The organism is Brucella sp. NBRC 14130, assembly GCF_040371715.1.
Taxonomy (GTDB): domain Bacteria; phylum Pseudomonadota; class Alphaproteobacteria; order Rhizobiales; family Rhizobiaceae; genus Brucella; species Brucella intermedia.
Map to the genome: position 1 here is coordinate 226057 of NZ_BAABTE010000006.1, position 56300 is coordinate 282356.

A 56300-nucleotide genomic window follows, 5' to 3' on the forward strand; every position below is an offset into this window, starting at 1 on the left:
ATCTGACATGGGTAGCGACGTCGCCGAAATCTCCGTCTACAAGCCGCGTGCCGCCTGGTTCGACGGTCTGGCGACGTGCGGTCCGGCGACGATCAAGCTCAATATCATCGAAGCCGATCCGGCCAACCCTGTCGCGGAAGCCGCTGTCGGCCTCGCTCGCAGACAGATCGAGACCGCCGCTGAAAAACTGGCCGCCCTGCCACATCTGGGCGTGGGTTTCGCCATTCTGCATCAAGGCGAGGAAGGCCTGTGGCTGCTCCTGCACTGGTGGCTTGAGGGCGGCATCGCGACGGAAATCCTCTGGCAGTCGGAACTCGGCGACGAGGTGGAATTCATGCCCGCACAGCCGCTTTTGATGGCCTGCGTGTGGGAACTGGGAATTATAGACTTTGAACGGCGCGCATGGATGGAAACGGCGATGGCGGGCAAGCCCGTTGCCGACTATCTGACGCGCACTTTGCCACGGGGCACGGTATGACTACTCGCATCGACACCAAATTCGCTGAACTGAAGGCCGAGGGCCGTCCGGCGCTCGTTACCTATTTCATGGGCGGCGATCCCGATCTGGAAACCTCGCTCAAGGTGATGAAGGGCCTGCCGAAGGCCGGTGCGGACGTGATTGAACTGGGCATGCCCTTCTCCGATCCGATGGCAGACGGACCAGCCATTCAGGCCGCTGGCCTGCGCGCCCTCAATGCCGGGCAGACGCTGGCAAAGACGCTGCACATGGCGGCAGAATTCCGCAAGGAAGACGACACCACCCCGATCGTCATGATGGGCTATTACAATCCCATCTATATCTATGGCGTGGAGCGCTTTCTGGCCGACGCCAAGGCATCCGGCGTGGACGGATTGATCGTCGTCGATCTTCCCTCCGAAATGGATGCCGAGCTTTGCATTCCAGCCATGAACGCGGGCATCAATTTCATTCGCCTCACCACGCCGACCACCGACGACAAGCGTCTGCCGAAGGTGCTGCACAATTCATCGGGCTTCGTCTATTACGTCTCGATGAACGGCATCACCGGATCGGCCATTGCCGATACGGCAAAGGTCGGCGAAGCCGTGCGCCATATCAAGAAGAGCACCGAACTGCCGATCTGCGTCGGTTTCGGCGTCAAGACGCCCGAGCAGGCAGCAGCCATCGCCACCCATGCCGATGGCGTCGTCGTCGGCACGGCGATTGTCAACGCGATTGCCGGTGAACTGGACGAAAACGGCAAGGCGAAGGGCGATCCAGTCGCCGCCGCAACCCGGCTTGTCCACGCTCTTGCAGAGAGCGTGCGCGCCACACGCCTTGAAGCCGCCCAATAAATCGTCCATTTAAGCGCCTGACAAGCTCTTTGCCGAAGAACAAGAAACGGAACCAAACGTCATGAACTGGATCACCAACTACGTTCGTCCGAAGATCAATTCGATGCTCGGCCGCCGTGAAATGCCGGAAAACCTCTGGATCAAGGATCCGTCGACCGGTGAAATGGTGTTTCACAAGGACCTTGAGAGCAATCAGTTCGTGATCCCGTCCTCGGGCCATCACATGCGCATCAAGGCAAAGGACCGTCTGCGTTTCTTCTTCGACAATGGCGAATACACCACGCTTGAAGCGCCGAAAGTGCCGGTCGATCCGCTGAAATTCCGTGACGAGAAGAAATATATCGACCGTCTCAAGGATTACCGCACTCGCACCGGCATGGACGACGCCATCGTCAACGGCATCGGCACCATTGAAGGCCTGCCTATCGTCGCCACTGTTCAGGATTTCGGCTTCATGGGCGGTTCGCTCGGCATGGGCGCCGGCGAAGCGATCATCCAGGGCTTTGAAAAGGCTATCGAGCTGAAGCGCCCGATGGTTCTGTTCGCCGCTTCGGGCGGCGCGCGTATGCAGGAAGGCATCCTGTCGCTGATGCAGCTTCCACGCACCACGGTTGCGGTGGAAATGCTGAAAGAAGCAGGTTTGCCCTACATCGTCGTCCTGACCAACCCGACCACGGGCGGCGTGACGGCATCCTATGCCATGCTGGGCGATATCCACATCGCGGAACCCGGCGCACTGATCGGCTTCGCCGGACCGCGCGTCATCGAGCAGACGATCCGCGAAAAGCTGCCGGAAGGCTTCCAGAGCGCCGATTATCTCATGGAACACGGCATGGTCGACATGGTCGTCTCGCGCCTCGAACTGAAGAGCACGATTGCCCGCCTGCTCAAGATCATGACCAAGCAGCCCGCCAACAGCGATGCTCTGGACGGCAAGAAGACGGAAGCAAACGGCAAGGCAGCCTGATCGTGACAGAAAAAGCCGCCGCCGCAATCGAGCGGCTTATGCAGTTGCATCCAAAGGGCTTCGACCTTTCCCTCGACCGCATCCGCGATCTTCTGGAAAAGCTCGGCAATCCGCACCTGAAGCTGCCGCCGGTCATCCACATTGCCGGAACCAATGGCAAAGGATCGGCGACGGCTTTCTGCCGCGCACTTCTGGAAGCAGGCGGCTTCGACGTTCACGTCCACACCTCGCCGCACCTCGTCCATTGGCACGAGCGCTATCGTCTGGCGGCGCCCGGAGGCGGAAGGCTGGTCAGCGACGATGTTCTGGCCGACGCGATAGAGCGTGTTGCAGCCGCCAATGACGGGCAGCATATCACCGTTTTCGAAATCCTGACGGCGGTCGCCTTCGTGCTCTTTTCCGAGCATCCGGCCGATGTCGTCGTCATGGAAGTCGGTCTCGGCGGACGTTTCGACGCTACCAATGTCATTACCGATCCAGCCGTCTCGCTCATCATGCCGGTCTCCATCGACCATCAGGCCTATCTCGGTGATCGTGTGGAGCTTATCGCCGCCGAAAAGGCCGGCATCATCAAAAAGGATTGTCCGGTCGTCGTCGGCTTCCAGCCCTTCGATGCGGCGCGCGAAGTGCTTGTCTCGACAGCGGACCGGCTCGACTGTCCGGTTTCGGTCTATGGACAGGATTTCCTCGCCTTCGAGGAACACGGACGCATGGTGTTCCAGAACGAGGACGGTCTGATCGACCTGCCATTACCGCGCCTGCCGGGACGCCACCAGATCTCCAATGCCGCAGCTGCAATCGAGGCCGTGCAGATGGCTGGTTTCAGCCTGACCGACAAGGCCGTGGAAAAGGCGCTGATGGTGGTGGACTGGCCGGCCCGCATGCAGCGGCTGACCCACGGGGCGCTCGTCGACATGGCTCCGGCTGCATCCGAAATCTGGCTCGATGGCGGTCATAATCCGGGTGCAGGCGCAGTGATCGCGGAAGCTTTCGGCGATCTTGAGGAGCGTAATGCGCGCCCGCTGTTCCTCATCACCGGCATGATCAACACCAAGGACCCGGTCGGCTATTTCGAAGCCTTTTCCGGCATGGCGCGGCACGTTTTCACCGTGCCGATCCCGTCCAGCGATGCGGGCATTCCCAATGATGAGCTGGCGGTTTCAGCGCAGAAGGCCAATCTCTCGGCGGAGCCCGTTCATTCGGTTGCCAATGCGTTGAAACTTCTGCGCGACACCTGGCCCCCGGATGAAGTGCCGCCCCGTATCCTGATCGGCGGATCGCTTTACCTTGCGGGTGAAGTCCTGCGAGACAACGGCACACCACCTCAATAAGCAAAAACCCGGCGCAAAGGCCGGGTTTTTTCGTTTTATGATGCTGTTTTACGCAGCCGAAGCCTTGATCCAGTCGGCAAGGCGGCTCTTCGGAGCAGCGCCGACCATATTTGCGGCGAGTTCACCGTCCTTGAACATCAGAAGCGTCGGGATCGAACGCACGCCAAACTGCGCGGCCAGTTCCGGATTCTCATCGATATTGACCTTGGCGATCTTGACCTGACCGGCCATTTCGGTCGCGATTTCGTCCAGAGCCGGAGCGATCATCTTGCAGGGACCGCACCATTCCGCCCAGAAATCCACCACGACAGGCTCGCTGGACTGAAGAACGTCCGACTGAAAATTGCTGTTATCGACCTTAACGGTTGCCATAGGGCTATCCTCTTTTCTCTCCAAGAACGGCAGACGTCTTTCCAGACTCACGACACATTCCGCTCTTTATTCGCTATATCATGTGGCGTGTCTGCTGCCATCCGTCAAGTTCTGGTTCGTCACCTTTACTTGAGAGTCTTTCAGTGACTGCAACGCCTCGTTCAGAATCGCATCCGGCAACGGCATCAAAAACGGACCTTCGGTGAACAGAAGCGCCGTTTCGACAATCCGCCCCGGATAGAGGGGAGCCAGCAATTCCCGATAAAGTGCAAGCTGCGCCCGATAGGCAAAAGGAACCGCCTCGATGGTTTTCGGCGGCGGTCGATTGGTCTTGTAATCGACGATCAGCACCCGGTTCTCGCCGACGCTGATACGATCAATCTGGCCTGACACGGCATGATCGCGCCCGCCAAGCTCGATCGTGCCCATGATGGCGACTTCCCCGCGTGAGCCTTGCGCAAAGACCGGCGCGTAGGTCGGGTCGTCGAGAATAGTCCTGACGCTTTGCCAGGCCCACTGCCGCTCCGTTTCGGGCCAGTCGGCAGCGATGCGGTCAAGATAGTCATGCGCAAGCGTTTCGCGGTCGGCCTGCGGCACATCGGGCAGATATTGCAGCAGCATATGGATCGCCGTGCCGCGCCGCAGCGCAAAGGCTGGCGACCCGTTGCCCGGTCCCAGAACCGGCGAAAACGTATCGAGCGGCGGTTCCTCGTCCGCTTCGATCAGGACCGAAGCGCCCGACGGCGCCAGCGGACGCGGCAATCCGGTTTCCGGCTTTATCGGCCGCAAATAGTCGCGCGGCAGCGAAGGCAGCGCATGATCCTCGGTCTTGTCCTGATCGACAATCTCGACCATTCCGCGCGGCGTGTTGCGATAGCGCCGTGCGGCAAGTTTCAGCACGGGATGCACGAATGTCTCGGCCTTGGCGGCCAGCGCATCCTCGACAAGACGATGCCATGTCTCGCCGCTTTCGCGCGCGCCGCGATAGCCGCAGATGATGAGGCGATCCTCGGCCCGCGTCATGCCGACATAAAGCAGGCGGCGATATTCTTCCTCGGCCCGTGTCTTCAGCTTATCGATCTGCGCTGCCGTGAACCCGGTCTGGTATCCAGCATTGGGTTGCCAGAGATAGCCTTTCACCGGCGGATTGCCGTCCGAAAAATCAAAAGGAATGAGCTTTGGCGCGCGGCTGCCGGTCCAGACCGCGCTTCCCGGATCGACCAGGAACACCACCGCCCCTTCCAGCCCCTTGGCGGCGTGGACGGTCATGATGCGCACCTCATTGCGGCCCTGATCGAGTTCGCGCTTGATTTCCGGCGATGCCGCATCCAGCGTTTCAAGGAATGCCTGCAGGCCCGGCAGACCGGCGCGCTCGGCGGAAAGCGCATAATTCTGGAATTCATCGATGATGTCGCCAGCCTCCGGCCCCAACCGGGCCAGAAGTTTTCGCCGCGCACCATCCGCACTCAATATGCGCGCATAGAATTCGAACACCGGCATGGTGTCGGCCATGTTGCGCCAGCGGCTCAGGGTCTTGTGCACCTCGGCCAGCGCCGCATCGCCACGCGAGACCTGATAAAGCCGCTCGAACAGCGTGAGGCTTGAGCCACGCGGGTGGGCAAGCTCGAAAAGCTGATCGTCATCCCAGCCGAACAGCGGGCTTTTCAGAACCGATGCCAGCGAAAGGCCGTCCGAAGGCTGCAGCACGAAACGACCGAGCGCCATCAGGTCCTGAATGGCGATATGGCTGGTGAGCCGCAAGCGGTCGGCGCCCGCGACCGGGACGGACAGGTTTTTCAGTGCCCGCGACAAGGCGGGCATGAACTGGTCGCGCTTTCGCACCAGAACCATGATGTCGCGCGGCATGATCCGCCGGTTCTGGCCCGGAATAATTTCGCCGCTATCCAGCCAATGGCGAATGGTGGCCGCGATCTGATCCGCGAGCCGCACAGCAGGCGCCGCCAGATGATCGACAGGCTCGCGCCAGTCATCAGGCTCTTCCACCTCTTCCGGCGTCAGCATGTCCCAGATTTCCACCTCGCCCGGCGCATCGGCGCGAATAGCTTCATGCACCGTTGCGCCCGCAAGGCCGCGATGGGCCTCGGGTCTGGCAAAAACCTCGTCCACCGCCTGCAAAACATCGGGAACGGAGCGGAACGAGAAATTGAGGCTGACGCGCTCGAATTTCAGCTCCGCATCTTCCGCGCGCAGGCTGACGGAACGTCCCTGCGCCGCAAAATCCTCCGGCACTGCGCCCTGAAACGAATAGATCGACTGTTTTTCGTCACCGACGGCAAAGAGCGTGCGGCTGATATTGCGCTGGCCGAGGCCGGAGAAAAACTCCTCCGACAACATGCGGATCACCTGCCACTGGTCGGGGCTGGTATCCTGCGCCTCATCGACCAGAATATGGTCGATGCCGCGATCAAGCTTGTATTGCACCCATTGCCCTGCCCCGTTGCGGGCAAGCAGCGCCACGGTCCGGGTGATGAGATCCTCGAAATCGAGCAGGCCGCGCTTTCGTTTGAGATCGTGATAGCGTTGCAGCAGATTGTCGACCAGCGTCAGCGCGGCCAGATTGAGCCGCACCAGACGCAATTCCTTCAACCGGTCGAGCCCCCGTTCGACACGCGCCGCCGCCGTGTCGAAACCCTCCTCGAAATCCGGCAGAAGTTTTTTCACCGCCGCAGAGCAGACATAGGAGCCAGATTTAGGCTCGCCCGTGCTTTTGAGAAATGCTGCGCGCAACACCGCTTCGCGGTCGCGCTGGCCCGTCACCTTGTCGAAACGGCGCAGCTGCAGCGCAAAATCCTGCGCACGCGACGCACCCTTCTGGATCGACATGACGAGATCGAGCGCATCCTCGGAAAATTCCGGCATCGGCCAGAGATCGGCGAGGAGATCGTCTTCGCTGGTTTGTGGGTCAAAGCCGAATGCCCGGTGCAAAGTTTCGCTGCGATGTGGCGGCACGCCCAGCTCGGCGATATAGGTCTGCAAACCATTGCGCCGGCTTACGGCTTCATCGAGAAGCGATTGCAGGCCCATCTCGCCCGCTGCCTGCAAGACATCGGCGAAGGCAGCCGCCAGTTCCATATCGCCGCCGCCATGCGCGGTTTCGAGCAACTGACGCCGCGCTTCACCGACGAGTGCGGCCTGCATCAGATCATCCATCATCTCGAAATGACCGGCAATGTTCGCCTCAAGCGGGAACTGGTGCAGGATCGCTTCACAGAAAGCGTGGATGGTCTGGATTTTAAGCCCGCCCGGCGTTTCCAGCGCACGCGCAAACAGCCGTCGCGCCGCCGCGAGACGGGCATCGCCCGGCCTGCGGCCTTCCAGTGATTTCAGACGTTCGGCCAGTTCTTCATCGGGCAAGACGGCCCATTCGGAAAGCCGCATGAATACGCGGTTCTGCATCACCGCCGCCGCCGCCTTGGTATAGGTGAGGCAGAGAATCTTGGAAGGGTCGGTGCCTTCCAGCAGCAGGCGAATAACGCGTTCCGTCAGAACATGGGTCTTGCCGGAACCCGCATTGGCCGACACCCAGACGGAAGCCGCCGGATCGGCGGCCCTGCCCTGCGCAAACAATGTTTCCGGCGGAATATGGAGCTTCTTCTTCACGCCTCGCCCTCCCCGCCAGCATCGCCACCGGCGGACCATTCCAGCACCCGCGCCAGATGATCGTAATCGCCGGTCAGGTCGGTTTCACGGAATGGCAGTGCACGGGAAAGATAACCTTTTTCCGGCTTCTGATACTCAGCCAGCAATTGCGCCAGCCGCTGCCAGGATTCCTCGCCAAGTGCCGGTGCGGTTTTCTCCGAGGGGGGCCGTCCGATCTTGAGGATCGACTCCGGCTTCACCTCGCCGCCCGCCTTGAGGCGTACATAGGTGAGGTCCGAAGCACGGACCGAACCCAGTTCCCGGAACGCTCCGCGCACCAGAAGTGCGGCTTCCAGCGCCAGCTGCGGCGACAGCAGCACATGGGCCTGTCGGGGCGACGGTGTCGAGCCGGTCTTGTAATCGATGATTTCGGCGGTCCCGTCGCGCATCAGGTCGATACGGTCAGCCCGGCCGGAAAGCGTGATTCCGAGCCCTTCGACCTCACGTTTATCGGACGAAATCTCGGCAAAGCGGGTCTGGACATTATAGGCACGCTCACGCTCCCAGGCCAGAAATTGCGGGATGAGCGCCGTGAAGCGTGGCCACCACACGGCCTCGATTTCCGTCGGCAGGTCCATATCGGCAAAAAGAATCCGACCGAGTTCCATCAGGCGGTCGGCGGCATCGGGCGCCAGCGGATCGATTGCCTCTTGCGTGAAATGACCCAGAATATCGTGGAACAAAGTGCCGCGTTCAGCTGCAGCCGGGTCGCGGATCAGAGGCTCCAGCGGCCGCAGTTTCAATATCTTCCTGGCGAAGATCGCATAAGGGTCGCGGCGCAGCGTTTCGATTTCCGTCACCGAAAAATGCTTCGGCCTGGCAGCGACAGGAGGAGCGGGCTGCGGTCTTTTCACGAAAGGCACGTCTTCGGCCCGGTCGATTTCGCGTGACCACTGGATGAAACGCGCCCCGCGCCTGCGCATCTGCGCAGTGACATCGGCACCCAGCACCGTTTCAAGCCGCTGCAGCCAGCGCGAGGCAACCGTCGGCGCATTGTCGGAACGCTGCGAGCGCGTCAGCACGACATGATCCATGCCCAGCGCCATCTGGAAATCGTGGGCGGCAAGGCCGGTGCGCCGTTCAGGCGGATCGAGCGCGATCATCGACTTCATCGGTCGCGACATGAACGGATCGTTGCGGGTGCGGGCAGGCCAGCTTCCCTCATTGAGACCGCCGATCACCACCGTATCCATGGTTTGCAGGCGCGCTTCCAGCGCACCCCAGATGAAGAGACGCGGATGACCGCCCGGATGCGGCTTGACAGTCTCGCCCGCCATCAGCGCATCCAGCACGGCTGGCCATTCCGAAGCTTCGAAATCAAGCCCGGCTTCGCTTGAAACCAGACCGCGCAAAAAGGCGGCGAGCTGTTCCCCGCGCTCGCCGGAATAAAATGGCGCGACGCTGGCTTTTTCGTTCCGGGCAAGATTTTCCAGCGCCTCGACGGTGGCGCGCGCGATTTCGCCGATCTCGGTTCGGCGTCCGACGATAACGAAAGGGGCGAGCGGCGCCACCGCGTTCGACAGGCTTTCGCAAAGGTTTCGTGCCGCCGCGATCATGTCCGGCGTAACCGTGTCATGCCATGCCGGTTGCCACGTCTGGCTGGCGCTTTCCTCCAGCCGTCGGTCGAAAAATGCCGGAAGATCGAGCACGGATGCCCGGCCCGTTCCGCCACGAAAGGCGATGAGTTCAAGCGTTTCTGCGGCAAGGCGTCGTTCGATACGGGGAGCTTCCAGCCGCAGCAGCGGATGCTTGACCAGCGCCAGCAGGGCAACCGGATCGCCGGGATTGAAGACCGTCTCGACCAGCAGGCGCAGCAATGTCGTGGTTTCGACATCGCGCAGATGCCGACCGCCGGAATCGTCGGCATCGATCCCGAAGCGGGCCAGTTCGCCGACCACGCGCCGCGCCAGATTGCGGTCGGCGGTGACGAGCGCGGCCGTCTTGCCTTCTTCATTGATCGCATCGCGCAAGGCGAGAGCGACGGCCAGCGCCTCCTCCCGCTCATTGGCGGCTTCGATCAGGTCGATCGTCTGCGCGGCAGCGTGCAGGCTGTCCGCCTCCATATCGAGCTTGCCCCACGCATCGGTCGTTTCCGCCGGGCGCAGCGCCTCGCTCACCACCCGCTCGCGCAGGCGTTTGGAGGCGGGCATGACATCCAGATGTTCCACATCATCGCGCAAGGTCTGCATTGCATCCAGAAGCTTGCGCAAACCGAACTGCGGATGACCGTAAGTCGAGGGATTGTCGGTTGCCGATGCCAGCAGCTGCCAGGCTGCATCGTCGAGGTCACGGTCCAGCCCCGGCAGCACCACCGCGCCATTCGGCAAGTCCGCAATGGCGGAAATCAGTTCCGCAGTCGCGGGTATGGAACCGGTGGAACCGGCAACGATGACAGGACCGGCGGGCGGATGGGTGCGCAGCCGCTTAACTTCGCTCCAGATGAGATCGTTGCGATGCGCGGCAGGGTTTGAAAGCTTGCGCTCCGCCAGAATGTCCGGCCAGAGATTGGTGACGATATTGAGAAAGCCAAGCGTGACCTGCCACCAGTCGGCAAGGTCTTCCGGGGCAATCGTCGCAAGCTCGCTCCACTTCGCCCCATCGGTTTCGACCTGATCCATCAGGCCGGCCAGATCGCGGGCAAGCCAGACCGCATCGGAAGTGGTCGCCGGAACGGAAACATCGTCAACGCCAAACAAGGCACGCACATGCGAGGGCAGCGATTCCCGCCACGGACGGATCAATCGCGCCAGAAGCAGAAGCCGCTCCGCCGTGCCGATTGGCGGATTGATGTCGAACACGCCTGACGCACCGGCATTGAAGAAAGCGGCGTCCTCATCTACATCGCCCAACGGTTTTATCGTCGGCAAAATGGCGCTCTTTTTTTCCGACGCGTTTCCGGATGCAAAACCGCTTACCGCTTTTGCCGGAAGTACTTTAGCCGGATTCATATCGACCAAAATGGACCGCAAAGCACGCGCCGCACGGCGCGTCGGCACATAGATGGTCGCATTGGCCAGCGCCAGCGGATCGGAAGGATTGCCGGGAAAACCTTCGACCAGCCGCCCTTCCAGAAGTGCCCTGGCAAAAGCTGGCAAAAACGGTGTGCCGGGAGGAATTGAAAACAGGCGCTGTTTCCCATCTCTGGGTCTGCGTGCGCTCATGCGCTCCACCTCCTATGCGAATGCGGTAAGCGCCGCCTCCGCCTCGCCGATTGCGTCCGGCGTGCCGACGGTCAGCCAGTGCCCGGTCATTGGCATACCATAAAGGCGACCCGCCGCAATCGCTTCATCAAAATAACGATTGAGCGAGGACACGACCGGCTCCGCGCCATTGAATATGCGGGGATGGATGATCCCTGCTCCGGCATAGATCACCGGCTCGCCGGAGACATCACGCGCACGGCGCAGATGCCCGTTATCGTCGGCAACGAAATCGCCCTTGCCTTCATAACCGGTTTCCTGATCGAGACGCGCCGTCATCAGCAGAATATCCATCCGCTCCGCATCCCAGGCGTCAGCCAGCGCCGTGAGGTTGGGGGCTTTCTCGTCACCGACCCAGAATGTATCGGCGTTCAGAATGAAAAACGGCTGCGTTCCCAGTATCGGCAGCGCCTTCACAATGCCGCCAGCGGAATCGAGCAGCATGTCGCGTTCATCCGAGATCACGATCTCCAGATCGTTACGGTCACGAAGATGCTCTTCAAGCTGGTCGGCGAGATAATGCACATTGACGACTGCGGTGCGAATACCGGCCTGTGCCGCCGCATCGAGGCCCCAGTCGATCAAGGGTTTGCCCGCCACCTTGACCAGCGGCTTTGGAATGGTTTCGGTGATGGGGCGCATGCGCTTGCCAAGACCGGCGGCAAGAACCATAGCCGTTTTCGGGGCCATTTTCGGCGTTCTCATTGCGCGGCCTCTTCCTGCTGCATCAACCCCAATTCCTCAAACCATGCCGCCACAGGCGCCATGACCGGATGCTTCAGCACACGTCCGAGATAGTCATGAATGCGCGGCAGATGCTCCAGATAAGCCGGCTTTCCATCACGCTCGTCAAGCCGCACGAAAAGCCCCAGCAGCTTGGCATTGCGCTGCGCGCCCATCGCCGCATAGGCCTTGCGGAACGAAGCCTCATCGAAGGCATGTCCGAGCGCACGGCGCTCATCGCAATAGGCTGCGACCACGGCCTGTTCCAGCTCCGGCGAAATCGTCACCCGCGCATCGAGCGCCAGCGAAGCGACGTCATAGGCTGCGGGCCCGATCATCGCATCCTGAAAATCGATGACACCGATCCTGTTCTTGCCTTGCGCCTCCGGGAACCAGAACAGGTTCGGCGAATGGTAGTCGCGCAGGAGCAGGCTCTTCTCGACATCGGCAATATCGGCGATCACGCGATCCCATGCCGCCTCGAAAGCTTGCTTTTCTGCCTCTGTCAGCTGCCTGCCCATCATTCGCGGCGCATACCACTGGCCGATCAGGCTGACCTCGATCATCATCGCGTCGCGGTCAAAACCGGCGATGATGTGATCAGGATAGCCGGCAACCGGCGCATGGTCCGGCCACATGATACCGTGCAGATGTGCCAGAAAGCGCCCTGCGGCTTCATAACGTTCGGCAACAGGTTCGCCAGACGCTGCCCGCACACCCTCGGTTCCGAGATTTTCGAGGATCAAAAGCCCTGCATCTATATCCATGGCACGCATTTGCGGTGCGCGAAAACCGTGCTTTGCGAGCAAACCATCAATTGCCACGAAAGCCTGAATGTTCTCTGCAATATGGGCAAGCTGGCGGTAGGATTTGCCGTTACGTAAGGGTGGATCATACGGCATCGCTGGCGCGTTCATGAGAACTTCGACATCATCGGCGGCACTTGCGATAAGCTCATATCTGCGTGGACCAGCATCTCCCTGGAAATAACGACGCGTCGCATCGGAACGGCCATGGCCGTCCAGAAATGCCCGAATAGCCCGCGAACGTTCCAGACGGCTGATGGCAGCTACAGGTCCCGACACGGCAATGCGCCGCCCTGCCCCTTCATGGCTCAGTGTGACGGCAAAAGACGGTTCCGGCAAAAACCCCTCGCCCTGCTCCGGCCATTCGGCCAGAACCACACCATCCTCCATAAATTCCGGCAGTCCCAGCTCATCCAGTTCTTCGCCGTGCGAAATACGGTAAAGATCGGCATGGGCGACCGGAATCCGCAAGGCCTCGTAACTTTGCACAAGCGTGAAAGTCGGGCTTGGAACGTCCAGTCCTTCATCGTCAGCGATTGCCCGGATGATCGCACGCGCAAGCGAGGATTTTCCCGCCCCCAGATCGCCGGAAAGCGTGACAAGATCGCCCTTTTGAAGCGCAAGGGCGAAATCTTCACCAAAACGCTGCGTTGCGGTTTCGTCGGGCAAGAAATAGCTGATGCTGGATTGTGAGGCGCTCATGGGCACCCTTTATCTTATTCGGCGGCGATGCGGAAGCTGCGTGTTTCCGATGGAAAACGGCAAATCACCGTTGTTCCGCGACCGGAACCCGTGTCGATATCCACCGATCCGCCATGCAGTTCGACAAAGCTCTTGACGATGGCAAGTCCGAGTCCGGCGCCGCGGCGGCGACCGCCATTGGGATAGGACTGGAAACGCTTGAAAACCGTGTCGAGCACCTCGCCCGGCATGCCCGGACCGTCATCGTGGACCGCGAAAACGATTTCCGATCCTTCGCGCGCCACCTGCAGCCGGATGCTGGAGCCTTCCGGCGCATAGTTCGTAGCGTTGGACAGGAGGTTGAAAAGCACCTGACGGACGCGGTTGGCATCGGCCTTGAACACATCCACATCGTCGGCAATATCAATATCGAGACCGATATCGTGGTCGCGCATCCGCTCGCCTACCCGTGCGGCGGCAGCCGAAATCGCTTCCACGACGGAAACCTCGCCGACCTCCAGTTCCATGATGCCCGCATCGACGGTGGCAAGATCGAGAATATCGTTGACGATGGTCAGCAACACCGACGAAGAGGTGCTGATATGGTCGAGATATTCGATCTGGCGTTCGTTGAGCGATCCGAAAGCCGGGGTCTGCAACAGTTCGGTAAAGCCGATGATGTTGGTGAGCGGCGAACGCAATTCGTAGGAAACGTGCTGGACGAAATCGTTCTTGATCTGGTCGGCCAGTTCCAGCGCCTCGTTCTTTTCCTTGAGCGCCCGTTCGACGCGCACCGTGTCGGTGACGTCGATGAAGGTCAGCATGGTCTGGCCCTTGGGCAGCGGCACGACGGCAAAGGACAGAATGGTGCCATCGTCCAGTTCCACCTGCCCCATGCGCCCGTCGCGCTTGTCGAGGAAGCCGGTGACGGTGGAAACGAAATCATCCCACAGCCCGTCGCCACCGCGCTCGCTGCAGATTTTGGCGATAGACGAAATATGCGTGCCTTCGACGATAAGCGGCATGGGCAGCGCCCAGAGATCGGCAAAGGACGGGTTGGAAAGCCGGATGCGGCCATCGGAGCCGAACACCGCCACGGCTTCTGCCAGATGGTCGAGCGTTTCGCCCTGCACCTTGATGAGCGTGTTGTAACGGCCTTCGAGTTCGAACTTTTCCGTCATGTTCTCGAAGAACCAGGTCACGCCGCCCTGCGGATGCGGATTGGCGACGACGCGCATGGTCCGCGTATCCGGTAGGTGCCACATATGTTCCTGCGGCTCGACGGCGCGATAGGCGGAAAGCACGGAATCCTTCCATTTGCGCCATTCCGGCTGTTCGGGCAGTTTTCCTTCCGAACGCAGGCGGTCGAGGATCAGCGTGTTGCTCGGCTGCGATTCCAGCCATGCCGTATCGAGCGACCAGAGCTTGGCAAAAGCCTGATTGAAGAATTGCAGCTTCATCTCGGGGTCGAAAATCGCCACTGCCGTCGAAAGCTGGTCGAGCGTTTCCGCATGACTTTTCAGCGTGCGGCTCAATTCCTCCCGCACCGCCTGCACTTCGGTGAGATCGACGCCGAGGCCAATGGAACCCGTTTCCGCGCTGACATCGGTCACGTTGAAAAGGCGGCGATCCCCATGCACGACAGCGGTCAGCTGTTCCTGCAGGACAGGCTCGGCAAAACGGTCGCGCTCCAGGCGTTGGCGTGCCTGCGCCCCGAAAAGCTCGCGCCCTTCCGAAATGACCTGGCTTGCATCCGCCATGTCGACCGCCTGCGCGTAGGCCGCATTGACCCACTCCACACGGCCAGCAGCATCGCGCGCCCAGACCGGCTGGTCGATCCGGTCGAGAAGACGGCGGAAAAGCTCGATACGCTCGGAAAATTCGCGATTCTGCGCCTGCAATGCCGCGCGTTCCGCCTGCACGCCCTGGAGGCTGAGGAAACGGGCAACGGCAAAACCGCCGGAAGTGCGTCCCCGCACGTCGAGCAAGGTACCGTTGACGGTTTCAACCGTAAGATCGAAAGACCGCGCCTGTTCGCGCAGAAGTCCAATGGCACGCTCGAGCGCCACGACCGATTGCGGACGCAGCCAGCGGCCAAAGGCCAGAAAGGCGGAACGATCCTGCGGGGCGGCGCTTTCGTCCGGCAGCAGTCCGACAACCTCGGCGCGCGTGCTGTGGCCGTCCCAGACCACGATGCGCTGATCCTTGAGGTTGAGCAGGGCTTCATTGCGCTGGGCGACGAGATTGAGATCGGCGAATTTGGAACGCAGTTCCTTGTTTTCTGCGGCAACGCGCGACCGTTCGCGGATCAGCCATCCGGCAGAAAGGAGAGCGGCGCCCATGACGCCGAGGAACATGGAAAACTGGATGACCTCGAAAGCGCCCACGCTGCCGCCGCCGAAGGGCAGGGCGATGCGGGTCGATTCCGCGCCTTGCGCAAAGGCGGGCATGGCAGCAAAAAGCGTTGCAAGAGAAACGGAAGCCTTCATCACGGCCTTTTTCGGAGAAAGCCATCCAAGCGGCTTTGCAACAAGGGCAGCAGGACGCCATTGCCTGCCAGTAACGATTGCGGAAACATTCCGCAAAATCCCCGTTGCGCCGAACTCTGGCATGTTGTCCTTTTCTCCGCCACCCGGCCATGAAAACTGCCGCAAAGGCAGACTGGCCGTATTAAAACACTTCAATACACATCAAAGCCTGACCATACGCACGCCGCCACAGTGCACGATGACCAACCCGTTTTGAGGTATTCCGGGGATGAATCGTCCTCTCGCTTCCCGCCACAACCGGCAAAAAACGCGCAACGCAAACACCCGCTCAAACACCTTGATTCGCCTACACAATACCCTTCCGGCGAATCCACGTGAAGCATCTTGCACGCAAAAAGAAAGACCGGGCGGCTTGTCAACCGCCCGGTCTCAACATGTAGTGCAATGCTTAATGTATGGTTAATACCTGTAGTGTTCTGACTTGAACGGGCCCTGTGGAGTGACGCCGATATAGGCGGCCTGTTCCTCGGAAAGCACAGTCAGCTTGGCGCCGAGCTTGTCGAGATGCAGGCGAGCGACCTTCTCGTCGAGATGTTTCGGCAGCACATAGACTTCATTCTTGTAGGCATCGGTGCGGGTGAACAGCTCGATCTGGCCCAGAACCTGATTGGTGAACGATGCCGACATGACGAAGCTCGGATGGCCGGTTGCGTTGCCCAGATTGAGCAGGCGGCCTTCGGAAAGCAGGATGATGCGCTTGCCGTCCGGGAACTCGATGAGGTCGACCTGCGGCTTTACATTGGTCCATTTCAGGTTGCGAAGTGCAGCCACCTGAATTTCATTGTCGAAGTGACCGATATTGCCGACGATCGCCATATCCTTGAACTTGCGCATATGGTCGATGGTGATCACGTCCTTGTTGCCGGTCGTGGTCACGATGATGTCCGCGGTCGAAGCGGCGTCATCGAGCGTCACGACCTCGAAACCGTCCATCGCGGCCTGCAGCGCGCAGATCGGATCGACCTCGGTCACCTTGACGCGCGCGCCTGCACCGGCGAGCGACTGGGCGGAGCCTTTGCCGACATCGCCATAACCGCACACGACGGCAACCTTGCCTGCCATCATGACGTCGGTGCCGCGACGAATGCCATCGACGAGCGATTCCTTGCAGCCATACTTGTTGTCGAACTTCGACTTGGTGACGCTGTCATTGACGTTGATGGCCGGGAAGGGGAGGAGGCCCTTCTTCTGCAGCTGGTAAAGACGGTTGACACCGGTGGTGGTTTCCTCCGTCACGCCCTTGATGGCGTCGCGCTGGCGCGTGAAGAAGCCCGGCGTTTCAGCCATGCGCTTCCTGATCTGCGCGAAAAGCACTTCCTCTTCTTCCGAACCGGGGTTCGACAGAACGTCCTCGCCCGCTTCGGCGCGCGCGCCGATGAGGATATACATGGTGGCGTCGCCGCCATCATCGAGGATCATGTTGGATGGTTCGCCGTCCGGCCACTGGAAGATCTTGTCGGTATAGGTCCAGTATTCTTCAAGCGTCTCGCCCTTGATGGCGAAAACCGGCGTGCCGGTTGCGGCAATCGCGGCGGCGGCGTGATCCTGCGTGGAGAAAATATTGCAGGAAGCCCAGCGGACCTGTGCGCCAAGCGCCTGCAGCGTTTCGATCAGAACGGCGGTCTGGATCGTCATGTGCAGCGATCCGGAAATGCGCGCGCCCTTCAGCGGCTGCGACTTGCCGAATTCCTCGCGGGCAGCCATCAGGCCCGGCATTTCGGTTTCTGCGATGTCGAGTTCCTTGCGGCCCCAATCGGCCAGGCTAAGATCCTTGACGACAAAATCTTGGCTTGCGGTCATCGCGTGCTCCAATAAAAGGCAGTTCCAGCTCGATAAAGATGTAATCAGCCACCGGAATTGCATTCCAATGTGGGGCAGCTTTCCAGGCGGGAAAGCGCTCCGGCTGGCGATCTGACTAGCAGATTGCGGGCCGAAGCACAACGCAATATAAAGAAATCTTTATACGTGCATATCAGGCAGGTTTGCCGGATGCGGGATCGACGACCGTCAAAGGAAGATCGACCTGCAATATTTCCAGCATGCGGCGAAATCCGGAAACGGGATAGGCGTCGCTTTCCGTGACAAGGGCGACCGTGCGGCCTGAACCGCCCAAGGGTTGCGGGAGCGCGGCGATTACATCGTCTGCGGGGTCCAGAAACCGCCAGTCCGGACGCGCGGTCTCGAAGAACGATCGCAGCCATGGCAGATGGGTGCTGGAGAGGGTCAGCGTGTCGATGCGCGGGTGGCTTGCGGCAATCTCATCGCAGAACGCGGCGACCTTCTGCCCGGTCTCAACCGGCTGCCGAAGAAAAGCGCCGTTTTCCACCAGTTCCACCATCGCCGACGCATTGATCAGGGCAACGTCCTCCGGACGGTCGGCCTCGGCCCGGACAAAGCGCGCGAGCTCTTCGCTTTCGATCATGGAGCGTACGCCCATGACCGCAACCTTGCCGCTGCGGCTCACCGCTAATGCGGCGCGAACCGGCGGCGCAACACCGTGGACCGGCACGGCAAACTCGCTTTTCAGGGCGTCGAGAACCATGACCGAGGGCGCATTGGACGCAAGCACGATGGTTTGCGCGCCAAGGCCGGTCAGATAGCGGATCGTATGGCGCATGATCGAAAGCAGCCGATCGCGGCTTTTGGCGCCATAAGGAAAACTCGCCCGGTCGGCAAAATAGATGATGTCGCGCTGCGGCTGGCTGCGCCTTATCAGTTCAACCAGCGCGTAACTGCCGATCCCTGCATCGAAAACGGCCACCGGATCGTGGAGATTTCCCACGGCGGCAGCGGTTTCGTGCTTCAGCATTCTTCGCCGAACCTGTCGGCAATGAGCGTCTGGAGCGCGTCGAGCACGGCATCGGCCTGCTCGCCGGAAGCGCTCACATCAATGCAGCAGCCGGGCGATGCGGCAAGCATCATCAGGCCCATGATCGACGTGCCGCCCACGGTCATGCCGTCCTTGCTCACGCGGACATGGGCGTTGTAGCCATCGACCAGCTGCACGAACTTAGCCGAGGCGCGGGCATGAAGGCCGCGCTTGTTGACGATCTCGAAGGATCGGGAAACTGCGGTTTCGGGTTCGTATTGACCGGTAACGGGCACGCTGGAGTGCATGAATTACTTTCCTGTCAGGACCTGGCTCGCAACATTGATGTATTTGCGCCCCGCATCCTGCGCCTCGCGCAGCGCCGTCTTGATGTCGCCCCCGATGCGCACGCTCGACAGCTTGATCAGCATCGGCAGATTGACACCTGCGATGACTTCGACCTTGCCTTCCTTCATGACGGAAATGGCGAGATTGGACGGCGTACCGCCGAACATATCGGTCAGAATGATGACCCCGCTGCCGTTATCGGCGCGCTCCACCGCGTCAACGATATCCCGCCGACGCTGTTCCATATCGTCTTCGGCACCGATGCATACGGTCTCGAAATTGTCCTGCGGCCCGACTACATGCTCGACAGCATGCAAAAACTCTTCGGCCAATCTTCCGTGCGTGACAAGCACGAGTCCGATCATACTATAAAAGCTCCCGTCGCGTGCCCGCCGCATCACCCCGCCAGAGTGTCAGATGGCACTGAAACCACGCCGGAAAAACGCCGGCGAGTTGTGCATCTTGGCAGCGCAAATCTTGATAGCAAGTGAAAAATTCCCACGCTGCCATGAAAAAAGCAAAATGCCGCAGTGCGGCGAAATATTAATCGATTCGTAACGAAGCCCGCTTCACCCGTCGTCCGAAGGCCATTTTTCGTAGAACAAACTGGCCTCGATGGCCCGCGAAAGCGCGTTGGAATCACCGTTCGACGATAAAGCCGGCAAAAGAAGCCGGGGCAGCGAAACGCCTTCGAATTCCCATGTCTCGCCGCTTGGATAGCGTTCCGCCTCGTCACGATCCACAAGCCTGACGACGAGATAAAGCGGCGCCGCCTCCACGAAAGTCACCTTGAAAAGCCCCGCGCCGCGAATCTCCACGCCACCGGCGAGGGCTGCGGGAACACTGGCGACCAGCCTGCCGTCTTCCACATGAAGCAATGTGCGGTCGTCGGCGACCAGCGATGCCGCCTCCCCGCGCAGGAGCGCTCTTTCAACAAGCGTCAGCGCAAGCTCCGTCTTGCCCGCGCCCGAGCGTCCAAGGATCATGACGCCGCGACCTCGCACCTGAAGCGTCGTCGCGTGAAGTCCGCTTTTTTCCTCTTCCGGCGTCATGCGCTTGCCGGCAGATCGACGATGAAACGCGCGCCCTTGAACTGGTCGGGCTTTGCGGGATCGACGATGTTTTCAGCCGTCAGCGTGCCGCCATGCGCCTCGATGATCTGGCGGCTGATCGAAAGCCCCAGACCGGAATTCTGTCCGAAAGCCTCGGATGCCGGGCGATCCGTATAGAAGCGCTCGAAGATGCGCTCGATATTTTCGATCGGAATGCCGGGGCCGTTATCCTCGACCAGCACGCGCAGGCGGCTGCCTTCGCCGGAAAGCGTCACCACGATGCGGCCCGTATCGTCGGGGACGAAGGAACGGGCATTCTCGATCAGGTTGCTCACCACCTGGCCGAGACGCAGGTCGTGACCGGCAACATAAAAACCCTTCTTTCCAGCTGGCAGCTTGCCGGTATTGAAGACGATCTCCGTCCCGACCTTGTTGCGGCGCACTTCGCGCGCTGCCGTGACGAGATTGGTCAGGAGCGTCTTCATGTCCACGCGGTCGATATGTTCGCGCGCAAGTTCCGCATCCAGACGCGAGGCATCGGAAATATCGGTGATCAGGCGGTCGAGACGGCGAACGTCGTGCTGGATGATGTCGAGAAGCCGTTTGCGCGATTCCTCGGTCTTGGCCAGCGGCAGCGTTTCGACGGCGCTGCGCAGCGAGGTGAGGGGGTTCTTCAACTCGTGGCTGACATCGGCGGCAAAGCTTTCGATAGCCTCGATACGCGTATAAAGCGAATCGGTCATCTCGCGGATGGACGTGGAAAGATGGCCGACTTCATCCTGGCGTTCCGAGAAATCGGGAATCTCGACGCGGCTTTTCACGCCGTGACGCACGCGGTCGGCGGCGGCGGAAAGCTTGCGCAGCGGGCTTGCAATCGTTGATGCGAGGAAAAGCGACAGGATAACCATGACGAGCGACACGACGCCGAACACGCGGAAAACCGCCATGCGTTCGGCCTGCACGATCTTGTCGATATCGTCGCCCTCGGTGGAAAGCAGGAGGACGCCCAGGATTGCGCGCGAACGCTGGATCGGCACGGCTACGGAGACGACCAGCTCGCCCTTTTCGTTGCGCCGCTGCGCCGTTTGCGGTGAACCGGCCAGTGCCTTGACGATTTCCGGATAGGCGAGGCCGTTGCCGCCGGGCTGTTCCTGATAGACCGGCAGGCCGCCGCCGTAGAACAGGTGCGAAATCCATGTTCCGGCGCGTTCCCAGATGGATGGGGTCTCTTCCTCGATCGGCGGCAGGTCATAGCGCAGCACCGGCCCCGCCGAAGGGAAGCTCGGCGAATAGAGCGCGCGCGAATCGAGCAGCATGTTGGCATAGCGATCATAGATGCGCGCCCGGGTGCTCGTGGGCGAGATCAGCCGGCGCAGCAACGGGGAGACCTTTTCCGGATTGATGGGAAACTCCCAGTTATCCGGGGAATCCGGCGAGGGCGTCAGGCTTTGTCCGGCCTGCAGTTCCAGAAGCTTTTCCGGGTCGATCATCAGCGAATTGGTGTCGACCGTCGCCGAAGCCGAGATCGCGCCTGCGATGATCTTGCCCTGCGTGAGCAGGCTTTCGATCTTTGCGTCGATCAGTCCCTCGCGGAACTGATTCATATAAAGAATGCCGGAAACGAGAACCGCCAGCGCCGCCAGATTGAGAAACAGGATGCGGCGCGTCAGGCTCGAGAACAGATATTGGCCGAGAAACTTGCGCAGGGGCGCAAAGAAGCGACGCCAGAACACCGAGCGCTGCCGCCGGGCCCTGCGTTCGCGCAAATCCGATTTCTGGCCGACGAGGCCGTCGTTCCGGGTTTCTGCGACCATGTCGCCTGTCTGCTCTCATTAAGCTATCGCCAGGCCTCGCGGACTGGCGATATGTAATTATCTATCAGGCCTCGCGGAAGCGATAGCCGACGCCATAGAGCGTTTCGATCATTTCGAAATCGTCGTCAACCGCCTTGAACTTCTTGCGCAGGCGCTTGATATGGCTGTCGATGGTACGGTCATCCACATAGACCTGCTCATCATAGGCCGCATCCATGAGGGCGTCACGGCTTTTCACCACACCCGGACGCTGCGCCAGCGAATGAAGGATCAGGAATTCGGTGACCGTCAGCGTGACCGGTTCGCCCTTCCAGGTGCAGGTGTGGCGTTCCTGATCCATGACCAGCTGGCCGCGTTCAAGCGACTTCGCCTGCTGCCCGGTCGGCTTGGCCGTGCCGTCGCGTGAGGCAACCCGGCGAAGCACCGCCTTGACGCGCTCCACCAGAAGGCGCTGCGAGAACGGCTTGGTGATGAAATCATCCGCGCCCATCTTGAGGCCGAAAAGCTCGTCGATCTCGTCGTCCTTGGAGGTCAGAAAGATGACGGGCAGGTCGGATTTCTGGCGCAGGCGGCGCAGAAGCTCCATGCCGTCCATGCGCGGCATCTTGATATCGAAGATCGCAAGATTGGGCGGACGCGCCATCAGACCATCCAGCGCGGATGCGCCATCGGTGTAGGTTTCAACCCGATAGCCTTCCGATTCCAGCGCAATGGACACGGAGGTCAGGATGTTGCGGTCGTCGTCGACCAGCGCAATTGTCTGCGTTGCCGAGGCTTCCTTCATGCGAACCTTTCTCCTTCAACTAAGCCGACCGGTATCTCCAGCCGGTGACGTCTGACGTTTTTCGTCTTTCGGCCGCCAGAAACTGGCGGATTCCTGGATCGAACGTCCGGTTCGGCGTCGATATTAGTATAATGCGCCTGCTTGTGCAGTACAAATTAGGTACAAAATGTGGCGGCACCCCAAGAAGCAGTGGAACTGCGTCTCACCGAATCGCCGTTTGGTTAATGGCCGCAGGGCTGACATTCCCGGAATCGAACGGCTCATAACACACAGGTTAACCGATTTAAAAAAAATTCAAAAATTTTAAATCGATTAAATATTTGAATTGCCACGATTAATCTGTTTCTGACTGCCATCCTCTGTTTTGCGTTCAGTCTGATGACGCGAAAAGAGACCGATCAATTGTCAAACCACGGCGGAGACATCATGAGAGAGACCGGCATTCACAACACGGCCGCTTCCATTGCCACTTCAGGACTGAAGGAACTCTCCGCAGTCTTTTACAATCTTGGACCAGCGCGTCTTTATGAGGAAACCGTCCGCCGGGGCGAAGCCGAACTGTCGGCGCAGGGTGCGCTCGTCGCACGCACCGGCCAGCACACGGGCCGCTCGCCGAAGGACAAGTTCGTCGTGCGCGACGCCGACACCGAAGATCACGTCTGGTGGGACAACAACAAGCCGATGAGCCGCGAGGCCTTCGACCTGCTTCATGCCGATTTCATCGAACATGCGAAGGGCAAGGAGCTGTTCGTTCAGGATCTGATCGGCGGCGCCGATGCCGACAACAAGATCAATGCCCGCGTCATCACCGAATATGCCTGGCATTCGCTGTTCATCCGCAATCTTCTGATCCGCCCCGAGCAGGAAGCCCTTGCTTCCTACGTGCCGGAAATGACGATCATCGACCTGCCGTCCTTCAAGGCCGATCCGGAACGCTATGGCGTGCGCACCGAAACGGTGATCGCGGTCGACCTGGCCCGCAGGATCGTGCTGATCGGCGGCACCTCCTATGCCGGCGAAATGAAGAAATCGGTCTTCACCGCACTCAACTACATCCTGCCTGCCAAGGGCGTCATGCCGATGCACTGCTCGGCCAATGAAGGCCCGAATGGCGACACGGCCGTCTTCTTCGGCCTGTCCGGCACCGGCAAGACCACGCTTTCCGCCGACCCGACCCGCACGCTGATCGGCGATGACGAGCACGGCTGGGGCGAACACGGCATCTTCAACTTCGAAGGCGGCTGCTACGCCAAGACCATCCGCCTGTCCGCCGAAGCGGAGCCGGAAATCTATGCGACCACGCAGCGTTTCGGCACGGTTCTGGAAAATGTCGTTCTCGACGAACACCGCCAGCCGGATTTCGACGACGGCTCGCTGACCGAAAACACCCGTTGCGCCTATCCGCTCGACTTCATTCCGAACGCATCGAAGACGGGCAAGGGCGGCCAGCCGAAGAACATCATCATGCTTACCGCCGATGCCTTCGGCGTGATGCCTCCGATCGCCAAGCTGACGCCGGCACAGGCCATGTACCACTTCCTGTCCGGCTATACGGCCAAGGTCGCCGGTACCGAAAAGGGTGTGACCGAACCGGAAGCAACCTTCTCGACCTGCTTCGGCGCACCGTTCATGCCGCGCCATCCTTCGGAATACGGCAACCTGCTGCGCAAGCTGATCGCCGAGCACAAGGTTGATTGCTGGCTGGTCAATACCGGCTGGACCGGCGGCGCCTATGGCACCGGCAAGCGCATGCCGATCAAGGCAACCCGCGCCCTGCTTGCAGCCGCGCTCGACGGCTCGCTGAACAATGCCGAATTCCGCATCGATCCGAATTTCGGCTTTGCGGTTCCGGTCGAAGTGCCGGGCGTGGACAAATCCATCCTCGATCCGCGTTCGACCTGGGCCGACAAGGCTGCCTATGACGCGCAGGCCAGGAAGCTGGTCGACATGTTCGTCACGAATTTCGAGAAGTTCGAAAGCCATGTCGATCACGAGGTGAAGGACGCGGCTCCGGCGATCCGCATCGCCGCGGAATAGCTTTTTCTACGCATGTCTTTATCCAAAAACCGGTTCCCAGTTTTTGGGGACATGCTTTTACCATCCTGAGGAGGAGGGAGAGCCCGGCTGAAAGGCCGGGTTTTTCTTTTGTATAAGGGATACAAAGCGGTATATCTCCTCGTCATGGAAGAGAACCGGAACATCATCCGCATCACCAATCGCCTGACGATCCGTGAAGACGATCTGGAGGAAAGCTTTATCCGTGCCTCCGGACCCGGCGGCCAGAACGTCAACAAGGTTTCCACCGCCGTGCAACTGCGGTTTCACGCCGCCCGCTCCGGCCTGCCGGAGGATATCCTGTCGCGGCTGTTCAAGCTCGCCGGACAGAAGGGCACCAAGGACGGCGATATCCTGATTGAAGCCAATCGTTTCCGCACCCAGGAGCGTAACCGCGAGGACGCCCGCGAACGGCTGATCGCGCTTATTGCCAAGGCGGCCGAACCACCGCCGCCGCCGCGCAAGAAGACCAGACCGACAAAAGGCTCCATCGAACGCCGCCTCAAGGCCAAATCCGGACGATCCGACATCAAGAAGGGCCGAGGAAAGGTTTCCTTCGACTAAATTATCCAGACTGTGGGAACAGAGGACATGACGATCAATTATCGCGAGCTTGAAACCAGCCACGGCAGAATTGCCATCCGTGAAAGCGCGGGCGAGGGGATGCCGCTTCTGATGATTCACGGCAATTCCAGCGCGGGCGCAATCTTCGCGCCCCAGCTTGAAGGCGAGATTGGCCGGAGCTGGCGGATAATCGCGCCGGACCTGCCGGGCCATGGCCAGTCGGGCGATGCGCTCGATCCGGACCGCAGCTATTCCATGGAGGGCTATGCCGACGCGATGACGGAAGTGCTGGCGAAGCTCGGCATTTCCGAGGCGGTTGTCTTTGGCTGGTCGCTCGGCGGCCATATCGGCATCGAGATGATCTCGCGCTTTTCCGGCATGCGCAGCCTGATGATCACCGGCACGCCGCCCGTGGCGCGGGAGGAAGTGGGGCAGGGGTTCAAGAGCGGTCCCGACATGGCGCTGGCGGGGCAGGAAGTCTTTTCCGCCCGCGATGTCGAATCCTATGCGCGCAGCACCTGCGGCGAACCGTTCGAAGAGGGGTTGCTCGATATTGTTGCCCGCACGGATGGACGCGCGCGGCGCATCATGTTCGAGAAGTTTGCAGCCGGGACCGGCGGAAACCAGCGCGATATCGTTGCCGCGGCGACGCTTCCCATAGCTGTGGTCAACGGGCGCGACGAGCCTTTCGTCGAACTGGATTTCGTCTCGAAAGTCCGGTTCGGCAATCTGTGGGAAGGCAAGGCCCACATCATAGACGGGGCGGGGCATGCGCCCTTCCGCGAGACACCAGCCGTCTTCGATGCGTATCTTGAGCGCTTCATGCGCGACTGCACCGCCTGACCCGCTGCTTTCCACCAAAAGAAAAGGGCCGGAAACCGGCCCTTCTTCATATCTTCCTGAGCGCGACTTCCTCGATCAGGTGATCGCTGCCCTTGCGCAGGATCAGATCGGCGCGCGGGCGCGTCGGCAGGATGTTATCCTTGAGGTTCTTCAGGTTGATATTGTTCCACAGCCCTTCGCCAATCGAACGCGCCGCATCTTCGGAAAGCTGCGAATAGCGATGGAAGAAGGATTCCGGATTGACGAAGGCGGTCTCCCGCAGCCGCATGAAGCGGTCGATATACCATTTGTGGATCAGTTCCGATTCCGCATCGATATAGATGGAGAAATCGAAGAAATCCGACACGAAGGGCACCATCTTGCCGTCTTCCGGCAGATCGCGCACCTGCAGCACATTGATGCCTTCAAAGATCAGGATGTCCGGCTTGTCGACGAGCTGATATTCGCCCTGCAAGACGTCGTAGCTTAAGTGCGAATAGAGTGGGGCGCGCACCTGGCTCATGCCGGCCTTGATCGCCGACAGGAAGCGCAAGACCGCGCCGACATCGTAGCTTTCGGGAAAGCCCTTGCGCTCCATCATGTTCTGCTCGCGCAGGACCGCATTGGGATAAAGAAAACCGTCGGTCGTCACGAGGTCGACCTTCGGGCTCGACGGCCAGCGGGCAAGAAGCTCTTTCAGGATACGTGCGGTCGTGGATTTCCCGACCGCGACCGAACCGGCAATGCCGATGATGAACGGCGTCTTGAACGACTCCTCCATGTTGAGGAACTGCTTGCGCTGCTCGAACAGAAGCTGGCTCGCCTCCACATGCGCCGACAGCAAGCGCGACAGCGACAGATAGATGCGCCGCACCTCATCGAGATCGATGGGGTCGCCCAGCGAACGCAGCCGCTTGACCTCATCATAAGTCAGGGTAAGGGGCGTATCGGCGCGAAAGCCCGCCCATTCCTCTGCCGAAAAGAAGCGGTAAGGCGAGTAACGCGACGGCGTTAGCTGATCCACTTTTTCCCACATATTGTCGCTGCTCTCCCTCAACGCCAATTCTGCACTAGCAGCTTCCAGTCCAATTTGCATTTAGGCTTTCGGACGACCGGCTTTTTCTTCAAGGCCGGTCTGCGCCGTGCGGCGTTGCAACTCCTGAAGCACCTCATCAAGCGAAACGCCTGCAACCTTGAGAACCACCAGCAGGTGATAAAGCAGGTCGGCGCTTTCCGTCACCACCTCCGCGCGGTTGCCTTCGACGGCGGCGATGACCGTTTCCACGGCTTCCTCGCCAAGCTTTTTCGCCGCCCGCGACGGGCCCCTGGCCACCAGGCTTGCCGTATAGGACGAGCCGTCCGTCACGCTGGCACGTTCCGCGACGATCCGTTCAAGGTCGGAAAGAGTGAACTGGCTCATTGTGGTGTTTCCTGTATTGTTCAGCGAACCGGATCAAGCCGCATCGGAATGCCAGCTTCGGCCATATAGCGCTTGGCCTCGCCAATCGTATAGGTGCCGAAGTGGAAGATGGATGCTGCGAGAACTGCCGTCGCGTGTCCGTCGCGAATGCCCGCAACCATGTGATCGAGATTGCCGACACCGCCCGATGCAATGACCGGAACGCGCACGCTGTCAGCCACGGCCCGCGTCAGGGCCACGTCGTAACCGGCCTTGGTGCCATCGCGATCCATCGAGGTCAGCAGGATTTCGCCAGCACCGAGGCTCACCACCTTCTGCGCAAATTCCACCGCATCGATGCCTGTCGTCTGGCGTCCGCCATGGGTGAAGATTTCCCAACGGTCGGCCTCGCCGTCGCCGGACACCTTCTTGGCGTCGATGGCAACGACGATGCACTGGTCGCCGAACTTGTCCGCAGCTTCGGCAACGAATTCCGGGTTTTTCACCGCAGCCGTATTGATCGAAACCTTGTCGGCACCGGCCAGAAGCAGCTTGCGAATGTCGGCCACCTGACGCACGCCGCCCCCAACGGTGAGCGGCATGAAACACTGTTCTGCCGTGCGGGCCACCACATCGAAAATTGTCTCGCGATTGTCCGAAGACGCCGTGATGTCGAGGAAGCACAGTTCGTCCGCGCCCGCCGCATCATAAGCGCGGGCAGCTTCCACCGGATCACCGGCATCGATCAGATCGACAAAGTTGACGCCCTTGACGACGCGTCCGTCTTTCACATCGAGGCACGGTATCACTCTTGCTTTCAGCATGGTTGTCCTCGATCTGCCGCGTCTCTTTTCAGTTTTGCCTGTCCTCGCGGTCCGGCCTTTGCCGGACTGTTCGCTGCGGGCAGGCGGGAGCGGCCCTCTTTAACATCGAGGCAGGGAATTACGCGTGCTTTCAAGGTCATGCTGTGGCCCTCAGTACAGACAAGGCTTCCGCCGGATCGATGCGGCCATCGTAAAGCGCGCGACCGGAAATCGCGCCTTCCAGCTTGCGGGCATCAGGAGCGGCAAGACGTTTGATGTCATCCATCGAGGCGAGGCCGCCCGATGCGATCACCGGGATGGAAACGCTGTCCGCGAGCGCAAGCGTCGAATCCCAGTTGATGCCGGCCAGAACGCCGTCGCGGTCGATATCGGTATAGATGATGGCGGCAACGCCTGCGCCTTCAAACTTCTTCGCCAGTTCGATCACGCCCAGCTCGGAGGCTTCCGCCCAGCCCTCGACGGCCACATAGCCGCCCTTGGCATCAATGCCGACGGCGACCTGACCCGGAAACGCCTTGCAGGCCTCGATCACCAGCGCCGGATCGCGCACGGCAACCGTGCCGAGGATGACACGGCGCAACCCCTTGGAAAGCCAGTTCTCGATATGCTGGAGCGTGCGGATGCCACCGCCGAGCTGCACCGGGTTTTTGGTGGCTTTCAGGATCGCTTCCACGGCCTTGCCATTGACGCTTTCGCCGGCAAAGGCACCGTTGAGATCGACCACATGCAGCCATTCAAAGCCCTGATCCTCGAAGGCCCTGGCCTGTGCTGCCGGGTCTTCATTATAGACGGTGGCCTGATCCATGTCGCCGAGCTTCAGGCGCACGCATTGACCGTCTTTCAAATCGATGGCGGGAAAAAGGATCATGGTCTCAGGGCTTCCATTTCAGGAAATTGGCGATGAGCGAAAGGCCAAGCAGCTGGCTCTTTTCAGGATGGAACTGGGTTCCCACCATATTGTCGCGCCCGACCGCTGCGGTGACATCGCCGCCGTAATCGGTGACTGCCAGAATGTCGGACCTGTTCTTCGCATCGAACATATAGGAATGCACGAAATAGGCGTGCAATCCGTTCTCGCCGGTCTCGATTCCCTCGAAGATCGGATGGGAATGTTTCACGTGAATCCTGTTCCAGCCGATCTGCGGAATCTTCAGCGTCGGGTCGGATGGTGTCATTTCGCGCACATCGCCCGCGATCCAGCCGAGCCCCTCGGTGACTTCCTTTTCAAGCCCGCGCTCGGACATAAGCTGCATGCCCACGCAGATGCCGAGGAAAGGGTGCGCCTTTTTCAGCACGACGTCTTCCAGCGCATCCACCATGCCCGGCACGGCATGGAGGCCGCGACGGCAGTCGGCATAGGCGCCAACACCCGGCAGCACGATGCGGTCAGCCGTCGCCACACGGTCGGCATCCGCCGTCAATTCGATCTGCGCCGCGATACCGCTCTCAAGTGCTGCACGCTCAAAAGCCTTGGTGGCCGAGCGCAGATTGCCGGAGCCGTAATCGATGATTGCAACACGCATTTTCAGTTTTCTCCGCGATGGCCGACAAACCCGATGGTCGAGCCAAATGAGGAATAGGCGGGACGAGGAGGCTGCTGCGCCCAGTGAGGGGCAGGCTGAAGGGCAAGCTTGTCCGCAACCGGCGCTACCGGCTGGCCCGCATCCTCGAGGCGACAGAAATAGCGGATTTCCGCTTCTTCCAGATCGGATGCATCGATGACCGCCTTTTCGACGAAACCCCGCCGCAGCAGCCGGGCGATCTTCCAGTTGGCGCCTTCCAGCGCGACGAAGAGCGACATGAGCAAGGTCAGAACCGGCACCGCGCCTTCGATACCGAAATGGGTCGCGACCAGCCCGAGCAGGATCGTGACGCCCACCACGGCAAAGGCTTCGAACCACAGACGCTGCGCCAGCAGCCAGACAAAGGGGAGGACCAGCGCCCATACATGGAATCCATCGCGCACGAACACGGCTTGCTCAAGATTTTGAGTATCTTCCGGTTCAAGAACGACGAATTGCGCCATGGCTTACCCTTTCAGTGAACCCTTTGTGGAGGGAATTGCATCCTTCTGGCGCGGATCGGTTTCGAGCGCCATGCGCAGAACCCGGGCCACGGCCTTGAAGATCGATTCCGCGATATGGTGGTTGTTGGCACCATAATGATTGTTGATATGCAGCGTGATGCCTGCGTTCATCGCGAAAGCCTGGAAGAACTCGCGCACCAGTTCGGTGTCGAATGCGCCGATCTTGGAGGTCGTGAAATTGACGTTCCAGACCAGGAAGGCGCGTCCCGACACGTCGACGGCAGCGCCGGTCAGCGTATCGTCCATGGCGAGGTCCATCGAAGCATAGCGCACGATGCCGCGACGCTCGCCGAGCGCCTTGGCAATGGCTTGGCCGAGCGCGATGCCGGTATCTTCCACCGTATGGTGATCGTCGATATGCAGGTCGCCCTTGGCCATCACGCGCATATCGATCAGCGAATGTCGGGAAAGCTGCTCCAGCATATGATCGAAGAAGCCGACACCGGTGGTGATGTCGAACTTGCCGACGCCATCCAGATCGACGGAAACAGCAATGCTCGTTTCCTTCGTGGAGCGTTCGATGCTTGCCTTGCGGGTGCTTTCAGCAGTCATAAGCTTTCCTCATTACATAGCTTGGAGGCGTTCTAGAACAGCTTGCCCACTTTGCCAATTCCTTTTGCCGGTCAGGCAAGCTGCAATTCGGCATTTGCAATTCATCGATACGTTCTTAAATATTCTCACCGAAGCACGATTCATCCGCCGATGGCTGACGGAGCCTGTTTCCCAACAGAGCGCATCCCGAAAAGTGCGAAGCGGTTTTCGGAACAGGATGCGCGTTAAAAACAGTTAGAGCATTTCCGATGATTCAAGCGAACAGGAAATGCTCTAGATCAAGGGGCATCTGCAATTGCCTTCCGGGATTGCCTGTGCCGCCAAAGGAGCATCCATGATCGAACATCATCCCACGACAATTTACGGCACGACCATCGTTACCGTTCGCAAGGGCGGCAAGGTCGTCATCGCCGGTGACGGACAGGTTTCGCTCGGCAATACCGTCATGAAGGGCAATGCGCGCAAGGTTCGCCGTATCGGCAAGGGCAATGTGATTGCCGGTTTTGCAGGCGCAACCGCCGATGCCTTCACCCTTCTGGAACGGCTCGAAGCCAAACTCGAGCAATATCCCGACCAGCTCATGCGCGCTTCGGTGGAACTGGCCAAGGACTGGCGCACCGACCGCTACCTGCGCAAGCTGGAAGCCATGATGCTGGTCGCCGACAGCAAGGTGACGCTGGCGCTGACCGGCACCGGCGACGTGCTTGAACCCGAACATGGCGTGATGGCCATCGGTTCGGGCGGCAATTATGCGCTCGCCGCCGCACGCGCCCTCGTCGATACGGACAAGTCAGCCGAGGAAATCGCCCGCAAGGCGATGGAGATCGCAGCCGATATCTGCATCTACACCAACCACAACGTCATCGTGGAAAGCCTGGACGCAGAATGAGCTCGCTCGCGCAGGCCTCGAAACCGAGTGCGCAACGCTGGGGCCTCGGCGCCCTGATCGTTCTCGCCATACTCGCGGTCCAAGCCTTCTGGCTTCACCTCGACGGGCGGATCGCCATGTGCGAATGCGGGACCATAAAATTATGGTCCGGTTCGCTGATGTCCGAAAACTCGCAGCATATATCCGACTGGTATACGCTGTCGCACATCATCCATGGCTTCCTGTTCTACTGGCTGTTCACGATCATCGCCCCCAAAGCCCCGCTCGGCCTGAGGCTTGCAGCGGCGGTCGGCATCGAAGCCCTGTGGGAACTGGTCGAGAACTCGAGTTTCATCATCGAGCGCTATCGCGCCAATACGTCCTCGGTGGACTATTTCGGCGACAGCATCGTGAATTCGGTCTCCGACACGGTTGCCGCCCTGATCGGCTTCCTGCTCGCAGCCAGACTGCCAACGAAAATAACCGTCGCCATCGCGCTGTTCTTTGAAGTTCTGGCGCTGATCGTCATCCGCGACAACCTTACGCTCAACGTGATCATGCTGCTGCATCCGTTCGAGTTCATCAAGCAGTGGCAAAGTGGGTTATAATCATGAGTAACTTCTCCCCCCGTGAAATCGTCTCGGAACTCGACCGCTTCATCATCGGCCAGAACGACGCCAAGCGCGCCGTCGCCATTGCGTTGCGCAATCGCTGGCGCCGCCAGCAGCTCGAAGGCCAGATGCGCGAAGAGGTCATGCCGAAGAACATCCTGATGATCGGACCGACCGGCGTCGGCAAGACGGAGATTTCCCGTCGTCTCGCCCGGCTCGCCGGTGCGCCTTTCGTCAAGGTGGAAGCGACCAAGTTCACCGAAGTCGGCTATGTCGGCCGCGACGTGGAGCAGATCATCCGCGATCTGGTCGAGGTTGCCATCACGCTGGTGCGCGAAAAGCGCCGCGAGGACGTGAAGGCGAAGGCGCATCTCAATGCCGAGGAACGCGTGCTGGAAGCGCTGGTCGGCAAGACCGCCAGCCCCGCGACGCGCGACAGCTTCCGCAAGAAGCTGCGCAATAACGAGCTGGACGACAAGGAAATCGAAATCGAGGTCGCCGATACCGGCTCCGGTCCGAGCTTCGAGATACCGGGCATGCCGGGCGCCAATATCGGCGTCATGAACCTCTCCGACATGCTGGGCAAGGCCATGGGCGGGCGCACCAAGACGCGCAAGACCACGGTGAAGGATTCCTATGCGATCCTGATCAACGATGAATCCGACAAGCTTCTGGATCAGGAGCAGATCGTGCAGGAAGCGCTTCGGGTCACCGAAGACGAGGGCATCGTGTTCATCGACGAGATCGACAAGATCGCCTCGCGGGAAGGCGGCATGGGGGCGGGCGTTTCACGCGAAGGCGTGCAGCGCGATCTCCTGCCGCTGGTCGAAGGCACGACGGTTGCGACCAAATACGGACCGGTGAAGACCGATCATATATTGTTCATCGCATCCGGCGCGTTCCACGTTTCCAAGCCGTCCGACCTGCTGCCGGAATTGCAGGGCCGACTGCCCATCCGGGTGGAGTTGAACGCGCTGACCCGCGAGGACTTCCGCCGCATCCTGACGGAAACCGAAGCGAGCCTGATCAAGCAGTATATCGCCCTGATGGAGACGGAAGAGGTGAAGCTCACCTTTACCGACGACGCAATCGATGCTTTGGCCGACATCGCCGTCGACCTCAATGCAACGGTTGAAAATATCGGCGCCCGCCGGTTGCAGACGGTGATGGAACGGGTTCTGGACGAAATCTCGTTCACCGCTCCCGACAAGACCGGCGCGGTCTTCACCATCGACGCGGCCTATGTCAAAGACAAGATCGGCGGCCTTGCCAAGAATACCGATCTGTCGCGCTTCATTCTCTGACGAAGAGGCCCGTAAGTGACCGGAAAGCCACGGCTTCCGGCCACTTATCAAGGAATGCGCAAAAACCCCTCGACTTGCATCGGGGGGTTTTCTATTTTCCGGCAAATTTACCAGATCTTCACCATATCGGGGCTGTTTCCGCATAATGACCAGATCACTGAACCGCATTGCGGGCCTTTGCCTCGCCTTTATCGTAGCCAGCCAGAGCGCCCATGCGGCAACACTTGTCCCTCCCGGCAACCGCAATGCGGAACAGCCGCCGATCCCCGGAGCATCCGCCAAGCGCACGCGCGAACTGAGCACGACCTACGAGAAGAAATATCAGAAGATCTACAGTCTGCTCAAAAAGGATGCCTCGCTGCGCTCCAAGATCCGTTCCACGGCAGCGGCCTATGGCATTGATCCGATCCATATCGTCGGCGCGATCGTCGGCGAACATACCTATAATGTCGATGTCTATGACCGGCTGCAGACCTATTACGTCAAGGCCATGTCCTATGTGAACCAGGGCGTCAGCTTCGGCTATAATGGCGAGAGCATCGGCCAGTTCATCAAGCGCCCGGAATTTGCCGACTGCCTGAAGCACAAGGACAGCTATTCGCTGTGGTCCTGCCGTGAAAACGTCTGGAACAAGAATTTCCGCGGCAAGTCGGTCGGCGGCAACGCCTATCCCAACAACCGCTTCAGCGCGGTGTTCTTCCAGCCCTTCTATGCGGGCCAGACATTTGGCCTGGGCCAGATCAACCCGCTGACGGCCTTGCAGATGTCGGACATGGTGAACCGCGTTTCCGGCCTGCCCAAGCTCAACGCCGAGGACGGCAATGTGGTCTACAAGACGATCATGGACCCCGACCTGACGCTGCCATACATCGCGGCAACGCTGAAACAGTCGATCAACTCCTACCGGCAGATCGCCGATTTCGACATTTCGAAGAATCCGGGCCTCACCGCCACGCTCTACAATACGGGCGGCGCGGAAGCACGGGCGCGGGCGCTGGCCAGTGAAAACGCCAGGCGCAAGGCAGACGGCCAGGAACCTGTGCTGCCGCAGGAAAACTACTATGGCTGGCTGGTCAATTCCAAGTTGGACGAGTTGCGCAGTTTATTTTAAGTGAACCTAATAAAAGGACGGCGATACACTCTTTTAACAACTAGCCTTGTTTTCTGATGACCGGAAAAATGAAACCAGCTAGGTATATCCCTACAATTTATCGGGGATGGGAAGAGAGCTGCAGATGAGCCGTGTCGAACGCAATGTCAAATCAACCGCCTGGGACCGGCTCGTCCACTCTTCGTCGGAATATTTTCGCCGCAAGCGCGGCGCGCTTTTCCGCGAGGCCCTGCCGGATTTCACCTCGCTGAAGATTTGCGACGTGGGCGGCTCGCGCCATTTCTGGGAAAAGCAGGATGCCGTCAACGTTCCAAGGGACATCACGCTGGTCAACATCCGCGATGACGGCCAGGCACGGTCCTTCAGCGGTGATTTCGGACATATGAAGGTCGTCCTTTATGACGGCGAGCACCTGCCTTTCGAGGACAAGTCCTTCGATGTGGCCGTTTGCAATTCGGTCATCGAGCATGTGCCGCTGCATCTGCGGGCCAATCTGGTGAAGGAGGTGCAGCGCGTCTCCAACTATTTCTTCATCCAGACGCCGGCCTTCGTGTTTCCCATCGAGCCGCATTTCTTCTGCCCGGCCTTGCATTGGCTTCCCCGCTCGGTGGCCAGACATGCAGTGCGCATTTCGCCCTGGCGCTTCATGTCAAAACCGACGGAAGAACATATCCGGGACTATTTCAACGAAATCCAGATCCTGACGCTCAAGGAATTCCAGGGTTACGCGCCGAATGCGAAGCTTTCGACGGAATGGTTCATGGGCGTTCCCAAATCCTACACATTATACGGCCCGTCCAACCCGCAGTGACCGGTAAGGCTTTCAACCCGCCGGTCTGTTTCCCCGGCGGCGTTTGCGAGCGGCTTCAATTTCCTCGCTCAGATGTTTGATCGTCTCGCGGTCGATGATGCGGATATTGCGCGCCAGAAGATTGGCAAGCTCCGTCGCCTGCGGCGACAGGCCCGACGTGTCGATCACCACACGCGGATGCGACACGGCGGCGAGGTTCTGCAATTCTTCCGCCTCGTCCCAGATGATGTTGAAATAGGTGATGATGCGCTGAAGCAGGTCCCAGGTCGGCTGGCCGCGCCGTCCGTGTTCCAGCGCCGACAGATAGGCCGGTGAAACGCGAAGTGCCGCCGCCATTTCCTTCTGCGTCACCCCCCGCTCTTCCCGCAACTCGCGCAGGCGTATCCCAAATGGCGTCATCGCGGCCTGTTTCCTCCGGGCAATATCTGCTGTGCCGTGTTCTGGGTCTGGCGGCGAAGCCTTACATAAAGGGCGCCATGCCCGCCATGGTGACGCGCCGCATCCTCATAGGCGCTGACCAGAAGCCTGAACAGCGGCGTGGAGAACCAGTGCGGCACCGCCTGCCGCAAAATCCCTTCGCTGCCGAACGACCGACCCTTGCCGGTGATGACCATGACGTGGCGCAGCCCGCGCGCATGGGCGCTGACCAGAAATCCGTAAAGCAGGCCGTGCGCTTCTCCCTGCGTGAGACCGTGCAGGTCAATGCGCGCTTCAATATCGACGCGACCCTTCGCGAGCTTTCGGTGCGTCGGCTTGTCGAGCGACTGAACCTGCATTTCGCTGAGCGCCGACAGGCCCTTTTTCGGCTTGCCCGCCTCTGCCGCAGGCTGGACCTTCGCCTTTGCCGGGCGCTTTTCTTCTTCCGCCATCAATGTCTTGAAATCGGGAAGCTCGTCCGGTTCCGCCTTCGGCTTTACCAGCGGCTTTGCGGTTTTCGCGACCATTTCCCATAAAATGCGGTCTTCGGGCCGCAGATAATCCTTTTCCGGCTTGTCGGTCGCGCGCGCCATCCCGCTCAAGCCCCCAGAAGGCTGCGCGGCACCAGCGCATAAAACTCGGCATCGTTCTTCACGCCGCCGGCGATCTCGCCCGCCCCATCGCCCGAACCGGCGAAGAGATCACCCCGGGCAGGGCCGACGATAGCCGTGCCGGTGTCCTGTGCGATCATCAGCCGCGCAAAAGGCTCTCCGTCAAAGACGGTGACAGTGGGCGCGCTGACGTGGATCGGCGTCCCGAATGTGTGCAGCAATCTGTCGACGGCAAGCGAACGCCCGGCGGTGAGCGGAACTTTTGCGGCAGCGACGGGACCGGCATCCGGATCGTCAACCGGCGCTTCGCGGAAGAAGATATAGGACCGGTTCCGCCAGATGAGATCATCGACCCTGTCGGGATGTTCGGCCAGCCAGCGGCGGATCGCCTGCATGGAAATTTCAGAAGCCGGAATTTCGCCATCGGCGACCAGAATGCGACCTATCCCGGTGAACGGATGGCCGGTCTTGGCCGCATAGGTAATGCGCAACACTCGGCCATCGCGCAGTTTCAGGCGCGCTGCACCCTGCACATGCGCGAAAAACGCATCGACCCGGTCGGCGACGAAAGCGATTTCCAGTCCGCGCCCGGAAAGACTGCCCCGCTCGATCGCCCGGCGGTCGTCATATTCCACCAGACCGTTTTCCGTCCGGCGCGCAAAGGCAAAGGACGGATCGAAACCCTGTGGACGATTCTCGTCCGTCAGCTTCACGAGGTCGTCCGGCTGGCGCAGGAACGGCACCTTGAAACGGTCGTCGGCTTGAAGCGAGGCTTCGATCTCCGGCTCATAGAATGCGGTTACAAAGCCTTGTCCCCTATCCGGCACGATGCGGCAGGGGATAAAATTCCGTTCGAAGAAAGCACGCGCTTCTTCCATGCCCGGATTGTCGAGGCTGCGCGCAGCGGCAAAGACCGGCTGCAGCGCTTCGAAACCAATGCCGAGACTGCCGCTTTTGTAGGTCTGGCGGGCAGCATGGTCGGCTGAACGGCGAAATGCAGCAAATGCGGCGGACTGATCGTCCCGGTTCCAGCCCGGACAATCGGAAAAAGCCACCGGGCGCAAAATCCTCGCCAAGCCGTTCATCGCCGTATCCGTCTATCATGCATAAACAAAAAGGCCGCTGCGTTGGGTCAGCGGCCCGATTCACAAGCTTTTTCTTAATCTTCCGCTTCGGTCGCGACAAGCTTCCAGTTCGGATCGCGCGACCGCGTATCGCGGGCGAAGGTCCAGAGGTCCTTGATTTCGAGGACGTTTTCGGGATCGCCGTCGATCAGCTTGCCGTCCTTGTCATAGGTAGAGGAAATCATCTGGCTGACGATGTTGACCGTCACATGCGCTTCCGATCCCTTCATCTCGGCGCCGGTGATTTCCGCCTTGTCGATGCCGACGAAGGACGAACGCACGCTCTCGCCGCGGGCCTCGCGTTCATCGATGGCCGAAACGAACCCTTCATAGACATCCTTGGAAAGCAGATTCTTCAGAACCTTGCGATCGCCATCGGCAAACGACATCACGATCATTTCATAGGCGATCTTCACGCCATCCACGAAGCTGGCCGGATCGAACGAGGGATCGGCGGCATAAATCGCGCGCAGGCCGTCATTGACGGGCGTGCCGGCCGGAGCGGCCTTGTCGATGGCGGTGAAATCCTTTTCGCCCGTCCTACGCGGGAGGGAGACGACATTGTCGGTCTCGCTGCCTGCCGGTGCAGCATCGGCGCTGCGCGCGGACGTATACGGATCGAAGGGCGGTTTTTCGTTTCCGGTACGACGGCCAAGAACATTCCTCAGCTGGAGAAAGATGATCACCGCTGCGATGAAGAAGAATATCGTGCCAAAATCAAAAAATTCCATGCCGCCTGCCGCTGATTGAAGGAACCGGCGTTGCGCCTTTCCTATCCCTGTCTGTATTCCATACATATAGATCGGCTTACGTCATCATTCAAATCCCGATCACGCGTACCTATTTGATATTGCATGACAGACAGTTTCAATTTCGTTCCGAACCTCAAAAAGTTACAATTCAGGCTAGACTGAAACCCGGAACCAAACAACAAAGGTCGTACCTCCGTGTCCTCCTCTTTCGCCCCTTTCATCCTGCTGGCGATGCCTTTCATCGAAATTGCCGGTTTCGTCATCGTCGGCAGCAAGATCGGCGTTTTCGCGACTCTGGGCCTTGTCATTCTGAGCGCAATGCTGGGTTTCTTTCTGCTGCGTGTGCAGGGCATCGGGCTTTTGCAGCGTATTCGCACCGAAACGGCAGCCGGGCGCGTCCCCGACCGTGAAGTGGTGCATGGCGCCATGCTGGTTCTGGCGGCGATCCTGCTGATCGTGCCGGGCTTTGTGAGCAGCGCCATCGGCATCCTGCTGTTCGTTCCCTTCATTCGGGATTTCCTGTGGGAAAAATTCATGCGCGGCCGCATGGTCGTCGCCACGTCCACGCATTATTCGACCGGTTACGGGCAGGAGCGCCCCGGCCAGAATCCGCGCCAGGACCATATCATCGATCTCGATCCCGAGGATTACACCACCAGGCCGAACGAAAACCTGCCCGGGAAAGACGACCGCAAGGATCATTGAATACGCAAATACTAACCTAAAAAGCCTTTCTTGCCTCATGCCCGCGCACATGCTAGCCAAACATTCCGACCTTTCGGGGCAGCACAAGCGCAGCTTGTGCCCGAGGGGCCCAAATTTTAATCACCGATAGAAGGCATACCGATAATGAGCGATAAGGCCGCGGGCGAAGTAAAGAACGGCAATGGCGCGACGGCCGAGCCGTCCCTCAACATTCTGGCGCAATATGTGAAGGACCTGTCCTTTGAAAGCCCGGGCGCGCCGCTGTCGCTGCGCCCGCGCGAAAAGGCGCCGTCCATCAACATCAACGTGAACGTCAACGCCAATCCGCTTTCCGAAACGGATTTCGACGTCGTGCTGACGCTGGAAGCCAAGGCCGTCGACGGCAAGGACGTCCTCTTCAACACCGAACTCGTCTATGGCGGCGTGTTCCGCATTCAGGGCATCCCGCAGGAGCACATGCTGCCGCTTCTGTTCATCGAATGCCCGCGCCTCCTGTTCCCGTTCGCGCGCCAGATCATCGCCGACGCAACGCGCAATGGCGGCTACCCGCCGCTGATGATCGACCCGATCGATTTCGCGCAGATGTTCCAGAGCCGTATGGCCGAAGAACAGGCCAAGTCCGCCGTGAAGAGCTGATCGCAGGCTTCATCAAGCAAAAAGCCCGGTTTCGACCGGGCTTTTTCGTTTGGGGGTTTTGAGCGGCTCCAGTGAAAAAGGAATCGCGGAACCGCTCTAACAACGCATCGAAGCGGGATAAGAAATCAGTCCAGTGAACTGATTTCCCCGCGCAGACGTTTCACACTTTTGCTGGAAATGCTCTAGGACAGATATTTCTTCCAGATGGCCTTGTCGCCGAGCCTGGCCACAAGTGCCGCGTGGGCCGCGCGTTCCTCATCGGAAATGCGCGGGGCAAGCGGTCTTGGGCGCGCCGCAAGGATGATGGCCGCGCCGCTGTCCCCGGCATTGCTGCCGCTTGCGGTTCCCCCGATGCTGAGGCCAAGCGCCGTCTGCTTGCCGCCGATCAGTTCGATATAGACTTCCGCCAATATCTCGGAATCGAGCAAGGCGCCGTGCAGGGTGCGGTGACCGTTCTCGATGCCGTAGCGTTTGCACAAAGCGTCGAGCGAGTTCGGCCCCATCGGGTGCTTGCGGCGGGCAAGCGCCAGTGTGTCGACAACGCGTTCCACCTGGATTTCCGCCTGTCCGAGCCGCGCAAGTTCGGCATTGATGAAGCCAAGGTCGAACATGGCATTATGCGCGACGAGTTTCGCGCCGTCGAAAAATTCGAGAAACTCGTCCAGAATTTCCGCGAATGTCGGCTTGTCCAGCAATTGTTCGTTGCTGATGCCGTGCACCGCAAGCGCCTCGGCATGAACCTGACGCCCCTGCGGGTTGATGTATTTATGGAAAGTGCGGCCTGTGGGAAACTTGTTGATCAGTTCCACGCCGCCGATTTCGATCACGCGGTCCTCCAGTCTTTCCAGACCGGTGGTTTCCGTATCGAAAACGATTTCACGCATTGAAGAACCTCACGGGAAGAATCTCGTATAGCTATAGCATGGCGCTGCCGGTCATTGCGCAGTGACTGCCGGCTTTCCACTCAATTCGGCAATGATCTCGTTAATCTGGCGGCGCAGATTGTCGAAACTGCCGCTCGTATCGATGATGAAATCTGCCCTTGCGCGCTTTTCGGCATCCGGCGTCTGGCGGGCGAGAATGGCATCGAGCTTTTCCTCGCTCATGCCCGGTCGTGCCAGCACGCGCGGGCGCTGCACCTCGGCGGGGGCGGAGACGACCACGATCTTGTCCACACGCTTGTCGCCGCCGGTTTCGAAAAGCAGCGGAATGTCGATCAGCGCCAGCGGCGCGCCCGCTTCCTGCGCATTGCGGCGAAAGGTTTCCTCTTCCTCCCGCACCAGCGGGTGGACGATGGCTTCCAGTCTTTTCAGGGCTTCCGGTTTTCCGATGACGGCAGCGGAAAGCTTTTCCCGGTTGACCGAACCGTTTTCGACAGTGCCCGGAAACGCCGCCTCGATCAGCGGCGCGGCGCGGCCGGAATAAAGGCGATGCACCGCGTCGTCGGCGCTATAGATCGGCACACCGGCTTCGGCGAACATGTTCGCCGCCGTTGTTTTGCCCATCCCTATGGAGCCGGTTAGTCCGAGGATGATCATGCTACCTGTTCCAAGATCGCCATTTCACGACGGCCTGACGCTTTTTGATTCGGATACCAGAGCGCCAGCCTTTTCCATATCAGCCAGAATATGCTCGCGCAGGGCTTTCGTCACTTGCGGCCTTTTGCCGAACCAGCGTTCGAAGCCCGGAACGGCCTGATGCAGCAGCATGCCAAGCCCGTCCACGGTGGTCAGTCCGGCCTCATCGGCTTTCTTCAGGAAGGGGGTCTGGAGCGGCACATAAACAATATCGGTGGCGACCGCCTTTGGTGACGCCTTGCCGAGATCGAGCGGGAAGGCCTCGCCCTCGTCATGGCCGCTCATGCCGAGCGATGTCGTGTTGACGATCAGCCCCGCGTCCGAAACCAGATCCTGCGCCGCGTCCCAGCCATGCGCCGAGACACGCGGTCCAAAATGGGCAGCGAGATCCTCCGCCCGGCTCACCGTGCGATTGACGATGGCGACTTTCGTGAAGCCGCGCGTCAAAAGCGCATGGACGATTGCCCGGCTTGCGCCGCCCGCACCCAGAACAAGGGCGCTGTCGGCCTTGTCCCAGCCGGGAACCGATGCATCGAGATTGGCGGCAAATCCGTAAGCATCCGTATTGCCGCCATGAAGCCTGCCGTTTTCGAGCCAGAGCGTGTTGACCGCGCCAATGGCCCTGGCAGCGTCATCCAGACTTTCCACGGCGGCAAAGGCTGCCTCCTTGTGCGGAATGGTGACATTGCCACCGGCAAAACCGTTTGCGGCAAGCGAGGAAGCGAAGGCGGCAAAGTCCTCTGGTTTCACTTCTACCGCCTCATATGAACCGTCGATCCCCAGTTCGGCGAGCCAGAAACCGTGGATCAGCGGCGAGCGCGAATGTTTTATGGGAAAGCCTGTGACAAAAGCCTTCTTCGTGACTTGATCAGCCATCGATCAGTTTTTCCTTCCGCAGTTCAGCCAGCAGCGGCAGGAGCGGCAGACCGACAATCGTGAAATAATCGCCATCGATCCTGTCGAAAAGCTGGATGCCGGGGCCTTCGACCTGATAGGCGCCGACGCTCGATAGCGCGGCATCGCCGACGCGACCGAGATAGCGCCCGACAAAGCCCGGATCGAGGTCGCGCATCGTCATGCGGGCAATCGAAACGTGACGCCACAGGGTCTCGCCATCCTTCACCAGCACGACGGCGCTGTTCAGCTGATGGGTCATGCCGGAAAATTTCAGGAGCTGTCGGCGGGCTGCTTCCATGTCGGCGGGCTTGTGGAAAATCTCGTCGCCGAGCGACAATGTCTGGTCGCAGCCGATCACCACCGCGCCGGGGTTCTTCTCGCTCACATCGAGCGCCTTCGCCTCGGCCAGAACCTGCGCGACTTCCTCCGACGTGGCGCCCGTTTCGTAAAGCGGGGCCTCCACCGCGCGCTCGTCGATCTCCGCACTAGCCGTCGAAAACTCTATGCCGGCATTTTTCAGCAGGGCCGAACGGAAAGGGCTTTTGGAGGCGAGGATGAGGTCAGACATGATCGAGATCCCTTCTATTCGTCTTTTCGCGCAGCAAAGCGAGGATAGCCGCCGCGGTTTCCTCAATCGACCGGCGCGACACATCGATGATCGGCCAGCCGTGCCGATTGCATATATTACGCGCATAGGCCAGTTCTTCCGAGATGGAAACGCGGTCCGTATAAAGTCCGGTATCCAGCGACGGCACATTGCCGAGCGGCCGGTTCTGGCGGATTTGCGAAATCCGTTCGGCCGTCGCGACCAGCCCCACGATCAATGGTCGTTTCGTCGTAAAAAGCACTTCGGGCAGGGGAATGCCGAGCACGATCGGAACATTGGTGGCCTTGATGCCGCGATTGGCCAGATAGATGCTCGTCGGCGTCTTGGACGTGCGCGAAATGCCGACCAGAATGACGTCGGCTTCCTCTATATCGAAGGGCAATTGCCCGTCATCATGTTCCATCGTGAAATTGAGCGCGTCGATCCGCCGGAAATAATCGGCATTGAGGACATGCTGCGCGCTCGCACGGCGATGCGCCGGCGCGCCGAGATAGGATTGGAACGTATTGAGCACCGGCTCCAGCACGGAAACGCTCGGCACGCCCATTTCGGCGCAGGATTCGTCGATGATCGCCGCCAGTTTCTGGTCCACGATCGTGTAGAGAACGATGCCCGGCTCCGCATCGATGCCTTCGAGAACCTTGCGCAGCTGCTTTTCGGTGCGGATCAGCGGGTAGATGTGCTCGATGGCCCGCGCATTGGCATATTGCGCCGCTGCCGCACGGCCCGCCGCCAGGAGAGTCTCTCCGGTCGCATCAGAAATCAGATGAAGATGAAAGTAGGAAAGCGGTCTGGTCACAGTTTTGTTGCCCTCCTGTTGACGGCTGTGCGTAAAGGCCGAACGTCTTCCACAAGCCATGGCAGGCCGTGGGAAACTTGGCAAGTCATCCACAGCGGGCGAACATGTGGCGAGCGGTCATCAACAAATGTGGACAAGACTCACGAATCCGCGAAAGCCCGCCTTTATTCCCAGCTTTTCCACAAATGCGCATGAACTGCGTCAATTGGTAACCTCTTATATTAAAAGAGGGAATTGAGTTTTCATTGTTTTTGGTCAGACTATCGGTGAATGATTGCACAGGATGACATGACCGCATGGAAACTGTGGGGAAAAACAGGACAGACCTTAATCCCCGATTCCAACAGACTCTAAGAATCAAAAGATTCCTGAATCATCCTTTCTTTATGAGAACCGCATTGGATAAGTTTCAGACCAAGGACGGTTGAGGCAACACACAGGGTGGAATGGAAAAGACATGAAGCGCAAAGTCTTGAGAGTGATCGACGGTGAAGCGATCTTCCCACCGCCCATCTGGATGATGCGCCAGGCCGGACGCTATCTTCCCGAATATCGCGAGACGCGGAAAAAGGCCGGGAGCTTTCTCGACCTCTGCTATTCGCCCGATCTGGCTGTCGAAGTGACGCTTCAGCCGATCCGCCGGTTTGGCTTTGATGCAGCCATCCTGTTTTCCGACATTCTCGTCATCCCCCATGCCCTTGGCCGCGACCTTCGCTTTGAAGAAGGGAGGGGACCCTTGATGACGCCGATCGATGCCGACGAGATTTTCTGGCTTGAGACCGAAGGCGTCGCCAAACGGCTGGAGCCGGTCTATGAGACGGTTCGGCTGCTGCGCGAGCAGTTGCCCGACGAAACCACGCTGCTCGGCTTCTGTGGCGCTCCCTGGACCGTTGCGACCTATATGATCGCCGGACATGGCACGCCAGACCAGGCGCCCGCCCGTCTTTTCGCCTATCGCTTCCCGGAAGCCTTTGAAAAGCTTCTGAACGATCTTGCCGATGTTTCCGCCGAATATCTCATCGAACAGCTCGACGCCGGTGCCGATGCGGTGCAGATTTTCGATTCCTGGTCTGGTGTTCTGGACGAGGACTGTTTTGAACGTTTCTGCATCCAGCCCGTTGCCCGGATCGTCCAGAAGGTGAGGGCGGTCTACCCCGAAGCCCGCATCATCGGCTTCCCGAAAGGGGCAGGGATGCTTTATGCAGGCTATCGCGAGAAGACCGGCGTGGACGCCCTCGGTCTCGACTGGTCCGTTCCCCTGTCCTTTGCCGCTTCCCTACAGAACGAGGGAGCGATACAGGGCAATCTCGATCCGTTGCGCGTGGTGGCCGGCGGCAATGCCCTCGATGAAGGCGTGGACGCCATTCTGGAGCGTCTCGGCCAGGGACCGCTGATCTTCAATCTCGGGCACGGGATCACGCCGCAGGCGCCTGTTGAAAACGTGCAACGCATGATCGACCGTATTCGCGGAGGAAAATCATGAGCCAGACAGCTCCGGAAAATCGCGGTTCGGCAGTAGCCATTCGCACCGTCGTCGCGCTCGTCGTGGTGGCGCTCGGCGTCTGGGCATTGTTTCACGTGAATCCAGCCGACGCCTATCTCTGGGTCAAATCGCTGCACGTGATCGCGGTCATCGCATGGATGGCGGGCATGCTCTATCTGCCGCGCCTTTTCGTCTATCACACCGCCGCGAAACCCGGTTCCGAAACATCGGAAACCTTCAAGGTGATGGAAAAGCGGCTTTTGCGCTTCATCATCAACCCGGCCATGATCGTGACCTGGATCGCCGGCCTGTGGATGGCGTGGGAAATCTATGGTTTTCAGGGCGGCTGGCTGCATGCGAAGTTGCTGCTCGTCGTGCTGATGTCCGGCCTTCACGGCTATCTGTCGAAATCCACGCGGCTTTTTGCGGAAGACCGCAACACGCGCTCTGCAAAGCACTGGCGAATCATCAATGAAGTGCCGACAGTTTTGATGATCCTGATCGTCATACTGGTGATCGTGAAGCCGTTCTGATCAGAAAACGACTTCAAAAAGAAACCCCGCCAGTGTGGTGAAACCGGAATTTTCTCGAAGATTGCCCGTGAAAATGGAAATTCCGGTTTCAAAAACCGCACCGGCAACACCCTGAATTCGTGTGGTTTGCGGATTTGAAGTGATCGATGACCTGTCCATTTGTGGGCAAGATGGCTTCAAATCCACTACACGACCCGGTTTCTGCCATTTTTCTGTTGCAGAAATTTCGCGCTATCCCTACATGAGACTTGCTCTCCATGCTGCAAATCAGTATGTAGTAAGCCTCTTCCCTTCAAGACAGCAGGCCTTCGATGCCGGTCACAGCTTCATGTGGCCACCTTTCCGAACAACTGCATTTTCTCCCTACATTTACAAAGAGTTCCTCATCCATGCAGGAAATGAAACTACAAGAACTGAAGAACAAGACACCGGTGGAGCTGCTGGCTTTTGCCGAAACGCTTGAGGTCGAAAACGCGAGCGCCATGCGCAAGCAGGAACTGATGTTCGCGATCCTCAAGAAGCTGGCGGCCCAGGACGTCGAAATCATCGGCGAGGGTGTCGTCGAGGTGCTGCAGGATGGATTTGGCTTCCTGCGCTCTGCCGACGCCAACTATCTGCCGGGTCCTGACGATATTTATATTTCTCCCTCGCAGCTGCGCCGCTTTTCCCTCAAGACCGGCGACACGGTCGAAGGGCCGATCCGTGGTCCCAAGGAAGGCGAACGTTATTTCGCGCTGCTCAAGGTCAACTCGATCAATTTCGAAGATCCGGAAAAAATCCGGCACAAGGTTCACTTCGACAATCTGACGCCGCTCTATCCCAATGAGCGCTTCAAGATGGAGCTGGAAGTTCCAACCTCCAAGGACCTGTCCCCCCGCGTCATCGATCTGGTGGCGCCGCTCGGCAAGGGCCAGCGCGGTCTCATCGTCGCTCCGCCCCGCACCGGTAAGACCGTCCTTCTCCAGAACATCGCCCATTCGATCACCGCCAATCATCCGGAATGCTATCTGATCGTTCTCCTGATCGATGAACGTCCGGAAGAAGTGACCGACATGCAGCGCTCGGTGAAGGGCGAAGTGATTTCCTCGACCTTCGATGAACCGGCAGCGCGCCACGTTCAGGTGGCTGAAATGGTCATCGAAAAGGCCAAGCGCCTTGTCGAGCACGGCCGCGACGTCGTGATCCTGCTCGATTCGATCACCCGCCTTGGCCGCGCCTACAACACCGTTGTGCCGTCTTCCGGCAAGGTTCTCACCGGCGGTGTGGATGCCAACGCTTTGCAGCGCCCGAAGCGTTTCTTCGGTGCCGCGCGTAACATCGAAGAAGGCGGTTCGCTTACCATCATCGCAACCGCGCTGATCGATACGGGCAGCCGTATGGACGAAGTGATCTTTGAAGAATTCAAGGGCACCGGCAACTCGGAAATCGTGCTCGACCGCAAGGTGGCCGACAAGCGTATCTTCCCGGCCATGGACATTCTCAAGTCCGGCACCCGCAAGGAAGACCTGCTCGTACCGCGCGCCGATCTGCAGAAGATTTTCGTTCTGCGCCGTATCCTCGCGCCGATGGGCACGACCGACGCGATCGAATTCCTCATCGACAAGCTGAAGCAGACGAAGAGCAATGGTGAATTCTTCGATTCGATGAATACGTAAAGATTGCTCGATTATAGCGTTTCAGAGACGCCGCGCGGGAAACCGTCGCGGCGTTTTTGTTTCACGATGTTTTGCCGAGCAATAGCCGCAACGCGCCGGCGTTTTCAACAGGCGGTAGGCAGACATGCCCCTTGCAGAACCAGGCTGACGGACGTTCCGTTTCCGCCATTCCCCCGGTGGGCAATTCTATCGGCTTGCCGGGCTCGAAACGCACGAATTTGTCGACACGGCGCGGATCGGGATTTCGATTCGCCATCGAAACAAGTTCTCCGGCATCGTCTTCACTCGCAACGACCAGGGAAAGTGGTTCGGCAGCAAAACGCGCCGCATTCAATATGCCGATCTGCCCGTATTGCTGGGCTAAGGCTCGCCCGAGCGCCTGTTCGATCAGCGCCTCATTAATTTGATAAAGCTCGATATTGCCCGTCGCCAGAAACAGTCGGGTCAGCGCTTCGATGATCTGGCTGGTGGCGCTGGGGATCGCTTCATCATAGTCGCCATAGGCGTGCAGGATGACATCGTCGGCATCCAGTGCAGACAGGCGATAATTACCGGTGCCATCCTTGTGAGCCTCATCGAGCGCCTGCTTAAACTTCAACGCGTCATCAATATAGGCCCGCTCGCTCGTTGCTTCATGAAGGGCGATGGCCGCGTTGATCATCGCTGCATAATCGGTCGAAAGAGCAGGGTAGAGAAGCGAATTTTCCATGCGGCAATGCGCGATGCGGCCCTCGCGGAAACTGCTCATTATGGCACGATAGGCATCGATCGCCAGATTGATCCAGTCCTGCCTGCCGAAGCTGCGGCCTGCTTCGGCCAGTGCACGGATGGCAAGCCCGTTCCAGTCGGTCAGCGCTTTCTCATCCCGTCCGGGGCGTGTCCGCAATTCGCGACGCGCAAGCAGCTTTTGCCGTGACGCTTCTATCATCGGGGGCAGGATGGCGCCGCCATCGACCGCATGAAGGCGGTTCAGGATGTTGTGGCCTTCCCAGTTTCCGCCCGGCGTCACACCGTAATAGTCCTTGAAGGCTTTGCTGTCGTCGCGGAGCGCCTCATCGATCTCCTCTTCGCTCCAGACGTAAAAGCGTCCTTCTTCGCCTTCGCTATCGGCATCGAGACTGGAGGCAAAACTTCCATCGGACAGGCGCATTTCCCGGTTCAGCCAGTCAACCGTCTCTTCGATTCGCAAATGAAACAAATCATTTCCGGTCTCGGCGAAAGCATAAGTCGCATGGCGAATGAATTGCGCATTGTCGTAGAGCATTTTTTCAAAATGCGGCACCAGCCATTCGGCGTCCGTGGAATAGCGGCAGAGCCCGCCACCCAGATGGTCATATATACCGCCTTGCAGCATCACTTTCAGCGAAAGAAGAAAATTGTCGCGATGCGCTTCATTGCGGCCATAGAGCCAAGAGAGCCACAGATTGTCCATGAAAGGCGCGTTCGGGAACTTTGGCGCTCCCTCTATCCCGCCGCGCAGCGGATCGATCAGGCTGCCTATACGTGTAGCGATCTCGTCAAACCGCTCGACCTCGTTCGTAACCGGGGCGATCTGCGCCGCGAGCCTGCCTTCCAGATGGTCGAAAACGGCTTGCGCATTATGGTTAATTTTCTCTTTATCCTTGTTCCAGAGATTATTGACCGCGTGCAGGACATCGACAAAACCCGGCATGTTGTAGCGCTTGTGCCGGGGGAAGTACGTGCCGCCCCAGAAGGGTTTGCCATCGGGGCGCAGAAACATGGTGAGCGGCCATCCGCCCTGCTGCCCCATCGCTCCCAGTGCCGCCATATAGATCTGGTCGATATCGGGTCGTTCTTCGCGGTCCACCTTTACGTTGACGAAGAGGGCGTTCATCACCGCGGCTACATCCGGGTCTTCAAAAGACTCATGCGCCATGACATGGCACCAGTGGCAGGCGGCATAGCCGACCGAAAGCAGAATGGGCCGATCCAGCTCCTTCGCAGCATCCAGAGCTTGCCTGCCCCAAGGCTGCCAGTGAACGGGATTATCGGCATGCTGGCGCAGATAGGCGCTCGGTTCATCGGCAAGGCGGTTGCTGCCAGCGAGGGCGTTGCGGTCGAACTCTGTCATAAGGCTTTTCTTTCACTGCGCGAATGAATATGCCATTCCTTCAGCACACGTTGGCTGCTTTGTCCTTATGATTATAGGTCAGGAAACGGAATGAGCGAGATCGCTTTCCCTCAAGATACGATTTTTGCTTTGTCGAGCGGGCGTCTGCCGTCCGGCGTCGCCGTCGTGCGCGTTTCCGGTCCACGAGTTCGATTCGTACTCGAAACGATAATTGGGATCTTACCCACGCCTCGCAATGCAGCCTATAAGCTGTTCCGTGCCCGTAATGGTGACCCGATCGATCACGGTCTGGTGCTCTTTTTCCCTGGGCCGAACAGCTTTACCGGTGAGGATTGCGCCGAATTTCATGCGCATGGCGGCAAGGCGGTCGTCGAAAGGCTCTTGGCGGAGCTTGGAGAAATCGCCGGATGCCGGATAGCGGAAGCCGGAGAGTTTACCCGAAGGGCTTTTTCCAATGGCAAGATGGATCTGACCATTGCCGAAGGTCTGGCCGATCTGATTGCAGCAGAAACCGAGGGACAAAGACGGCTTGCCTTGCAGGTCGCTTCCGGTACGCAGCGCGAGCTTTATACGGAATGGCGCCAGCGTCTTTTGCGTGCCCGTGCCTTTATCGAAGCGGAACTCGATTTCGCCGATGAAAGCGATGTGCCGGGATCAGTCTCGGAGCAGGTCTGGCAATCCCTCGCGCTGCTCAGAACAGAGATCGAGAACCATATTGCGAGCGGCAAACGCGCTTCCATGCTGCGCGATGGGCTGCATGTCGTTATCGTCGGCGCACCCAATGCCGGGAAATCCAGCCTGTTGAATTTTCTGGCTGGCCGCGAAGTCGCGATCATATCGGAAGAAGCGGGCACGACCCGCGACCTTCTGGAGGTCAAGCTCGATCTTGGCGGCATTCCGGTCTATGTGACGGACACGGCAGGCCTGCGCGAAACGGAAAGCGTGGTCGAGAAAATCGGCATTGAACGCGCCCGCGCCCGCATGGCCGATGCCGATCTGGTCTTGCTGCTCGAAGATATGAACGACCCCGTCGTGATTGGAACGGAGGAGACGCCCGCCACTCTCTGGACGGTCGGTACTAAAGCCGACCTCAGCGAAAAGGCCGATGGCGGGTGGTCCTACCGCATCTCGACGAGAACAGGCGAAGGGCTGGACGGCTTGCTGACCGATCTGCAAAACTTTGCAGAAGCCCAGATTGGGCAGATCGAGGACGCAGTTCCTACGCGGCAAAGGCATATCAGCCTTCTGCGATCCACTGTCGGGGAGATCGACAAGGCATTGAACGGAACCAATTTCCCGCTCGAGCTACGCGCAGAAAATATGCGTCTGGCGTCGCAATATCTCGGACGCATCACCGGCGATGTTGATGTGGAAGAGATACTTGACGTCATTTTCTCCCAGTTCTGCATTGGCAAATGATTCACGTGAAACAGGTGCATGACCGGCATTGAAGATTGTTTCACGTGAAACAGCTGTGGAATCTCGCCGGAGCGATTGACTCGCTCATTCATTCATGAGTCGGGCCTTCGCCGGGATTTGATCGCACCGTCAGCCGATTGGGTCTTCCGTTTGAAGTCCATTCGTGGCAAAGAGACATCTTTCTGAAACGGATTCGAGTTGCGTCAGGATGAACCTCATGAGTTCGACCGAAGCCACAGTCTTTGATGTCATTGTAATCGGCGGCGGCCACGCGGGATGCGAGGCGGCTTCGGCTGCTGCGCGCGCTGGCGCCAGGACCGCACTGGTGACGCATCGCTTTGATACTATTGGTGTTATGTCCTGCAATCCTGCGATTGGCGGATTGGGGAAGGGCCATCTCGTGCGCGAGATCGATGCGCTTGATGGTTTGATGGGCCGTGTCGCTGACGAAGCCGGCATCCAGTTTCGCCTTTTGAATCGCCGGAAGGGCCCGGCCGTTCGCGGCCCGCGCACCCAGGCAGACCGAAAGCTTTATCGGCTTGCCATGCAGAAGATGATTGCCGCGCAGGACAATCTGTCGGTGGTCGAGGGCGGCGCCCATGATCTGCTGGAACAGGATGGGCGCATCACCGGTGTCATTCTGTCCGATGGGCGAACCCTGACATGCAGCGCTGTCGTCCTGACGACAGGCACGTTCCTGAATGGGTTGATCCATATCGGCGAGAAGAAGATTCCGGCTGGCCGCATGGGCGAAAAGCCTGCGCTTGGGCTTTCCGAACGTCTCACCTCCTTCGGTTTCGCGCTCGGGCGGCTCAAGACCGGCACGCCGCCGCGACTGGATGGCCGCACCATCGATTGGCAGAGCTTGGACATGCAGTCTGCCGATGAGGACCCGGTGCCGTTTTCGCTTATGACGGACCGGATCACCACGCCGCAGATCGACTGCGGCATTACCCGGACAACGCCCGAAACTCACGCTATCATTCGCGCCAATCTGCATCGCTCTGCCATGTATTCCGGTTCGATCGAGGGTATTGGGCCGCGTTATTGTCCGTCTGTGGAAGACAAGATCGTCAAGTTTGGCGATCGTGACGGCCATCAGATATTCCTGGAGCCGGAAGGGCTGGACGACGATACGGTCTATCCAAACGGTATTTCGACCTCGCTGCCGGAAGACGTGCAACTCGACATATTGAAGACGATACCGGGGCTTGAAAAGGCGGTTATGCTGCAACCCGGCTATGCGATCGAGTATGATTTCATCGATCCGCGTGAACTGAAGCGCAGCCTTGAAACCCGGAAAGTCACCGGCCTGTTTCTGGCCGGACAGATCAACGGCACGACCGGTTACGAAGAAGCGGGCGCGCAAGGATTGCTCGCTGGCATCAATGCTGCGCGTCGTGCTTCTGGCGGCGAGCCCGTCATTATCCAGCGCACCGAAGCCTATATCGGCGTGATGGTTGACGACCTGACCTCGCGCGGGGTCAGTGAACCCTATCGCATGTTTACCTCGCGGGCCGAGTTCCGCCTGTCGCTTCGCGCGGATAATGCCGATCAGCGTCTTACACCGCTGGCGGACCGGCTTGGCATATTGGGACACGCCCGCAAGGAGCGCTTTGAAGCCCGCGAAGCGGCCTTGAGCAAGGCGCGGGCGCTGACCCAGTCGCTGACGATTACGCCCAATCTCGCTAAACAATATGATCTGCATCTTAATCAGGATGGAGTTCGCCGGTCGGCCTATGATCTCCTGTCCTATCCCGAAATCGATCTGGATCGGTTGAAGCCGATCTGGCCGGAACTGGATGCCATCGATCCGACAGCGCGCGAAGCTCTGGAAATCGAAGCGCAATATGCCGTCTATATGGATCGGCAGAAAAGCGACATCGCGGTCATGGAGCGCGAGGAACAACTGCTCATTCCAGCCGGGCTGGACATTGACGGAATATCCGGTCTTTCCAACGAGTTGAAGCACAAGCTCAAGCAGCGCAAGCCGGAAACGATTGCCGAGGCACAGCGGGTTGACGGGATGACGCCGGCAGCGTTGGCGCTTCTTATCGCACAGATCAAGAAGTTCGGTTATCGCAATAAGGCGGCTGCAGAACTCATCGAAGGGCAGGGCGCTGCATGAGCGCCGATACCCGCTTTGAAAGCCTGAAAGCAATCGTACCCGCTGTTTCACGTGAAACAGCGGACCGTTTGATCGCCTTTGAAGAGCTGTTTCGCAAATGGTCCAAGGCGATCAATCTTGCATCGCCTTCTACCTTGAACGAGCTTTGGACGCGCCATATTCTGGACAGCGCGCAGCTTTTTCCGCTGGCGAGAGATGCCCGGAACTGGCTGGATATCGGCTCCGGTGGCGGTTTTCCCGGCATCGTGACGGCCTGCTTTCTTGCAGAGCAGCCGGGCGGCGCTATGGATCTCGTCGAAAGTGCTGGGAAAAAGGCGGCGTTCCTCCGCACCGCTGCGGGACATTTGAATGTCCCGGCACGGGTTCATTCGGCGCGAATTGAAACGATGTGGCAGAAGATCGAGACGCCGGACGTGGTTACCGCGCGGGCATTGGCTTCGCTCGACGATCTTTTCGGTCTGACAGAGCCATGGCTGACCAGGGGCGCCAAGGCCCTTTTCCAAAAAGGTCGGGATTATCAGCGCGAGATCGATGAAAGCCGTGTCGGTTGGAGTTTCGATCTGGTACAACATCAAAGTGCTATCGATCAGGCTTCGGTCATACTCGAAATCACCAATCTTCGGCGCAAAGGCGCCTGAATAGCGGAAATTTCGAACGGGCGGACAGCAGCAAGGCGACGGTGATGAACAAAATGTCCAGGATCATAACCATTGCAAACCAGAAAGGCGGCGTGGGAAAGACGACCACTGCCATCAATCTGGCCACGGCATTGGCAGCGATTGGCGAGACCGTACTGATTGTCGATCTCGATCCGCAGGGTAATGCCAGCACCGGTCTTGGTATCGATCGTCGCAACCGGCCTCTGTCTTCCTATGACGTGCTGACGCAGGAAGCTTCGGTGCCCGATGCCGCCATGCCGACAGATGTTCCAAATCTCCACATCGTACCGTCGACGCTCGATCTGCTTGGTATCGAAATGGAGATCGCCCAGTCAGCCGACCGCACACGGCGCTTGCGCGACGCTTTGCGCTTCGATTCCGCCGTGGCCGAACGCTTCTCATATGTGCTGGTCGATTGCCCGCCTTCGCTCAATCTTCTGACATTGAATGCGATGGCTGCCGCCGATTCCGTTCTGGTGCCGCTGCAATGCGAATTTTTTGCGCTGGAAGGCTTGAGCCAGCTTTTGCAGACGGTCGATCAGGTCCGCTCGACAATCAATCCCGAGCTTTCGATCCAGGGTATTGTGCTGACCATGTTCGACAGCCGCAACAATCTCGCGGCGCAGGTGGTGGATGACGTTCGCGCCTTTATGGGCGAGAAGGTCTATCGTACTGTCATTCCACGCAATGTGCGCGTTTCGGAAGCACCTTCGCATGGCAAACCGGCAATTCTCTACGATCTGAAATGCGCCGGTAGTCAGGCTTATTTGCAGCTCGCATCGGAAGTCATCCAGCGCGAGCGGCAGTTACAGGCTGCGTAGAGCATGGCTCCGAAAAGTGGGAACGGTTTTCGGATAAAATCATGCGCAAACAACACCTTGGGGCGATTTAACTAAAGCAACCGCTCCAGATCGATTCGACGACGAAACAATTCAGGAATAAGCCGAGCGATGAATGACGATCCTTCAAAAAAGCGCCTTGGCCGCGGATTAGCGGCGCTGATCGGTGAAATCGACCGCCCTGTGGAAGAGCGCAAGGCGCCCGTTCCCATTGAACGGAACGTCCCGATTGAGTTCGTCACGCGCAATCCGCGCAATCCGCGCCGCATGTTTTCGGAAGGCGAGCTGGAGGATCTGGCGCAGTCGATCAAGGAACACGGTGTCGTGCAGCCGATCGTCGTGCGCCCCGCACCCGGCCAGCCCGACCGGTTCGAGCTGATTGCCGGTGAACGCCGCTGGCGCGCATCGCAGCGGGCCGGTGTCGATACGATCCCTGTTATCGTTCGCGACGTTGACGACCGCGTGGCGCTTGAGATCGCCATCATCGAAAACGTGCAGCGCGCCGACCTGAACGCAGTTGAAGAAGCGCTTGGATATCAACAGCTTATCGACAATCACGACTATACGCAGAATGATCTGGCGCAGGTCATCGGCAAAAGCCGCAGCCATGTCGCCAACACGCTGCGCCTGTTGAAGCTGCCGCAGCCCGTGCAGGATTTCATTGTCGATGGAGCGCTTTCGGCAGGCCATGCGCGAAGCCTCATCACGATGGAAAACCCGACCGCGATGGCGGAACGGATCGTCAAGGATGGTCTGTCGGTCCGTCAGGTCGAGGCGCTGGCGCAGGCGGAAGCCCGTGGCGAAGCCAATGCCAGGCCGGCCAAGCCGGGCCCGGTTGAAAAGGATGCCGACACCAAGGCGCTGGAAAAGCTGCTTTCCGATGTTACCGGCATGAAGGTTGAAATCAATCATCGCGATCGCGGTGGAGAGGTCAAGATACGCTACAGTTCTCTTGAGCAACTCGATGAGATTTGCCGCCGTCTCCAGAGCTGATTTCCAAAACAATAGATGATGATGAAGGCTCGTTGCCATATTGGCGGCGAGCTTTTTTCGTTCATTTGAGAAAAATACTTGAAGTGATTGATAGATCATTTCAAGTATCGCGAGTGGAAATGCTCTATCCATTTGTTTTTGCGCATTATCCAACGTAAAACCGCTTCGCACTTTTGCCGGAAATGCCTTGTTATCGGCGCCCATTCCGCAGGGACTCGACGCTGATTGCCAGCAGGCACTGGCGAATGATGGGAATGGCGAGGCTCGCATTCTGGCGGCTTTCGAGAACGGCGCGCTGCAGGCGTTCCATGACGCGCGCAAGGCTTTCCCCGCTCCAGCGGCTGACGGCATTCTCGATCAGTTTCTTGCGGTTGAAGAAGATCGGCGGGCGGGCTGCAGCCACCACCACGGAGGCGCTTTTGCGCTCGGTGTCAGCAATATGGCGTAATGTCTGCACCTGCTGGAACTGGCGCATCGCCGTGTTGAGCAGCAGAAAGGGTGCCGTGCCGGATTTCACGACGCGATCGAAGGAAATTTCAAAACGTGGCAGGTCGCCAGCGAGAACCGCGTCGATCACCTCGTCGGTGGAAAGGCCCGCGACATCGCCCACCGCTTCGCGCACGTCATCGATATCGATGCGTTCCTTGCCGCGTGCATAAAGGCAGAGCTTTTCCAGTTCGCCGCGTGTGGCAAGACGATCGCCGCCAAGGCTTGCGCGCAGAAGCTGGCGGCCGTCGAGCGTGATCTGCATTTTCCATTCGGCCAGAACGTCATCGATGACGCCATCGATGCCGCGGCTGTCGTCGGAATAGCAGGGAAGCGCCATGCCCGCAGGCGCGTTTTCGACGGCGCTGCGCAAACCCGCCCCCTTCTTCAGATCGCCCGCTTCCACCAGAACGAATGTTTCCTGCGGCGGCTCGGTCGCAAGCAGCTTGATCGCTTCGGCAAGCTTCTTCT

The 56300-nt window shown here is 59.3% G+C and carries 55 protein-coding genes (2 of these 55 only partly in view); 24 read left to right on the forward strand and 31 right to left on the reverse strand.

The annotated features are described in order from the left end of the window. The 5 genes from trpB to ABWW28_RS14620 all read left to right on the forward strand — a co-directional run. Positions 1-6 carry the end of a tryptophan synthase subunit beta gene (trpB, locus tag ABWW28_RS14600; protein ID WP_021587576.1) on the forward strand. 1215 nt of this gene lie to the left of the window's left edge, so the window shows 6 of its 1221 coding nt (coding positions 1216-1221); the start codon falls outside the window, past its left edge; the stop codon is at positions 4-6. Between the two features lies 1 nt (position 7). After that, a complete protein-coding gene (locus ABWW28_RS14605) occupies positions 8-478 on the forward strand; it encodes a hypothetical protein (protein WP_021587575.1) in 471 nt (156 codons plus the stop codon). After that, positions 475-1314 carry a tryptophan synthase subunit alpha gene (gene trpA, locus ABWW28_RS14610; RefSeq protein ID WP_021587574.1) on the forward strand — a complete coding sequence of 280 codons (840 nt, stop codon included), beginning with the start codon at positions 475-477 and terminating at the stop codon, positions 1312-1314. The genes ABWW28_RS14605 and trpA overlap by 4 nt, the downstream gene beginning before the upstream one ends. Before the next feature lie 61 nt (positions 1315-1375). Further along, positions 1376-2281, forward strand: a complete 906-nt coding sequence (gene accD / locus ABWW28_RS14615) for an acetyl-CoA carboxylase, carboxyltransferase subunit beta (protein WP_021587573.1) — start codon at positions 1376-1378, stop codon at positions 2279-2281. Positions 2282-2319: 38 nt separating this feature from the next. Continuing rightward, the gene (locus tag ABWW28_RS14620) at positions 2320-3612 is read left to right on the forward strand and encodes a bifunctional folylpolyglutamate synthase/dihydrofolate synthase (RefSeq protein ID WP_031347128.1); all 1293 of its coding nucleotides are present in this window, start codon (positions 2320-2322) and stop codon (positions 3610-3612) included. A 48-nt stretch (positions 3613-3660) separates the two neighbouring features. Here ABWW28_RS14620 and trxA read toward each other — a convergent pair whose 3' ends face one another. The 13 genes from trxA to ABWW28_RS14685 all read right to left on the reverse strand — a co-directional run bounded on the left by trxA (position 3661) and on the right by ABWW28_RS14685 (position 22410). Continuing rightward, positions 3661-3984, reverse strand: coding sequence for a thioredoxin (trxA, locus tag ABWW28_RS14625; protein WP_006473274.1), 324 nt, complete (start codon positions 3982-3984; stop codon positions 3661-3663). Between the two features lie 78 nt (positions 3985-4062). Then, entirely contained in the window at positions 4063-7605 is a 3543-nt protein-coding gene (gene addA, locus ABWW28_RS14630; protein ID WP_021587571.1) for a double-strand break repair helicase AddA, read from the reverse strand. Beyond that, positions 7602-10805: a double-strand break repair protein AddB gene (gene addB / locus ABWW28_RS14635; protein WP_031347127.1), complete on the reverse strand. Its 3204-nt coding sequence runs from the start codon at positions 10803-10805 to the stop codon at positions 7602-7604. The genes addA and addB overlap by 4 nt, the downstream gene beginning before the upstream one ends. Before the next feature lie 12 nt (positions 10806-10817). Beyond that, positions 10818-11549 (reverse strand): nucleotidyltransferase family protein, encoded by a 732-nt coding sequence (locus ABWW28_RS14640; protein WP_021587569.1) that lies wholly within the window; start codon positions 11547-11549, stop codon positions 10818-10820. Further along, complete coding sequence (gene tsaE, locus ABWW28_RS14645; protein ID WP_021587568.1) at positions 11546-13075, reverse strand: tRNA (adenosine(37)-N6)-threonylcarbamoyltransferase complex ATPase subunit type 1 TsaE; 1530 nt, start codon at positions 13073-13075, stop codon at positions 11546-11548. The genes ABWW28_RS14640 and tsaE overlap by 4 nt, the downstream gene beginning before the upstream one ends. Positions 13076-13089: 14 nt before the next feature. After that, a complete protein-coding gene (locus ABWW28_RS14650; RefSeq protein ID WP_241084626.1) occupies positions 13090-15543 on the reverse strand; it encodes a PAS domain-containing sensor histidine kinase in 2454 nt (817 codons plus the stop codon). A 459-nt stretch (positions 15544-16002) separates the two neighbouring features. Continuing rightward, a complete protein-coding gene (gene ahcY, locus ABWW28_RS14655) occupies positions 16003-17403 on the reverse strand; it encodes an adenosylhomocysteinase (protein ID WP_021587566.1) in 1401 nt (466 codons plus the stop codon). Positions 17404-17575: 172 nt separating this feature from the next. Then, a complete protein-coding gene (locus ABWW28_RS14660; RefSeq protein WP_151658421.1) occupies positions 17576-18412 on the reverse strand; it encodes a glutamate racemase in 837 nt (278 codons plus the stop codon). After that, entirely contained in the window at positions 18406-18720 is a 315-nt protein-coding gene (locus ABWW28_RS14665; RefSeq protein ID WP_021587564.1) for an HPr family phosphocarrier protein, read from the reverse strand. Before ABWW28_RS14665 ends, ABWW28_RS14660 begins: the two co-directional genes overlap by 7 nt. Before the next feature lie 3 nt (positions 18721-18723). Beyond that, positions 18724-19125: a PTS sugar transporter subunit IIA gene (locus tag ABWW28_RS14670; RefSeq protein WP_006472522.1), complete on the reverse strand. Its 402-nt coding sequence runs from the start codon at positions 19123-19125 to the stop codon at positions 18724-18726. A gap of 204 nt (positions 19126-19329) precedes the next feature. Then, positions 19330-19812: an HPr kinase/phosphorylase gene (locus ABWW28_RS14675; RefSeq protein ID WP_021587563.1), complete on the reverse strand. Its 483-nt coding sequence runs from the start codon at positions 19810-19812 to the stop codon at positions 19330-19332. Continuing rightward, on the reverse strand, positions 19809-21626 hold the full coding sequence (locus ABWW28_RS14680; RefSeq protein WP_021587562.1) for a sensor histidine kinase: 1818 nt from the start codon (positions 21624-21626) through the stop codon (positions 19809-19811). The genes ABWW28_RS14675 and ABWW28_RS14680 overlap by 4 nt, the downstream gene beginning before the upstream one ends. 64 nt (positions 21627-21690) lie before the next feature. Beyond that, positions 21691-22410 (reverse strand): response regulator transcription factor, encoded by a 720-nt coding sequence (locus ABWW28_RS14685; RefSeq protein WP_021587561.1) that lies wholly within the window; start codon positions 22408-22410, stop codon positions 21691-21693. A gap of 426 nt (positions 22411-22836) precedes the next feature. On the opposite strand from ABWW28_RS14685, the gene ABWW28_RS14690 reads away from it, so the two are divergent. From ABWW28_RS14690 to ABWW28_RS14700, 3 genes are all read left to right on the forward strand, one after another. Continuing rightward, on the forward strand, positions 22837-24447 hold the full coding sequence (locus ABWW28_RS14690) for a phosphoenolpyruvate carboxykinase (RefSeq protein WP_151658420.1): 1611 nt from the start codon (positions 22837-22839) through the stop codon (positions 24445-24447). 144 nt (positions 24448-24591) lie between these two features. Continuing rightward, a complete protein-coding gene (arfB, locus tag ABWW28_RS14695; protein WP_031347121.1) occupies positions 24592-25029 on the forward strand; it encodes an alternative ribosome rescue aminoacyl-tRNA hydrolase ArfB in 438 nt (145 codons plus the stop codon). Between the two features lie 27 nt (positions 25030-25056). Beyond that, on the forward strand, positions 25057-25872 hold the full coding sequence (locus ABWW28_RS14700; RefSeq protein ID WP_021587558.1) for an alpha/beta fold hydrolase: 816 nt from the start codon (positions 25057-25059) through the stop codon (positions 25870-25872). 46 nt (positions 25873-25918) lie between these two features. Here ABWW28_RS14700 and coaA read toward each other — a convergent pair whose 3' ends face one another. From coaA to hisB, 7 genes are all read right to left on the reverse strand, one after another. Next, positions 25919-26887 (reverse strand): type I pantothenate kinase, encoded by a 969-nt coding sequence (coaA, locus tag ABWW28_RS14705; protein ID WP_021587557.1) that lies wholly within the window; start codon positions 26885-26887, stop codon positions 25919-25921. Between the two features lie 60 nt (positions 26888-26947). Beyond that, on the reverse strand, positions 26948-27271 hold the full coding sequence (locus ABWW28_RS14710) for a phosphoribosyl-ATP diphosphatase (protein ID WP_021587556.1): 324 nt from the start codon (positions 27269-27271) through the stop codon (positions 26948-26950). A gap of 20 nt (positions 27272-27291) precedes the next feature. Next, complete coding sequence (gene hisF / locus ABWW28_RS14715; RefSeq protein ID WP_006468068.1) at positions 27292-28074, reverse strand: imidazole glycerol phosphate synthase subunit HisF; 783 nt, start codon at positions 28072-28074, stop codon at positions 27292-27294. A gap of 136 nt (positions 28075-28210) precedes the next feature. Further along, positions 28211-28942, reverse strand: coding sequence for a 1-(5-phosphoribosyl)-5-[(5-phosphoribosylamino)methylideneamino]imidazole-4-carboxamide isomerase (gene hisA, locus ABWW28_RS14720; protein WP_021587555.1), 732 nt, complete (start codon positions 28940-28942; stop codon positions 28211-28213). A 4-nt stretch (positions 28943-28946) separates the two neighbouring features. Next, positions 28947-29597, reverse strand: coding sequence for an imidazole glycerol phosphate synthase subunit HisH (hisH, locus tag ABWW28_RS14725; protein WP_021587554.1), 651 nt, complete (start codon positions 29595-29597; stop codon positions 28947-28949). A 2-nt stretch (positions 29598-29599) separates the two neighbouring features. Further along, positions 29600-30100 (reverse strand): DUF2628 domain-containing protein, encoded by a 501-nt coding sequence (locus tag ABWW28_RS14730; protein ID WP_128006138.1) that lies wholly within the window; start codon positions 30098-30100, stop codon positions 29600-29602. A gap of 3 nt (positions 30101-30103) precedes the next feature. Continuing rightward, complete coding sequence (gene hisB / locus ABWW28_RS14735; RefSeq protein WP_006468063.1) at positions 30104-30712, reverse strand: imidazoleglycerol-phosphate dehydratase HisB; 609 nt, start codon at positions 30710-30712, stop codon at positions 30104-30106. Between the two features lie 334 nt (positions 30713-31046). Here hisB and hslV point away from each other — a divergent pair, with 334 nt between their 5' ends. From hslV to ABWW28_RS14760, 5 genes are all read left to right on the forward strand, one after another. Further along, positions 31047-31601 (forward strand): ATP-dependent protease subunit HslV, encoded by a 555-nt coding sequence (hslV, locus tag ABWW28_RS14740; RefSeq protein ID WP_006468061.1) that lies wholly within the window; start codon positions 31047-31049, stop codon positions 31599-31601. Then, on the forward strand, positions 31598-32188 hold the full coding sequence (locus ABWW28_RS14745; protein ID WP_006468060.1) for a DUF2585 domain-containing protein: 591 nt from the start codon (positions 31598-31600) through the stop codon (positions 32186-32188). Before hslV ends, ABWW28_RS14745 begins: the two co-directional genes overlap by 4 nt. A 2-nt stretch (positions 32189-32190) precedes the next feature. Then, positions 32191-33495 (forward strand): ATP-dependent protease ATPase subunit HslU, encoded by a 1305-nt coding sequence (gene hslU / locus ABWW28_RS14750; RefSeq protein ID WP_021587552.1) that lies wholly within the window; start codon positions 32191-32193, stop codon positions 33493-33495. A gap of 145 nt (positions 33496-33640) precedes the next feature. Continuing rightward, a complete protein-coding gene (locus ABWW28_RS14755; RefSeq protein ID WP_021587551.1) occupies positions 33641-34606 on the forward strand; it encodes a DUF1402 family protein in 966 nt (321 codons plus the stop codon). 124 nt (positions 34607-34730) lie between these two features. Continuing rightward, positions 34731-35417, forward strand: a complete 687-nt coding sequence (locus tag ABWW28_RS14760; protein WP_021587550.1) for a class I SAM-dependent methyltransferase — start codon at positions 34731-34733, stop codon at positions 35415-35417. 12 nt (positions 35418-35429) lie between these two features. Here the strand turns inward: ABWW28_RS14760 and ABWW28_RS14765 are convergent, their stop codons facing one another. From ABWW28_RS14765 to ABWW28_RS14780, 4 genes are all read right to left on the reverse strand, one after another. Beyond that, on the reverse strand, positions 35430-35816 hold the full coding sequence (locus ABWW28_RS14765) for a helix-turn-helix domain-containing protein (RefSeq protein WP_006468057.1): 387 nt from the start codon (positions 35814-35816) through the stop codon (positions 35430-35432). Continuing rightward, complete coding sequence (locus tag ABWW28_RS14770; protein WP_006472845.1) at positions 35813-36427, reverse strand: Smr/MutS family protein; 615 nt, start codon at positions 36425-36427, stop codon at positions 35813-35815. The genes ABWW28_RS14765 and ABWW28_RS14770 overlap by 4 nt, the downstream gene beginning before the upstream one ends. Positions 36428-36432: 5 nt before the next feature. Then, the gene (gene mltA, locus ABWW28_RS14775) at positions 36433-37530 is read right to left on the reverse strand and encodes a murein transglycosylase A (protein WP_021587549.1); all 1098 of its coding nucleotides are present in this window, start codon (positions 37528-37530) and stop codon (positions 36433-36435) included. Between the two features lie 74 nt (positions 37531-37604). Next, positions 37605-38300, reverse strand: a complete 696-nt coding sequence (locus ABWW28_RS14780) for a Tim44/TimA family putative adaptor protein (protein WP_006472846.1) — start codon at positions 38298-38300, stop codon at positions 37605-37607. A gap of 216 nt (positions 38301-38516) precedes the next feature. Here ABWW28_RS14780 and ABWW28_RS14785 point away from each other — a divergent pair, with 216 nt between their 5' ends. Together ABWW28_RS14785 and secB are read left to right on the forward strand one after the other, a co-directional pair. After that, entirely contained in the window at positions 38517-39026 is a 510-nt protein-coding gene (locus ABWW28_RS14785) for an FxsA family protein (protein WP_176588063.1), read from the forward strand. A gap of 144 nt (positions 39027-39170) precedes the next feature. Then, positions 39171-39662, forward strand: a complete 492-nt coding sequence (secB, locus tag ABWW28_RS14790; protein WP_006468052.1) for a protein-export chaperone SecB — start codon at positions 39171-39173, stop codon at positions 39660-39662. A gap of 182 nt (positions 39663-39844) precedes the next feature. Here secB and dnaQ read toward each other — a convergent pair whose 3' ends face one another. Genes dnaQ through ABWW28_RS14815 form a run of 5 tightly spaced genes read right to left on the reverse strand, consistent with a single transcriptional unit; the run spans position 39845 to position 43542 of the window. Further along, positions 39845-40546, reverse strand: a complete 702-nt coding sequence (gene dnaQ / locus ABWW28_RS14795; RefSeq protein ID WP_021587547.1) for a DNA polymerase III subunit epsilon — start codon at positions 40544-40546, stop codon at positions 39845-39847. A 51-nt stretch (positions 40547-40597) separates the two neighbouring features. Next, a complete protein-coding gene (coaE, locus tag ABWW28_RS14800) occupies positions 40598-41200 on the reverse strand; it encodes a dephospho-CoA kinase (RefSeq protein ID WP_021587546.1) in 603 nt (200 codons plus the stop codon). 24 nt (positions 41201-41224) lie between these two features. Continuing rightward, positions 41225-42115 carry a shikimate dehydrogenase gene (locus ABWW28_RS14805; RefSeq protein ID WP_021587545.1) on the reverse strand — a complete coding sequence of 297 codons (891 nt, stop codon included), beginning with the start codon at positions 42113-42115 and terminating at the stop codon, positions 41225-41227. Next, on the reverse strand, positions 42108-42704 hold the full coding sequence (locus ABWW28_RS14810) for a Maf-like protein (RefSeq protein ID WP_210268886.1): 597 nt from the start codon (positions 42702-42704) through the stop codon (positions 42108-42110). Before ABWW28_RS14810 ends, ABWW28_RS14805 begins: the two co-directional genes overlap by 8 nt. Next, positions 42697-43542, reverse strand: a complete 846-nt coding sequence (locus ABWW28_RS14815) for a pyruvate, water dikinase regulatory protein (RefSeq protein WP_006471003.1) — start codon at positions 43540-43542, stop codon at positions 42697-42699. Before ABWW28_RS14815 ends, ABWW28_RS14810 begins: the two co-directional genes overlap by 8 nt. 457 nt (positions 43543-43999) lie before the next feature. Between ABWW28_RS14815 and hemE the strand changes: the two genes are divergently transcribed. The 4 genes from hemE to rho all read left to right on the forward strand — a co-directional run bounded on the left by hemE (position 44000) and on the right by rho (position 47213). After that, complete coding sequence (gene hemE / locus ABWW28_RS14820) at positions 44000-45025, forward strand: uroporphyrinogen decarboxylase (RefSeq protein ID WP_021587543.1); 1026 nt, start codon at positions 44000-44002, stop codon at positions 45023-45025. After that, complete coding sequence (gene hemJ / locus ABWW28_RS14825; protein ID WP_021587542.1) at positions 45022-45558, forward strand: protoporphyrinogen oxidase HemJ; 537 nt, start codon at positions 45022-45024, stop codon at positions 45556-45558. Before hemE ends, hemJ begins: the two co-directional genes overlap by 4 nt. A 139-nt stretch (positions 45559-45697) precedes the next feature. Next, positions 45698-46021 (forward strand): hypothetical protein, encoded by a 324-nt coding sequence (locus ABWW28_RS14830; RefSeq protein WP_164874697.1) that lies wholly within the window; start codon positions 45698-45700, stop codon positions 46019-46021. Next, positions 45948-47213 (forward strand): transcription termination factor Rho, encoded by a 1266-nt coding sequence (rho, locus tag ABWW28_RS14835; protein WP_006468044.1) that lies wholly within the window; start codon positions 45948-45950, stop codon positions 47211-47213. The genes ABWW28_RS14830 and rho overlap by 74 nt, the downstream gene beginning before the upstream one ends. Positions 47214-47274: 61 nt before the next feature. Here the strand turns inward: rho and ABWW28_RS14840 are convergent, their stop codons facing one another. Further along, positions 47275-49305: a thioredoxin domain-containing protein gene (locus ABWW28_RS14840; RefSeq protein WP_021587540.1), complete on the reverse strand. Its 2031-nt coding sequence runs from the start codon at positions 49303-49305 to the stop codon at positions 47275-47277. Positions 49306-49395: 90 nt separating this feature from the next. On the opposite strand from ABWW28_RS14840, the gene mnmE reads away from it, so the two are divergent. The 5 genes from mnmE to ABWW28_RS14865 all read left to right on the forward strand — a co-directional run bounded on the left by mnmE (position 49396) and on the right by ABWW28_RS14865 (position 55343). Then, positions 49396-50724, forward strand: coding sequence for a tRNA uridine-5-carboxymethylaminomethyl(34) synthesis GTPase MnmE (gene mnmE / locus ABWW28_RS14845; protein WP_021587539.1), 1329 nt, complete (start codon positions 49396-49398; stop codon positions 50722-50724). Positions 50725-50941: 217 nt separating this feature from the next. Beyond that, positions 50942-52852 carry a tRNA uridine-5-carboxymethylaminomethyl(34) synthesis enzyme MnmG gene (gene mnmG, locus ABWW28_RS14850; RefSeq protein ID WP_031347116.1) on the forward strand — a complete coding sequence of 637 codons (1911 nt, stop codon included), beginning with the start codon at positions 50942-50944 and terminating at the stop codon, positions 52850-52852. Next, complete coding sequence (gene rsmG / locus ABWW28_RS14855) at positions 52849-53490, forward strand: 16S rRNA (guanine(527)-N(7))-methyltransferase RsmG (RefSeq protein WP_021587537.1); 642 nt, start codon at positions 52849-52851, stop codon at positions 53488-53490. The genes mnmG and rsmG overlap by 4 nt, the downstream gene beginning before the upstream one ends. 44 nt (positions 53491-53534) lie before the next feature. Beyond that, a complete protein-coding gene (locus ABWW28_RS14860) occupies positions 53535-54332 on the forward strand; it encodes a ParA family protein (protein WP_006470999.1) in 798 nt (265 codons plus the stop codon). A gap of 129 nt (positions 54333-54461) precedes the next feature. Beyond that, on the forward strand, positions 54462-55343 hold the full coding sequence (locus tag ABWW28_RS14865) for a ParB/RepB/Spo0J family partition protein (RefSeq protein ID WP_021587536.1): 882 nt from the start codon (positions 54462-54464) through the stop codon (positions 55341-55343). Between the two features lie 190 nt (positions 55344-55533). Here ABWW28_RS14865 and holA read toward each other — a convergent pair whose 3' ends face one another. Beyond that, positions 55534-56300: the 3' portion of a DNA polymerase III subunit delta gene (gene holA / locus ABWW28_RS14870; protein ID WP_353391243.1), read on the reverse strand. Its footprint extends 277 nt past the window's final position; only the last 767 of its 1044 coding nucleotides appear in the window; its start codon lies beyond the right edge, outside the window; it ends in the stop codon at positions 55534-55536.

Excerpts from the sequence above, each read along its gene's own strand:
- ABWW28_RS14605 (WP_021587575.1), top strand. The coding sequence starts at position 8 with ATGGGTAGCGACGTCGCCGAAATCTCCGTCTACAAGCCGCGTGCCGCC.
- trpA (WP_021587574.1), top strand. The coding sequence starts at position 475 with ATGACTACTCGCATCGACACCAAATTCGCTGAACTGAAGGCCGAGGGC.
- accD (WP_021587573.1), top strand. The coding sequence starts at position 1,376 with ATGAACTGGATCACCAACTACGTTCGTCCGAAGATCAATTCGATGCTC.
- ABWW28_RS14620 (WP_031347128.1), top strand. The coding sequence starts at position 2,320 with ATGCAGTTGCATCCAAAGGGCTTCGACCTTTCCCTCGACCGCATCCGC.
- trxA (WP_006473274.1), bottom strand. The coding sequence starts at position 3,984 with ATGGCAACCGTTAAGGTCGATAACAGCAATTTTCAGTCGGACGTTCTT.
- addB (WP_031347127.1), bottom strand. The coding sequence starts at position 10,805 with ATGAGCGCACGCAGACCCAGAGATGGGAAACAGCGCCTGTTTTCAATT.
- ABWW28_RS14640 (WP_021587569.1), bottom strand. The coding sequence starts at position 11,549 with ATGAGAACGCCGAAAATGGCCCCGAAAACGGCTATGGTTCTTGCCGCC.
- tsaE (WP_021587568.1), bottom strand. The coding sequence starts at position 13,075 with ATGAGCGCCTCACAATCCAGCATCAGCTATTTCTTGCCCGACGAAACC.
- ABWW28_RS14650 (WP_241084626.1), bottom strand. The coding sequence starts at position 15,543 with ATGAAGGCTTCCGTTTCTCTTGCAACGCTTTTTGCTGCCATGCCCGCC.
- ahcY (WP_021587566.1), bottom strand. The coding sequence starts at position 17,403 with ATGACCGCAAGCCAAGATTTTGTCGTCAAGGATCTTAGCCTGGCCGAT.
- ABWW28_RS14660 (WP_151658421.1), bottom strand. The coding sequence starts at position 18,412 with ATGCTGAAGCACGAAACCGCTGCCGCCGTGGGAAATCTCCACGATCCG.
- ABWW28_RS14665 (WP_021587564.1), bottom strand. The coding sequence starts at position 18,720 with ATGCACTCCAGCGTGCCCGTTACCGGTCAATACGAACCCGAAACCGCA.
- ABWW28_RS14670 (WP_006472522.1), bottom strand. The coding sequence starts at position 19,125 with ATGATCGGACTCGTGCTTGTCACGCACGGAAGATTGGCCGAAGAGTTT.
- ABWW28_RS14675 (WP_021587563.1), bottom strand. The coding sequence starts at position 19,812 with ATGACGCCGGAAGAGGAAAAAAGCGGACTTCACGCGACGACGCTTCAG.
- ABWW28_RS14680 (WP_021587562.1), bottom strand. The coding sequence starts at position 21,626 with ATGGTCGCAGAAACCCGGAACGACGGCCTCGTCGGCCAGAAATCGGAT.
- ABWW28_RS14685 (WP_021587561.1), bottom strand. The coding sequence starts at position 22,410 with ATGAAGGAAGCCTCGGCAACGCAGACAATTGCGCTGGTCGACGACGAC.
- ABWW28_RS14690 (WP_151658420.1), top strand. The coding sequence starts at position 22,837 with ATGAGAGAGACCGGCATTCACAACACGGCCGCTTCCATTGCCACTTCA.
- arfB (WP_031347121.1), top strand. The coding sequence starts at position 24,592 with ATGGAAGAGAACCGGAACATCATCCGCATCACCAATCGCCTGACGATC.
- ABWW28_RS14700 (WP_021587558.1), top strand. The coding sequence starts at position 25,057 with ATGACGATCAATTATCGCGAGCTTGAAACCAGCCACGGCAGAATTGCC.
- coaA (WP_021587557.1), bottom strand. The coding sequence starts at position 26,887 with ATGTGGGAAAAAGTGGATCAGCTAACGCCGTCGCGTTACTCGCCTTAC.
- ABWW28_RS14710 (WP_021587556.1), bottom strand. The coding sequence starts at position 27,271 with ATGAGCCAGTTCACTCTTTCCGACCTTGAACGGATCGTCGCGGAACGT.
- hisF (WP_006468068.1), bottom strand. The coding sequence starts at position 28,074 with ATGCTGAAAGCAAGAGTGATACCGTGCCTCGATGTGAAAGACGGACGC.
- hisA (WP_021587555.1), bottom strand. The coding sequence starts at position 28,942 with ATGATCCTTTTTCCCGCCATCGATTTGAAAGACGGTCAATGCGTGCGC.
- hisH (WP_021587554.1), bottom strand. The coding sequence starts at position 29,597 with ATGCGTGTTGCAATCATCGATTACGGCTCCGGCAATCTGCGCTCGGCC.
- ABWW28_RS14730 (WP_128006138.1), bottom strand. The coding sequence starts at position 30,100 with ATGGCGCAATTCGTCGTTCTTGAACCGGAAGATACTCAAAATCTTGAG.
- hisB (WP_006468063.1), bottom strand. The coding sequence starts at position 30,712 with ATGACTGCTGAAAGCACCCGCAAGGCAAGCATCGAACGCTCCACGAAG.
- hslV (WP_006468061.1), top strand. The coding sequence starts at position 31,047 with ATGATCGAACATCATCCCACGACAATTTACGGCACGACCATCGTTACC.
- ABWW28_RS14745 (WP_006468060.1), top strand. The coding sequence starts at position 31,598 with ATGAGCTCGCTCGCGCAGGCCTCGAAACCGAGTGCGCAACGCTGGGGC.
- hslU (WP_021587552.1), top strand. The coding sequence starts at position 32,191 with ATGAGTAACTTCTCCCCCCGTGAAATCGTCTCGGAACTCGACCGCTTC.
- ABWW28_RS14755 (WP_021587551.1), top strand. The coding sequence starts at position 33,641 with ATGACCAGATCACTGAACCGCATTGCGGGCCTTTGCCTCGCCTTTATC.
- ABWW28_RS14760 (WP_021587550.1), top strand. The coding sequence starts at position 34,731 with ATGAGCCGTGTCGAACGCAATGTCAAATCAACCGCCTGGGACCGGCTC.
- ABWW28_RS14765 (WP_006468057.1), bottom strand. The coding sequence starts at position 35,816 with ATGACGCCATTTGGGATACGCCTGCGCGAGTTGCGGGAAGAGCGGGGG.
- ABWW28_RS14770 (WP_006472845.1), bottom strand. The coding sequence starts at position 36,427 with ATGGCGCGCGCGACCGACAAGCCGGAAAAGGATTATCTGCGGCCCGAA.
- mltA (WP_021587549.1), bottom strand. The coding sequence starts at position 37,530 with ATGAACGGCTTGGCGAGGATTTTGCGCCCGGTGGCTTTTTCCGATTGT.
- ABWW28_RS14780 (WP_006472846.1), bottom strand. The coding sequence starts at position 38,300 with ATGGAATTTTTTGATTTTGGCACGATATTCTTCTTCATCGCAGCGGTG.
- secB (WP_006468052.1), top strand. The coding sequence starts at position 39,171 with ATGAGCGATAAGGCCGCGGGCGAAGTAAAGAACGGCAATGGCGCGACG.
- dnaQ (WP_021587547.1), bottom strand. The coding sequence starts at position 40,546 with ATGCGTGAAATCGTTTTCGATACGGAAACCACCGGTCTGGAAAGACTG.
- coaE (WP_021587546.1), bottom strand. The coding sequence starts at position 41,200 with ATGATCATCCTCGGACTAACCGGCTCCATAGGGATGGGCAAAACAACG.
- ABWW28_RS14805 (WP_021587545.1), bottom strand. The coding sequence starts at position 42,115 with ATGGCTGATCAAGTCACGAAGAAGGCTTTTGTCACAGGCTTTCCCATA.
- ABWW28_RS14810 (WP_210268886.1), bottom strand. The coding sequence starts at position 42,704 with ATGTCTGACCTCATCCTCGCCTCCAAAAGCCCTTTCCGTTCGGCCCTG.
- hemE (WP_021587543.1), top strand. The coding sequence starts at position 44,000 with ATGAAGCGCAAAGTCTTGAGAGTGATCGACGGTGAAGCGATCTTCCCA.
- hemJ (WP_021587542.1), top strand. The coding sequence starts at position 45,022 with ATGAGCCAGACAGCTCCGGAAAATCGCGGTTCGGCAGTAGCCATTCGC.
- rho (WP_006468044.1), top strand. The coding sequence starts at position 45,948 with ATGCAGGAAATGAAACTACAAGAACTGAAGAACAAGACACCGGTGGAG.
- ABWW28_RS14840 (WP_021587540.1), bottom strand. The coding sequence starts at position 49,305 with ATGACAGAGTTCGACCGCAACGCCCTCGCTGGCAGCAACCGCCTTGCC.
- mnmE (WP_021587539.1), top strand. The coding sequence starts at position 49,396 with ATGAGCGAGATCGCTTTCCCTCAAGATACGATTTTTGCTTTGTCGAGC.
- mnmG (WP_031347116.1), top strand. The coding sequence starts at position 50,942 with ATGAGTTCGACCGAAGCCACAGTCTTTGATGTCATTGTAATCGGCGGC.
- rsmG (WP_021587537.1), top strand. The coding sequence starts at position 52,849 with ATGAGCGCCGATACCCGCTTTGAAAGCCTGAAAGCAATCGTACCCGCT.
- ABWW28_RS14860 (WP_006470999.1), top strand. The coding sequence starts at position 53,535 with ATGAACAAAATGTCCAGGATCATAACCATTGCAAACCAGAAAGGCGGC.
- ABWW28_RS14865 (WP_021587536.1), top strand. The coding sequence starts at position 54,462 with ATGAATGACGATCCTTCAAAAAAGCGCCTTGGCCGCGGATTAGCGGCG.